This is a genomic window from Peribacillus sp. 05N428 (genome assembly GCF_056397085.1).
The window spans coordinates 1-57,671 of sequence record NZ_JBFTMS010000029.1; the positions used below are offsets into that span (position 1 = coordinate 1).

Sequence of the window (57,671 nt, forward strand, 5' to 3'; positions counted from 1 at the left end):
CTTCAAATATTTTCTGAAGATCCATATAGCTGTGCTTTCCTTCAAGGTAAAGTCGTACAATGAATATTTTCTGTTCGGCAGAAAAATTAGCCATAAAAAACACCCCGTAAATGTTAGTTTGGTGTCTAACATTTACGGGGCAGTTCAAGGGAGCTACAGTTTGTAGACTACTATCTAAAAGTTCAACCAAAGTTGATTGGATAGAAAGGTGCGAGACTCCTGCGGGAAAAACGCGACCAGGGGAGACCCGCAGGCGCAAAGGCCGCCGAGGAGGCTTCCCGGACCGCCCGCGGAAAGCGAGTGCCTGGAGCGGAAATCAACATCTAAATCGTACAACCATAAAAAAACTATAGGCAAACTCAATTTTCATCAAGTTTGCCTATAGTCTCAGGTAAGGCACGATTATACTATTACCTTTTTTTGAATAGTTTTGGCAGTTTATCTGGTCTTTTATACTACTTAACAAATATGTTCGTCATACTCGGTTTTCAAGTAATTCATCATCCTTTGTTTTTGGTGGGAATAATGAAAGCAATTAAAGTAATAGGAAAAGTCGTCAAAAAAGAGAGGGTTTTTATCATCGAAGCCATAAGAATTTAAAAAATCCGAGATTACTTTTTCTTGTTCCACTACATCGAACAATCCGGATATATAAAAATGATAACTGAATTTATCATATAAAAAAAGGTATCCTGTATCATCAAAAATATTTTTCACTGTATGACCATCCAATTCTAACTCACTCCTTCCTTACCAATATACCTTTTTATCCATGAAATTATTCAGTGCTCATCTTTCAGGGAATATTATTATATTTATGGCAGCGTGTTTTTTATGCCTTCAATACATTAAAGGTATGAAATAAATGCAGGCAGAAAGAATAGGGAACGAAAAAAGCACATCCAATAAGGATATGCTTTCATAAAAGTATTATTTGTACATTTCAGCGACTTGTTTTTGCAATTCGCCATTTTCAAGGTACTCATCATAACTCATTTGCTTATCGACTGTACCTTTTGGAGTAAGTTCAATGATCCGGTTCGCAATAGTTTGGATGAACTGATGATCATGAGAAGAGAAGATCATAGATCCTTTAAAGCTGATTAAACCGTTGTTTAATGCCGTAATCGACTCTAAGTCCAGATGGTTGGTAGGTTCATCAAGCATCAGGACGTTCGAACCGCTTAACATCATTTTGGAAAGCATACAGCGAACTTTTTCGCCCCCTGAAAGTACACTTGCCTTTTTCGTGACTTCATCGCCTGAGAATAACATCCTGCCCAAGAAACCGCGCAGGAAGCTTTCGCTCTGGTCATTAGGAGAATATTGACGGAGCCAATCGACAAGATTTAAATCGACACCTTCAAAGAATTCAGCATTATCCTTAGGGAAGTATGCCTGAGAGGTCGTAACGCCCCATTTGAATGAGCCGCCATCCGGTTCGATTTCACCTGCCAAGATTTTGAACATTGTTGTTTTAGCAATCTCATCTTTACCGACAAATGCAATTTTGTCGCCTTTATTCATCGTGAAGCTGACATTATCCAATATCTTTACGTCATCGATCGTTTTCGAGATTCCATCTACACGAAGCAGGTCGTTCCCGATTTCACGTTCAGGAGTAAAGCCGACATATGGATAGCGGCGTGAAGAAGGCTCGATGTCATCCAAGCTGATTTTATCCAATAATTTCTTACGGGATGTCGCCTGGCTCGATTTGGATGCATTGGCACTGAAACGCGCGATGAAATTTTGAAGCTCTTTGATTTTTTCTTCTTTTTTCTTATTGGCATCTTGAGTCAGTTTAAGGGCAAGCTGGCTTGATTCATACCAGAAGTCATAGTTACCGATATAAACTTTGATTTTACCGAAATCAAGATCCGCGATATGTGTACAAACTTTGTTAAGGAAGTAACGGTCATGGGAAACTACGATAACAGTGTTTTCAAAGTTGATTAGGAATTCTTCCAGCCATTTGATCGCTTTTAAGTCCAAGTGGTTGGTAGGCTCATCCAGTAAAAGAACATCCGGTTTACCGAATAGTGCCTGGGCAAGCAATACTTTAACTTTGTCGCCACCGTTCAATTCAGCCATTTTCTTCGTATGCAGGTCTTCTGTAATCCCAAGGCCTTTTAAGAGGATTGAAGCTTCGGGTTCAGCTTCCCATCCGTTTAATTCGGCAAATTCCCCTTCAAGCTCGGCCGCTTTCATTCCGTCTTCGTCGGTGAAGTTTTCCTTCATATAGATGGCATCTTTTTCCTGCATGACTTCATATAATCTTTCGTGTCCCATAATGACAACTTTAAGGACTTCTTCCTCTTCATAAGCGAAGTGATCCTGCTTTAGAACGGCAAGGCGTTCGCCTGGCCCCATATGGACATCACCGGATTGTGCTTCAATTTCACCGGAAAGGATTTTTAAGAAAGTGGATTTACCGGCACCATTCGCACCAATCAGGCCATAGCAGTTACCGGGAGTGAATTTTATATTAACATCTTCAAACAGTTTACGATCGCCATAACGTAAACCAACATTATTTACTGTAATCATTTATTTACATTCCTCCAAAATACATTTGTTTCAACGTGTCCAACACTTTGTTTCATTAGTTTTACGCTGATTCATTCAAACGGCAGTTTACAATCTTATATGTTTTAAACTGTGCATCATTTAAATTGTATCTTATTTCTTAGGAAAATTAAAGGCAGATTAGCAAAAACAAACGTTTATAAGCAAAAATTACACAAGGATTTAATTTTGTTTATAAAATTGTCACCTATAAATGTAAGTACTATTTTTTTATTGAATACTATTATAGGTGTAAAGACCCATTACGCAACAACTTTATAATTGGTAATATAGGTAACTGTAACTAATACAACGGGAGGAACATATATGAGTGATTCAGTAGGTTTTTGGAAACGTCTTTTCGCAGGAGTTTTGGACGGCATAATAGTATCAACACCATTAGCGATAATTTTCGGGGTGATTACCGGTGATTGGGAAAATGAAAATTTTTCAACTCTTTTTAACTTTCTCTACATGGTGATTGTCCCGATACTATGGTATGGCTATACAGTTGGCAAAAGGATTATGGGAATACGCATAGTAAGGATGGACGGCAAAAAATTAGGGATAGGCACTATGCTATTGAGGTATTTAGTTGCTGCTTTGGTATATGCCATTACATTAGGGATAGGGTTTATTGTCAGTGCATTCATGGTTGGCATTAGGAAAGACCATAGATCGATACATGATTTCATAGCGGGTACATACGTGACATCAAATAAACCATGAATAATGGATAAGCAGCTTAATAGCTGCTTTTTTTATGCGAAATTACAGATTTAAACCGATGAGATCTATAATATGGAGGAAATTTTGCTGAATACTTTATTGTTTGGTATTTAGGTATAAATATTACATTGGAAACCACGACAGAATATCTTTAGCAGTAATACAGTGGCAGTTAGGAAGCTAAAAAGCACTTAACCTTAATGGTCAAGTGCTTACGATCTTGATTTATTTCATTTTGAAGAAGACGCCCTTGATATGCTCGTGTTTCTTTGCTTACAATTTTCTTTTCAAATTCTCGCTTATTCGCATTGACTTTCACATGTGTGGAATCGACGAATATGTGTTCAGCACTTATTAACTTTCTATCAGCGGCTGTTATTAAGATGCGATAGAAAATCTGTTCAAACAGGTCTGTATCTTTAAAGCGTCACTCATAATTTTACCCTAACGTGGAGGAGGTACTTTATCATGAAAAGCGTAGCCTAAGAACCAACGGTAAGTCATATCTGTTTCCGCTTCTTGAATTGTTTTACGCATGGAACGAATACCGAAAGTATATTGAATGAATGTCAGTTTAACTAAAATAACAGGATCAATACTTGGGAGTCCTACCTCTGAATACATATCTTCACCAAGTCATAAATGAAAGTGAAGTCAATGGCAGCCTCCATTTTACGAACCAAATGGTTCGGTGGCACCAGTTGATCTAAAGTAATCAGTTCAAGTTGATCTCGCTGAATAGAATCATGAAAGCATCCTGATCACCTCAGGTTCTAATACTTCTATTTTAAAACAAAAATGACTTTAGGCAAAAGTTGTTCTATCTAAAAGGTAAGACAAAGTTGATTGGAACGGAAGGTACGAGACTCCTGCGGGAAAAGCGCGTCTAGGGGAGACCCCGCAGGCGAAAGCAGAGGAGGCTCCCCGACCGCCCGCGGAAAGCGAGTGCCCTACGTTCCAATCAACGTCCAAATTGTACAAGCAAAAAAAATGTAGACAAACTCGAATTTCATCGAGTTTGTCTACAGTCTGGGCACTTAACCTTAATGGTCAAGTGCTTTTGTTATTCAAAACTTCTTTATTTTGATTGATGATGATTTTATTTCTTAAAATCATTTCTTTATTATTAAGTCCAACATTGAGTTCTTTGGTATTATTCACTTTTTCCAGCAGTGAAATTACGGATATTTCCAGTAATTCAGAAATAGGCATTTGTGTTTTGGATGATAAAATTTCAAGTTCATGGATTAATTTAGGGGATAGCATTGGTTGTTTTTGATTTATTTCCATGACAGGACCCGCTTTCTTAAAAAAGTTATGTAATTGTCATTTAAGTATATAATGTCGGTTTCCGATAAAACATTAAATTAGCGTTATTTATGTTAAGAGTTGATGACAATTACGGAAGAAAGGCATAACCATGAATGTCTCAGCATAAGTCAAGATAACACCTAACCAATCTGGAATATATCGCATATTCTTCGAATTATATGAAATATCAGGGAAGGTATATTACAAGTATATAATTCTATGTCTCCAAATTTGTCAACCATTGGCTTTTCTGATAGTATAAATGTCCATTTCGTCTTAGCATCGGCATTTTAATAAGTTTGATCAATATACAAGGAAGGGGAGTGATTTCATTGGGTAATCACCCTGATTTTGAAAAGGAACGACAGCGGCTGGATTTTACAAAACGTTATATCGATGTAGTCATCAAAACATCAGAAACAAGCAAAGATCAATTTCAGCGGAATATGCAAGAAGCTTTTGGCGATGCCGATTGGTCTGAATCAGCCTTATATTCACAGCTGCTGACGACGGCCAACTTTTTTGAGATGTCCAAAACCGAACTTGAAAGTTTACGTAAAGCAAGTAAAAAACCTTACTTTGCAAGAGTGGATTTTGAAAGGAATGATGGGGAGAGAGGCGAAGTCCTTTATTTCGGAAAAGCATCTCTTTATCAGAGGGAAAGCCAGGAACAGATCATCGTTGATTGGCGTTCACCGATTGCAAATCTGTATTATGAGGGACGGATTGGTGAAATAGAATATGAAGCGGAAGGGGAGACATTTAGCGGGAATATCACTTTAAAAAGACAGCTAATGATAGAAGAAGGTGTCTTGGAGGAGATAAGGGACATTGATTTGACAACAACGGATGAATTGTTGCAGGAATCCCTTTCCAAGAGTTCCAGCAATCGATTGACGGATATCATCACCACGATCCAGGAAGAACAGAATAAAATCATTCGGGCAGATTTGAATAAACCTATCATTGTCCAGGGCGCAGCGGGCAGCGGTAAAACCACAATCGCTTTACATAGGATCTCTTATTTCATTTACCACTATAAAGACTTGTTCGATCCGCGACAATTAATGATTCTTGCTCCGAGCCGGGTATTCATTGATTACATATCTGAAGCTTTACCTGAATTGGGTGTCGAAAAGGTAAAACAATTCACGTTTTCCGAATATGTTCAGGCAGCGATAGGAAAGCAAGTGAAGCTTATAGCGGATGATAAATTAACGCGATTGCTGGAAAAGGATGATGAAGAAATTAATTCAGCCGTCTGGATATCAGGTCTGAAGGGATCCCCTGCCTTTAAATATATATTGGACGAATATATAAAGGACATTTTCAGTGGGTTTCATCCGGACGCTGATTTTTATTGTGATAAATATCGCCTCTATTCCGCTAAGAAGTTCATTAGATTATTGGAAGAGGATTATTGGTATTTACCGTTATATAGCCGGCTGGACAAACTGAAGGCCATTTTACAAAATGAAGTGAAATTAAAAAAGAAAACAATGCTTGAACGCGTTGTTGATCTTTATGATGCCAAAATCGAGAAGGCGCTCTATAAGAATATCGATCCAGTCATACGCAAGGAATTTGTTACAAAATGCCTCGATAAAAAAGAGGAAAGGATAGGACAGATCCAAAAGGCAATCCGTACTTCTGTAAAAGCGTATTTTAAGCAATTCAAAAGTAAAGATCTCCTGGAGTACTATAAGGAATTATACCAAGATCCGGAGCGTCTCGCCTCATACAGCAACGGTAAGCTTACTGTTGAAGATGCCAGGGTTTTATGTGTGTACAATCATAAATTATTTTCTGCTAATAGTTATGAGCTGGAGGACTTGGGAGCATTATTATATCTTCAGGAGCGGCTTTTCGGTGTCGATAAAGAAAACAAAGCAAAAAATGTCGTCATTGATGAGGCACAGGATTATAGCTTCATGCAGTTACAGGCCCTAAAGACGGCAGTGGATACCGATATGTTCACACTAGTAGGCGATCTTGCACAAGGCATACATTCATACCGCGGACTTCAAACATGGGATGAGGTTCACAGTCGTATTTTCCCTCGGGCGACGTATACTGAATTACAAAAAAGCTACAGAACAACTGTTGAAATTATGAAACAAGCTAATGAAATACTTCAGTTGTTAACATACGATTTCCCGGAAGTTGAACCCGTGGTCCGGCATGGCAAGGATCCAGAATTCATTTACATTGAAAAGGAAGGTTGGGAAGAAGAACTGATTGAACTGATCGCAACCCTTAAAGGTGAAGGTTTTAAAACGTTTGCCGTTATTGCCAAAACGATGAAAGATTGCAAGCTGGCAAACGAGAAACTAAGTGAATTCCATCAAGGCTTTCATTTAATAGATGAAGCGGGAAACATCCCTAAAGATAAAACATTGATTGTTCCTTCCTATCAAGCCAAAGGTCTCGAATTCGATGTTGTATTTGCAATATCCCTCGAAGAAGCGTATTGCCACGAAAATGAACTTGATATCAAATTGCTGTACGTAACAATGACAAGGCCATTGCACAGGCTATATTTTTTAGGTAAAGAGAAAAATGCTTTCCTTATTGAGACATGAAAGGGGTAGGGTGGAATGCCTCCACCCTCCTCGTGAAATGCTCACAGATGCAAAAGGATATCCTGAATATCTTCCCATCCAAAACCGACTTCGATAAGCTCGATGCCTGCCATTTTAACGGTTTTTTCAGCTATCACTTGACCTTCAAGTGCTTTGTAAAAACCGCATGATGGATTATCCTTTAATGCCCAGATTATTAAATTCTTATGTTCCATTTTTATAAGCTCATGTATGACCGCTTTTATCATTTTTCGGCCAAGTCCCTGTTTTTGATATTCTTTTAAAAAATAAATGGCATATACTTCACCTTGAAAATGCGGATCATTCGTTTGTTCTGGTCCTCCGGCAGCGAAACCGATGATTTCCCCATTGGCGTTTTCCGCAACAAAGGTAGCATTATGCAGCATCTTTAAATTCCTTAGCCAGTTTTTCTTTTTGGCCTCCAGATTCATGGAAGACAAATATTGATCCGGAAGGATTCCTTTATAAGTTGTTTTCCAGCTGTTTATATGTACAATTGCTATTCCATCTACATCTTCTTCTATGGCTTTCCTTATCTTCATAAAAAACACCTTCAGATTTTCATATTTCCCCCTAGAATATCATGGAAAAAGTGAATAAGCATTTTATTTATGTTTATAACTGCTTGAGAAAGGATAAGAAATAAAAGAGTGATCAACCAGATGAAGGGAAGGATGAGAAAGATGAAATTGAAAGTTGGTTTTTATTTTCCGGGCGGCAAAGAACTAGAGCATGAGGTTGAAGGCGATGATTCAACTCAAATGATTTCAAATATTCAAAAGCACCGTTATTATAATTTAGTTAAAGGCGATTGCCATTATGTCGTAGATACGGAAAAAGCAGCATATTTTTCTGTAACAGAAATATTGGATTGAGAATGAACCGCATTGGACTTTTATTCCATTGCGGTTTATTCTTTTTGTTGTAAGGAAACCGGAAAAGGAGTATCGTCAATGAAAATCAATTTTACCAAGAAACAGTATGAAACATTATTCAAAATGGTTCAGTACGGATATTGGGTTGCTTCCGATACTGAAGATAATAAAGAATTCAGTGAAATGGAACAGTATATCAATTCCTTTGCGAAAGATTTCGGCATGGGAGGAGTACAGTTTATAAAGGATTACGAAATGTATGATCTGAGCAGGGAATTGGAGGATCAACTTCATACAGTCATAAATGAGTATGAAGATGGAGTGTTCAGGGATAAGCTTGCCTACCATTTGGCTAGGAAAGAGTTCGCCGAGGAGTCGGAAAACCATGAATGCAATCAGGAGGAAGCGTTTAAACGTATCATGGAGCTCGAGGAAAAATATCATCTTCATATTGAAGAACACGGGTTAGGGAAATTGAAAATAGAAGAATAAAAATAGAGAGGACGTAATCTGTCCTCTCTTTTCTAATTTTGAGAAGTAATGATTCCTATGATCATCACGTATGCCATCCATTACGGATCGGTTTTATGCACGAGGATTTTGACCTAATTTTTCAACTGAGTATTGATAAAATGCAATTAAGTCATTTTGTGACGCAAAGCCTGCTTGTGCAGTTCGTTCGTTCCCTCCGCCTTTTCCATTATAGGAGCCCAGTTCCGCTTTAAAATATTGTCCGCAATGAAAAGGGCTGTCCCCGCTGTCCGAGAGGATGACCTTTTGCTCCTTACGTGATGCTAATAATACGGTAACCTTTTCTTTTTTTACAATCGTACCTGCAAGGTAAAGCAGTTCTTTCATTGAGCTATCTTCGAAAATATGAGAGATGAATCCCCCTCCATTTTCTGCAAGCAGGGAGTCAGCAAGAAAATTTGCATTTTCAAGTTTTAAGTTTTCATTTGCCGATAGCAGCTGCTTATAGTCATTTTCAAGTTTCTCCACCCTATTCAGGATTTCTGTACGTCCGGTATTGAATTTAGTCGATAATGCAGAAAGAATTCCTAGACTTTCGGAATAATCATTCAATGCCCTGAAGCCGCACTTAAAGTAGAGCCGGGTAAGCTCCTTCTGCTTCTCCGCTTTGAAAATTTTTATTAACCCAATCTCACCGGTACGCCCTACATGAGTTCCACCGCAAGGGTTATATTCAATTCCTTCTATCTCAACAATACGGATATTTTCAGACACTTTAGGCATTTTGACGACAGGAAGTGTCTGTAGTTGCTCGTTTGTCACGTAATAGATAAGTATTTCGCGATTCTCGATGATATATTGATTAACTAGCTTTTCAGCAGCAGCCGTATGTACCTCAGTCCATTGAAATCCTGCCATTATATCGATCGTTAAATATTCCTTTCCAAGGTGAAAGCTGACCGTATTAGAGTCAAACAGTTCCCTGCAGACAGCAGAGAGTAGATGCTGGCCGCTATGCTGTTGCATATGATCGAAGCGGCGGGACCAATCAAGTTCACAGTGAACGATCTCTGAATCTGGCCGTCTCTCCAACTTATGAAGAATCTTTCCATCATTGTCTTTTATAACGTCAAGAACGGTGATTCCTTCTATTTTACCCGTATCTGCAGGCTGACCGCCGCCTTCGGGATAAAAAGCGGTTTCTTCAAGAGTGATATAGTAAAAGCCATTTTCTACAATGGTTTCCCGAATTTCGGTATCCCATTGGGAAGTCTTGGTGGACGTGTAATACAATTTTTTTGTCATGAATGATTTCTTTTTCCTTTCAGTTGATCATTAAATTATATCACCGAAATACTAGAGTTTAAAATCGCGGGTTTTAGAAGATTAGTCAGGGAAAAAAAGCAAAACTTTATGACAAATCACGGCGGAGATGTTACGGTGGTTTCCAATTATGGACATGGAAGTACCTTTACCATATCCTTACCTAGAGTTACTCTAAAAGAAGTGGGGCTTAACAATGAAGGACAGTCAAGAAAACTGACCCATGAAATTATGGTCATTGAAGATGATATTAACTTAGCGGAACTGCTAAAATATGAATTGATGGACAGTGGTTTCCACGTCAGCTATTTCAAAAGTGGTAGAAAGGCTTTTCAAAAGCTAAAATCCTCACCTCCGGATGCCATTGTGCTGGATATCCTTCTTGAAGAGGGGGAGATGGACGGCTGGGCGATCCTGAGGGAATTAAAAGGATCCGTTGATTTGAATGAGTCCCGTTTTTGTTTCGACTGCACTTGACGAAAGGGAGAAGGGGATTTCCTTGGGAGCTAAGGATTATTTAGTTAAACCTTATAAACCGAGCCAATTATCCAAAGTGATCATGCATACCTTGTTAAGTAACGGTAAACAAGGGCAGATACTAATCCGGCAGGCATTTCATGGAGAAAACAAGGGTTAAAAAATAAAAAACCGTAATAGGTATACAGAACATCAAAAAAATGATAAATTCAAATATGTTGGAAAAATAAATAATTGGGTACAATTGTAGGTAAAGGTAAGTTACAGGAGGATTTTTATTCATGCAAAAAATTCAGGCCGGCATGGCTGTAGAGTTAGAAGTGGAACGTAAGGCTGATTTCGGATGGTTTTTAACGGATGGTTCAGAAGATGTCTTACTTCATCATAATGAAATGAATGAAGGAACGGAACTTGAGATTGGCGATGAAGTAACTGTGTTCATCTACCATGACAAACAAGCAAGGCTAACAGCGACAATGAAGATACCCGAAATTCAGATTGATCAGTATGGCTGGGCGGAAGTTGTCAATGTGAAAAGGAAACTTGGTGTTTTTGTTGACATCGGTCTTTCGAAAGATATTCTTGTTTCCCTGGACGACCTTCCGAATATAGATCGATTATGGCCTGAGGTTGGTGATCGTCTATATGTATCCCTGAAGACAGATCGTCATGATCGCCTGTTTGGTAAACTTGCAACCGAAGATGTCATTCAGGAGATTGCAGTAACAGCTCCATTAAAAGGGATTCGCAACACCAGTATTAAGGGAAATGTCTATCGTTTGCTTATGGTTGGATCATTCTTTATTTCAGAAGAAGGGTACCGCTGTTTCATTCACGAAAGCGAACGCAAGGAGGAGCCCCGTCTTGGTGAATTAGTTGAAGGGCGCGTCATTGATAGTAAAGAAGATGGAACGCTTAACGTTTCTTTAATCCCCTTTAAACAAGATTTAATGGGGGAAGATGCTGATGTCATTTTCACTTATTTAATGAATCGCGGCGGTGCAATGCCTTATGGTGACAAAACACCACCTGATGATATCAAGTTTCACTTCGGTTTGAGCAAGGGAGCGTTCAAGCGTGCTCTCGGCAAACTGATGAAAGAAGAAAAGATTTACCAGGAAGATGGATGGACATATTCTTCAGACCGTAAATGAAAAAGGCAGCGGATTTTATCCGCTGCTTTTTTATTGTGAATTTCATTAAAAGAACTTCTTTTTACCTTTTTCTTCTTTTAAAATCTCCACAGCTTCCCTGAACCTCATCGAATGGACAATTTCCCTCTCGCGTAAAAACCTGAGTGAATCATTGATATCAGGATCATCCGAGATGTCAATTAACCACTGGTAGGTTGCTCTGGCCTTCTCTTCAGCAGCGATATCTTCATATAAATCTGCAATTGGATCTCCTTTTGCTTGGATATAAGTGGCGGTCCATGGATTCCCTGCTGCGTCATGATAATAAAGGGCACTATCATGATTGACATAATGATCCCCTAGCCCGGCTGCTGCCATCTGCTGAGGTGTGGCATCTTTTGTAAGCTTATAGATCATCGTGGCGATCATTTCGAGATGGGCAAATTCTTCCGTTCCGATATCCGTAAGCAGGCCAATGACTTTATCCGGAATTGTATATCGTTGATTTAAGTAACGGAGTGCTGCAGCCAACTCACCATCAGCACCACCGTATTGTTCTATTAAATATTTAGCCAATCGAGGATTGCAGTCTCTTACTTTAACTGGATATTGCAGCTTCTTTTCATAAACCCACATAGCTCATCTCTCCTTATACCTGCCATGGCCAAGGGCCTTGGCCCCATTCCCATTTATTTTCACCGCCTGGACTGTTTCCAAATCCCAATAATGGACCATATTTAGGCTCAAAAACCGATTTCAGTTGTTGGGAGTATTCATGAAATTGATTGAATTGCTGTAAAGCCTGCTGGTCGTTAGGATGTGTATCCAAATAAAGAGTCAACTCGACAAGTACGAAATCGGCAGCCTGGATTTGTTCAAGCAACTGATAATATTCATCATCCAGTTTCTTATTCATTTACGTCTCCCTTTCCCGATATGGATTATCATAAAAATCATAAAAGAATTTCCAAAGTGTACCGTATTTCAAAGCTTCTTCCGGTGTGAACTGCTCCATATTGGGCGGTTGAAAATTAATATACAAATTAGGAGGTGTCCTGTAATACTTTCTCCCAATAGGCGGACACGGATCGAATTTACTATGGAAAGGTTTATATGACTTAACTAGGGTAAAAGTCTTTTCGCGAGTCACAAAAAATACCTCCTTTGTAAAGATATAGCCTTTAATTTTTATGCCTCGGTAATGCATAATATGACTGCTCTGGCCTGGAATGGGAGTTATATGGAAAATGATGTTTTTTCAGAATATTATAAAATCTTGTTATAGTCCCGTTATCTTACTGTGATGTTTGTCATCTATTCTTTATCTGTTTGTTCTTTGTATAGAAAAAAACTATGTTAAGATTTAACTCATAGCTTATAAAGCAGCTCACAAGGAGGTAACAACATATGAAAAAATCAATCTTATCGTTAGCGGCAGCGGCTGCTATATCCGGTGCATTCACAATTCCGGTACAAGCAGAAGATGTCAAAGTGAAAGATGGAGACACATTATGGGGGATATCTCAAACATATAAAGTATCAGTAGAAGATATTAAGTCTTGGAACGATTTGTCTTCAGACGCGATTTATGCCGGAGAAACCATACATATTTCTCAAGAAGAGCATTATAAAGTAAAGTCAGGGGACACATTATCGGGAATTGCACACAAATATGATGTAGGGGTAAATGATATTAAATCTTGGAACGGTTTAAGTTCAGATACAATCCATCCTGGTCAAGAAATTGTCATTAAACCGGCAGCTAACAAAGTCGAAGCTGCAAGTGTAGGGCCTGCACAGAAATCAGAGCAAGCTGCACAAGCAGAGCAATCCGAACCAGCAGAACAATCTAAGCCAGCAGAACAAACAAAGCCGGTTGAACAATCGGAACCAGTTGAACAATCGGAACCAGCAGATTCAAACAATGAATCCCAAGATCAAGCAGAATCTGGAAAAGAGATTACTGTTAGTGCAACCGCCTATACGGCTGATTGTCAAGGCTGCAGCGGAACAACAGCAACAGGAGTGGACTTGAAAGCTAATCCTGATGCAAAGGTGATTGCTGTGGACCCATCAGTCATTCCGCTAGGATCAAAGGTTTATGTTGAAGGTTATGGCTACGCAACGGCAGCCGATACAGGCAGTGCCATCAAAGGGAATAGAGTGGACATATTTGTTCCAAACGAACAGGATGCCGTGAATTGGGGCGTTAAAGACGTTAAAGTGCAAATCCTGAATTAATTTAACCATGCAAAACATGTTTATATATTGAAAAAGCAGACACAGTTATATTGTGTCTGCTTTCAGTTTGTAGACAAAAGGATTCTATCTAAAAGTTAAAACAAAGTTGATTGGAGCGGGTGTGCGAGATTCCTACGGGAAAAGCGTGTCCAGGGGAGACCCCGCAGGCGCAAAGCCGCCGAGGGCGGTCCGCCCAAGGAAAACGGAGTGCCTGGAGAGGAAAATCAACATCCAAATTGTACAAATCCTAAAAAAATGAAGACACAAACATAATGTGTCTGTTTTTTTAGTCCTTTTGGTTCACGGGAAAAGCAGGTACAATGAAAGAAATAGATCCTTATAAATCCTTGCAAGGGAAAAAGGAGGAGTAATAAATTGATGGAAAAAGCACGTGATTATTTACAAGAATACTTTGGTTATGAGTCATTCCGAAAAGGTCAGGAACAGATTATCGAACAGGTTTTAGGAGGAATAAACACAGCGGGAATCATGCCTACTGGCGGAGGTAAATCAATATGTTACCAAATTCCAGCCCTTCTGTTACCAGGTGTAACACTCGTAATATCCCCACTTATTTCCTTGATGAAAGACCAAGTAGATGCCCTCGAACAAAATGGAATTGATGCCACGTTTCTTAATAGCTCCATTTCTGGGTTAGAATCATCCAATAGAATGAATGATATTAAGCACGGTAGATATAAGCTGGTTTATGTGGCACCTGAACGTTTGGAAAATCCTGCATTTCAGCAGGATCTATTTAATGTGGAAATTTCTTTGGTTGCCATTGATGAGGCTCACTGTATATCTCAATGGGGTCATGACTTCAGGCCAAGCTACTTAAAAATCAACACCTTATTGAAAAACATGCCATCTGCTCCGACTGTACTGGCATTAACGGCAACTGCCACACCGCATGTGACCGATGATATATGTCAGTCGCTCGGAATATCTGTACAGCATACAGTTTCCACGGGATTTTCTAGAGATAACCTGTTCTTTTCCGTTGTGAAAGAAGAAAATCGCGGACGGTTTTTAATGCGCTATTTGGAGAAAAACAAAAATGAATCGGGTATCATATATGCAGCCACCAGGAAAGAAGTCGATTCCTTGTATGCCAAGCTTATTAAAGCCGGATTCAAAACAGGTAGATATCATGCTGGCATGAATGAAAAAGAACGGTCGGAACAGCAGGATCAATTCATTCGTGATGACGTTCCTTTGATGGTAGCGACATCTGCCTTCGGGATGGGAATCGATAAGTCGAATGTTAGATACGTCATCCATTACCAAACTCCAAAGAACATGGAGAGTTATTATCAGGAAGCGGGCCGTGCAGGGAGGGATGGTTTGGATAGTGAATGTATCCTCTTATATTCCCCTCAGGATATGCAGATACAGCGTTTCTTGATTGATCAATCAAATCCCTCTCAGGAGTGGCAATCCCAGGAATTGAAGAAATTGAACAGAATGAAGGATTATTGTTTTACCGAAGGGTGTTTGCAAGCATTCATTCTGCGATACTTTGGAGAAGAAAACCCTGAAGATTGCGGTCATTGCGAAAATTGTACAGATAAACGTGACTCAGTTGATGTAACTACACAGGCACAAATGGTCCTTTCATGCATGTTGCGAATGGGTGAGCGATTCGGTAAAACGATGATTTCCCAAGTGCTTACGGGATCACGCAATAAGAAAATTGAAGAGTTCGGATTCCAGAAGCTTTCAACCTATGGTATCATCAATGATCAAACTGCGAAGGATGTTGGTGATTTCATTGATTTCCTGACAGCAAAACAGTACATAGAAATGACAGGCGGCCAGTTTCCAGTACTCAAGGTTACCAATGCAGGCAGGGAAGTGCTATTGGGACAGAAAAAAGTCCTGCGTAAGGAAATAAAAAAAGTAAGCAGCATCAGCGCAGATCATGGATTATTCGAAGAGCTAAGACAGTTAAGAAAAGAATTGGCAAGCAAGGAAAATGTACCTCCATTCATTATTTTTTCCGATGCATCTTTGAAAGATATGGCCCTCAAACTGCCGAGCACTGAAGAGGAATTCCTGGAAGTCAAAGGGGTAGGCATACAGAAATTCGAACGCTTCGGAAATCTATTCTTACAAGGTATTTCCAAGTATGTACAGGCACATCCTGAATTAGATACGAATACTATGATTACAAAGGAAACGGTAAAGCGATCGACTAAACCATCTCACTTAGAGAGCTTTCGCTTATATCAGGAAGGCAAATCAATCAAGGAAATAGGGGCATTGAGAGGGCTGTCTTCCATTTCAATTGAAAATCATTTATTAAAGTGTGCAGAAGAAAACTTGGATATTAAATGGGATGAGATTTTCTTGGATAAAGAGTTCGATCTTGTTTTGGAAACTGCGAAACAATTGGATTCAGAAAAATTGAAACCACTTAAAGAAGCTCTGCCCGAACATATTTCCTACTTTATGATCAAAGCGATCTTGGTTAAAGCAGGGCTGGAAAACAAAAGGTGTTAAGGTTTTTTGGATAATTTCTTCATTGAATAAATAAGAATTTGGTTTAATGCGTATACTAGGAATGATAAAAAGGTGAAATTTCGCTCCTTTAATCAGAGTCTTTATAAAAAAGAGGAGGTTGCTCATGTATTTTGGTAAAAAGAATTCAGAGGAACCAGAAATAGTTATGGAAGATACGATAGTATATGCATGCGGATCAGCGGATTGCAATGGTTGGATGAGAAAAGATTTTGCCTCGGAAAACTATGATTGCCCAATGTGTGGAAGTCAATTGGTTGAAGAAATCAGGGAGCTCCCAAAAATTGAAAATGAGTATAATGCGTTTAAATAAAAGAGGTGAATCATAGCCTCTTTATTTTTATTTTGAGAAGAAAGATGGCGGAGTGTTTTTATCTTGGATTAATGCTTTACATATAAAGATATGTATGATATTATTAAATTTCAGTGTTATGAAAAGAATGCACTGGAGGGTAATTTAAAGTAACATTTTTATTAATAAAATAATTTTTCATCATTTTCATGATGAAGTAGAAACAAGTTAAACATATTTAGAAAAAAGAAATACATGTTATCACCAAGTATTTTCCTCGATCCATTTCTGTTCTTCATTAACTTACTTCTATGTACCATTTGTCTTTTGGAATTTAATCTACCCAATTGGAATTACGGACGGTTTTAATTAATAAACATGTACTTACAAGCTTTTATCTGATTCTCGCAGGCACGGTCTAGGAACCGTATGGATGGGAGAGAGGCAGGGCTTTCATTGTTTTAGGTTTTGGCATTAAAAATTACTCTCGTGCTCGCTTCGATTTGAAATGTTCAACGAACGAGCAGGAAGAACCATATGGAATGGATTCTTAAACAGGCACAGTCTCGATTATCTGAAGGGTAAGTCCGGGACTGTGTTTCATTTTGGGGAATACTTTCTTTTTTAGAATCTTTCCTCAAATATATAAAGGATATATATGATATAATGGTAACTGAGATATGAAAAATTCATGCCGTAATCTCAAGTTCTTACCATTCAAAAAGTTTGGTTGAAAGAACAATAATCATACTTAGATTTGCGAATGGTTATTTACTCACAATTTAGATTAAACGCCATCTATTCTTCTTTTATCTTTATGGCTTGTGATCTGTTATGCAGGACGGAGTCAATTCAATTCTAAGGAGTGAGATATATGTATAGAAGAAATAATACGGAAGAAATCATTCCTGAAGAAACAAAGGTGTGGGAATGTACATCAGAAGATTGCAAAGGTTGGATTCGCGATAACTTTACAAGTAATGATGAACACGTTTGTCCGTTATGTAGCAGCGAGATGAAACCCGGCACCAGAATGCTTCAAGCAATTAACAATCCAAGAAACTATTAAGGCTATAAAAAAAGCTGAAGGGGATTCCCTTCAGCTTTTTTTATCTTTCTGCCAATTGGATGAAGCAAAAAGCAGATGAATGATTAGTGGATATCTTTTTTCTTGAATCGACCGCCTCGGACTTCCGCGATATCCCCTACAGCAAGAAATGCAGATGGATCGAAACTTTTGACTATCTCTTTAAGTTTAGCTTCCTCAAGCCTGTTTATTACACAAAAGATGACTTTTTTATCATCACCGGAATATGCACCTTCACCAGCTAAAAAGGTTACGCCCCGTCCAAGGCGATTCATTATGGCATCACCAATATCATTAAATTCATCACTGATAATCCAGACAAATTTGGATTCGTCCAAACCTGCGATGACGATATCCATCGTTTTATATGCCACGAAGTAAGCTATGATCGAATACATGGCACGATCCCACGAGAATACGAAGCCCGCACTGCCAAGGATGAATAAATTAAAAAACATGACGATCTCCCCAACGGAAAAAGGGAGCTTCTTGCTAGCGAGTATAGCAAGTATTTCTGTACCATCCAAAGAGCCGCCATATCGAATGACCATTCCAACACCAATGCCAAGAATCATTCCGCCGAAAGCGGACGCTAGGAGGATATCTTGAGTGAAAGCTGGTACATGATGAAGCAATGTAGTGGTTATGGAAAGGATTAAAATTCCATAAAGGGTAGATAATGCGAAGGTTTTGCCGATTTGTTTATAACCGATAAAAAAGAAAGGAAGATTCAAAATGAAAAGAAAGATTCCGAGCTTCCATCCAGTGATGTAAGATAACATAATCGATATACCCGTTATGCCCCCGTCGATTACGTTATTCGGCACTAAAAAAATCTCGAGGCCGACAGCCATCAAAACCGCACCGATTGTAATTAATAGACCTCTCTGTAAAATTTGTCTCAGTGTTAATTTTTTATGCTGGGTCTTCTTTTGCATAATTTCTGTTGTACTTGCACCTGCCAGGTCTGACATAATCATGCCACCCACTCCTTCTCTCTATATAGGTTCTATTTAATTATAAACCTATAGGTATAATTAAATAAAGAAATTAACATTCTGGTTCATATATTCCTGAATAATTATTGGTATCATTGATAACGTCCTGTAATGAAGAAACAGGGTTGTTAATGCTTGTCATTACCATGTATTCTTATTCTACTCCATACAAAACAATAGTATTTCTAATTTTATTGAATTTATGAAAGAAACCTGCATTTTCTTGAGATATGGGGTGCACGGAAAGAATCGATGTGTAAATATATAGGAATAAGGAAATAAAAAACCTTTGAGGTACTATGAATTTCCTTTACAATATAGGAGAATAGAACGTTTGAGGTGATCAGTAAAAAAATGGAACAATCAATTGTAGCATCAAATCCTGTTCTCTTTATGATTGCAGTACTTTTGATAATAATGGCTTGTTATACGGCGTTGGATTTACTGACAACATTACTGACGATAAAGAGATATAAACGCCTTGTGTATATAGGGAGCAGCTGCTCTATGGGAGTGGCGATTTGGACGCTTAATTTTGTTGTTATTTTCACCCTCGATAATTCAGGAATGGCAGCATACAACTTTTCTACAATAATTTTTTCGTTAGCATTAGCGATCGCTCTCGCAGGGGTTGGGTTATTGGCCATTTCGTATAAAACACAAGTCCTGCAAATCGTTTTTTGCGGTTTCATGTTTACGATGGCCATATTATCCAATTATATAATGGGAACATCTTCATTAAACCACTCTTTGCACTTTAACCCATTATCGGTCTTCAGTACGCTTTTCAGCATCTTTATTTTATTTGTAGCAGCACTTGCCATATTATTTCATTTTAATAAATTAAGTCAATCTTCGCTAAAACCAGTCAGTACTCTTTTGATGAGTGGTGCAATCATTGAAGGCTATTATCTTTTTGTAAGGGTGTTGCCGATGAACGCGAAAAATGAAGCGGGTGAATTTGTTCCACTCACTCCATTTATGCTTTATCTTACATGCTTCGTTTCATTATTCATCCTTGCCAGCTTGATAGCTTCAAGTACGATCGTGGGCCGGCGGTTAGCAAAAAGTGATAATACTGTAAGCGATATCCGTTATGCTTTAGATCAATCGGCGATCGTCGCCATCACGGATGCAAATGGGATCATTACATATGTTAACGAAAAATTCCTGGAAATATCTCAATATGAAAAACATGAACTAATAGGAAAAAATCATTCCATAATCAATTCTGGTCATCATCCGAAAGAATTTTTCACTGACTTATGGCTAACGATCAGCCAAGGGAAAACATGGCATGGTGAAATATGCAATCGGGCAAAAGATGGTAATGTATATTGGGTGGATACAACTATCGTTCCTTTTATGAAAAAGGGTAAACCATATCAATATATTTCCATCCGTTCGGATATTTCCAGTCGTAAAAAAGCAGAAAGTGCTTTAAAGGAGTCAATTAAAGAACTGGAAGATATGCATTATGCAATCAACCAATCCTTGATTGTGGCGATTACCGATGATAAAGGAGTCATTATCGAAGTGAATGAAAAGTTCTCGGAGGTTTCTGGTTATGGGAGAGGTGAATTGATAGGCCAGACCCATAAGATCGTTAATTCTGGATACCACTCAAAGGAATTCTTTGAAAAAATGTGGATGACCGTCCGTGAACGCAAAGTTTGGAAAGGTGAAATTAGAAACAAGGCGAAAGATGGCAGTTTTTATTGGGTCGACACAACAATTGTTCCATTTTTCAGCGAAGAAGGTAAACCATTTCAGTATTTAACCATTAGATATGACATAACCGAGCGTAAACAATCGGAAGAGATGCTCCATCGGCAGGATAAATTAGCCGCTGTCGGTCAGCTTGCTGCTGGAGTGGCACATGAAATACGCAATCCGTTGACCTCCATGAAAGGGTATACGGAATTTTTGCAATTGGATGAAACGGACGAAAATAAACAAGAATATCTGGAAATAATCATGGACGAAATCAATCGTGTGAATGAGATAGTTGAAGAGTTCCTACAATTGGCCAAACCACAGGCCTTGATTTTGGAGATGAAGAATCTTGTGCCAATCATTCAAAATGTTGTATCTTTGACGGAGTTTGAAGCCAGGAAGAAGAACATCACGCTGATTTCGGATTGTAATGACGAAGAGATCTTCGTTCGTTGTGATGAGAATCGATTAAAACAAGTCTTATTGAACTTCATTAAAAATGGTATGGAAGCTATGCCTGACGGTGGGTTCATAAAAGTCATGACTGAAATTAAAGAGGATAAAGTGCAAATATCCATTACCGACACAGGAATTGGGATTCCGCCAGAGCAGCTTAAGAGACTGGGAGAACCATTTTTCACAACGAAAAAATCTGGTAATGGGTTAGGTTTAATGATCAGCTTTAAAATCATAGAAAGCCATTTCGGAAATGTCTTTGTCGAGAGCGAGGTCAATAAAGGTACAGTCTTTAATATTGTGCTCCCTATTTAGCCTAATAGGAAGCTATGAAAAAAATAACAACTTTGTATAAGATGTCTGCATGGGGGAACTGGATTTGGAAAAACAAAAGCAAGTCAATATCATTAGCTTGAAAGTTTTTTACCTTTTTTCATTTTTTGCAGTAGGAAGTTTAACACCGCTATTAAGCGTTTATTTAGCCAATGAGGCAGGTTTGTCAGGTATTGAAATCGGTACGATCATGTCTGTTGGACCGATAGTGATGATCGTTTTTCAACCTTTTTGGGGAATTGTCTGTGATTGGAGCGGGAGACCGGCAAAAATACTGGCAATGACATCGTTGCTTGCTGGTGTACTCGGTTTAGGTTACTTGCTGTTCGATCATTATTTACTTATAGTATCCGTTGCTGTCGCTTTGGCTATTTTTCAAAGTGCGATAATACCTGTTTCAGATAGCATCACCCTTCAATATACAACGAAGATCAAATCGAATTATGGGAAAATCCGTTTATTCGGATCACTTGGTTACGGTGTGGCCGTTTTTGTAATGGGAAAATTATCTGAATCCTTCATGGGTCCTTCCGTGATATTTTATGCTTTTTTCTTCGGTCTTTTGATCTCGGCTAGTCTGGCTCTTCGTTTGCCCGAAGAGCCGCCTGGGGAAAAGGTGAAGCTTTTCGGCGGAATGAAAGAATTGATCACCATGAAACGATTCCTTATCTTTCTAGCTATAACGTTCTTGCTTTTTGGTCCTAATCTTGCAAATAATGTATACTACGGTTTGTTTGTAGAGGCAAGGGGAGGGACATATACAGGAATTGGCATTGCCTTCCTTTTAGCTGTATTATCGGAAATCCCCTTTATGAGAATCGCAGGTACCTGGATTCATAAGATAGGCCTGCTGCCAATTACCTTATTGGCTGGAACGGCCTCATTGGTCCGCTGGGTTTTGTACTTCACCGAACCGAGTTTGGCTACCGTATATGTGTCTTCGATCATTCAAGGGTTTTCACTTGGCTTATTCATTCCCGCAGCTTTACAATATATCAGGGAAGTTGTCCCTGTACGTATTACAGTAACGGCAATAACGCTTTATTCCGCCATAGGCAATGGATTGGGTAACTGGTTCAGTACCTTCAGCGGCGGAATAATCTTGGATAAATCAGGAATATATGCGGTCTATTTATTTTATGGTTTACTCACGCTGATCGGAATGCTGCTTACAATATGGCTCATGAGTTATGAAAAAAAATTAAAAGTTATGGGGAAACCCATAGGTATAATAGAAAAATGATGGAAAATAAAGCGAGGGACCTCTTTGCCTATCATGGTGAAGAGGTCTTTCTCTATTCTATTTACAAATTTGAGAGAAAGCAGGCTAAATGATCAAGCAGAATAGGATTCATTAAAATCCCTCAGTAGACAAACTCGCTGATAATGGATTTGTCTACAATATTTTAAGGGTTTGTATAATTTACACGTTGATTGGAATGAAAGGCACTCGCTTTCCGTGGCACTTTCGCCTGCCAGGTCTCCCTTGGACACGCTTTTCCCTCAGAAGTCTCGAACCACCGCCCCAATCAACTTTGTTTAAAATTTAGAAAGAACCCTTTTTGTAATCCCTTTCCGCGGTAAGTTAATAAAAGATATGCTTTTATGTAATGGGAATTTTAACCAAAACAATCAGTTTTTTATTTTTGGAAATAATATGATTTAATGGAAGATAGAGAATGAATGGAAGGGTGAGTGTTTTTGAGCAAACCAAAAGTGTTGGTTATTACCATCGCATCAGCTTTTATCGGCCTGTTTTTTTTATTTTGTCTTGGATGGGCGATTACGGACCATTATGGAAAGGGAACTTCCGATAAGGAAGTGATTGAAGAAACCACCATTAAAAAAAATGATTTTCCCGATGATTTTACGGTAGTTGCGATAGGCGATTCATTGACCCGCGGCACAGGTGATGAAACAGGGAAAGGCTACGTTGGACTTGTTATTGAAGATTTAAAGAGTGAATACAATAGAAAACCAATCATTCATAACCTCGGAATTAATGGACAAGTGTCTAAAGAATTGGTACAGCAAGTGAGACAACCGGAAGTGAAGCGCCAAATCCAGGCTGCTGATGTTATTTTAGTTACAATCGGGGGTAACGATTTATTTCAAAAAGGCAAGACCCTGCTTGAATATGATCGCGAAGCTATTACTGTATCACAAAAGAGTTTCTTGGGAAATTTACATGAAATTTTTAAGGATATCAATAAAGTCAATGATACAGCTACCATTTTGTTGCTTGGGCTGTATAATCCGTTTATAGATTTGGATGAAGACTTTGATACGAACCGAATCGTACGGGATTGGAATAATGAAACGGCGGAAGTCGTGGCTCTTTATGAAAATGCAATTTTCGTTCCAACTTTTGATTTATTTCAATTGTCGGTAAATGAGTATTTGTATTCAGATAAATTTCACCCCAATAAGAAGGGATATCGTTTAATTGCTGATAGAGTTGCTCCTTTAATAAAATGGGAGGATGTGGAACGATGAAACAGGTGACATTGTCTGTCAGGGACTTGAAAAAAAGGATTGGCAAAAGGGAAATTATTAAAGGAATTGATTTTGAGCTGAATGAAGGGGAAGTTTTCGGCTTTTTAGGACCGAATGGAGCAGGCAAGACGACGACGATCCGCATGTTGGTCGGTTTGATTAAGCCAACCTCGGGTTCCATCCATATATGCGGGTATGATGTTCGTCAGCACTTTACGAAGGCTATGAAGCAAATGGGCTGCATCGTCGAAAATCCAGAGTTATATCCATTTTTGAGCGGGTGGGATAATTTGCTCCACTTTGCAAGAATGTTACCTGATGTTGATGAAACAAGAATGGACGAGGTTGTTGAACTCGTCGGTTTGCAAACGAGAATTCACGATAAAGTGAAGACCTATTCGTTAGGAATGAGGCAGCGTTTAGGAATCGCGCAGGCCATGCTGAACAGCCCTAAACTATTGATTTTGGATGAACCGACTAACGGGCTAGATCCTGCCGGAATCCGTGAAATGCGGCAATTCATCAGAAAGTTGGCTGAAGAAGAAGGTATGAGCGTTCTGGTTTCCTCACACTTATTAGGTGAAATCCAGCAACTTTGTGACCGGGTCGCAATCATAAAAGGTGGGGAAATTATTAAAACGGATACAGTGGAGAGCTTATTATCCACGCAGGAGCGGATATTTTGGCGGGTGGAACCTATTCAAAAGGGCGCGGAAATACTTAGCAGCTTCACCGAAATTACCTTAGATCAAAAATATATCATTACAGCCTATGATGAACTTAAGACACCTGAATGGAATGCTGCTCTTAACCAAGCTGGCGTGAGGGTGCATGAAATGAATCGAAAGCTCCCGGGATTGGAAGAATTGTTTTTGCAAGTTACGGGGGGAGGTGCGGGCATTGAATAACTTGGTCCAAAATGAAATGATGAAGTTGCTGGCAAAGAAACGGTTAATCATAATCGGTCTCATCGTTGGAATTTTAGTCCTGATGTTTACATATGCCCAATACAAACAAGTGGAAGAGCAGCGGGAGAAGTTGGGAACGGATGATTGGCGTGCAGCTCTTCAGCAGCAAATCATTGATACTCAAAATCGATTGGGCTCCAATAGGATGCTCGATGAGTGGCGTGAACAGCTGCAAGTTAGTCTGAAGCAGCAGCAATATTATCTCGATCATGATATCAATCCCTCAGAACCAGGCGCAGCCACTTTTACACGCATGTTTTTGGAAAATGCAATCGATTTGTTCATTCCGCTGTTAATCATGATTGTGGCTAGTGATATGGTTTCTTCCGAAAATAGTCAAGGGACAATCAAGCTTTTGCTGACACGGCCAGTGGAGCGCTGGAAAATCTTATTGAGCAAATATGTAACATTATTATTATCGGTTTCGATTATCGTGGCGGTGACAGCCTTATTGTCTTACCTATTATCGGGTATCGTTTTCGGATATCAAGGTTGGGGTGCCCCTGTAATAACCGGATTTGAATTGAAGGGTGCTGACGTGGATGTCAGTCAAGTAAGGCTAGTTGAACAATGGAAATTCCTATTGATGGATTTGGGACTTGTCTGGCTGGTGGCGGTTGTGGTAGGGACCCTTTCTTTCATGCTTTCGGTACTGGTGAGAAGCACCCCTGCAGGCATGGGCATCATGCTGGCTGCATTGATTTCCGGAGCTATATTGAACAATATGGTTTCATCATGGGAATCAGCGAAATATTTCTTTATGGTGAATTTGAAATTGACCGCTTATATTAGCGGAACGGCTCCGCCAATAGAAGGGATGACTTTATTATCCTCCGTCATTACTCTGCTCGTTTGGTGGGCGCTTGCTTTAATTGTATCTTTTACAGTATTTACCCGGAGGGATGTATACTGAGAAACAGCCTATAGAAATTATAAGTTGTTTCAGTTTGTTGACATAATTGGTTCGGAAGTGTCGCTTTTAAAACAAGACCTGATTATCCACATGAAATTCTACTTTATATGAACTGAAACCCTCAATGGATGGGGGGAATTTACGACACTCCAGCCGAATAACTGGCTAGCCGAGACCCCACAGACGCTAGCGTCGAGGACGCTTGGCAGACAGTCGGCGGAAAGGGAGGATTTTTGAAGTCAACTGCAATTTTATAAATAAAAACTGCAGGCAAACTCGCTTTCGAGTTGGTCAATCTATTGGTGTTCGGAATGGTCGTGATTTTATCAACGGAATGATTACATTGATTTTAAAACAAGACCTGATTATCCACATGAAATTTTACTTTATATGAACTGAAACCCTCAATGGATGGAAGAAATTTGCGACACTCCAGCCGAATAACTGGCTAGCCGAGACCCCACAGACGCTAGCGTCGAGGAGGCTTGGCAGACAGTCGGCGGAAAGGGAGCGGATTTCTGTAATCAACTCCATCTTTTCAAAAAAATTGTAGGCTCGCTTTCGAATTTGCCTGCAGTCTGAACAGCCTATATAAATTATAGGTTGTTTTTTATTTTCTCGTACAGGGTATCCTTTAAAAAACAGTATGTTCAAAATGGGAGGATTATAAATGGATGATAATCATTTGAATGAAAAATTCATGCCAATGACTTCAATTTCCAGTGGAGATGTACAGATAATAAATGAGGATATATATTGTCTGTCCGTCCAAATCGTTAATGTAATTTTTGTAGGGTCACCAAAAGATGATAAATGGGTATTGATTGATGCAGGGATGCCGCGTTCAGCAGAGGCAATAAAGAATACTGCTGAAGAAATATACGGACCGCAAAAACCACCTGCTGCAATTATTTTGACACATGGACATTTCGATCACGTTGGTGCACTGATTGAGTTAATGGAGTACTGGGAGGCTCCTGTTTATGCCCACATTAAAGAAATGCCTTATTTAACGGGACAGGAAAATTATCCCGAACCGGATCCAACTGTTGAAGGGGGGATGGTCGCCAAAATCTCATCGATATTTCCGAATGAGGGAATCAACCTTGATGAAAAAGTTCAGCCATTGCCTGATGATCATAGTGTTCCCGGGCTTCGTGATTGGAGATGGGTTCACACCCCAGGCCATTCGAAAGGACATATTTCACTTTTCCGTGAAAGTGACCGAAGTTTGATTGTTGGAGATGCTTTTGTGAATGTCAGGCAAGATTTCCTATACAAGGTTATCACTCAGGAGAAAGAAATAGCAGGACCGCCGCGGTATTTAACAACCGATTGGGGGGCAGCCAAAGAATCGGTACGTCTATTGGAAAGTCTGAAGCCCGCTGTTGCCATAACGGGGCACGGGTATCCTGTTGAAGGGAAGGAACTGGAAATGGGTTTAGCGAAGCTTGCAAAGGAATTCGATTCATTAGCTAAACCGGATCATGGGAAATATGTGGAATGAAGGGTGACCGTATTTAATGAATAATTTCTCTACAGAAGTCAAAAATAAACAAGCAACTTATGAAAAATGGAGGGATTTCCGTGACTAATTTAAGAGATATCATGACAACAGACGTTGACTGTTGCACTGCGGAAGATAATATATATGAAGCAGCAGTCAAAATGAAGAATGATGATGTTGGTGTCATTCCTGTATTGGAGAATAACCATCTAATCGGTGTCATTACAGACAGGGATATCGTCATTCGCTGTGTTGCCGAGAAAAAGCCGAACTCGACTAGAATTACCGATGTCATTTCCACTAATCTTGTAACAGGTACGCCTGATATGTCAGTGGAGGAAGCTGAGGAGTTAATGGCTACCGAACAAATCAGAAGGCTCCCTATCATTGAGAATGAAAAGCTGGTCGGTGTCGTTGCATTAGGTGATCTTGCTGTACACCAACAGACAAATTCAATGGCGGGAGATGCTTTAAGTTCAATTTCCGAAGACAGAGATCAAATTCAGCACTAAAAACCAAAACTCTGTTAGCTATTGCTAACAGAGTTTTGGTTTTTAAAGATACTTATTGAACCAGCCCTTGATTTCCTCAACATGTTGCAGGCGCATTTTTGGAGATCCGCTTCGCGATACCTCATGAGTTTCATTTGGGAATGAAACAAGTACGGCTTCTTTATTTTGCCGTTTTAAAGCGACAAAAAATTGCTCGCTCTGTTCAATGGGACAGCGGAAGTCCTTTTCTCCGTGAAGTAAAAGTAAAGGGGTATCCACATTGGAAACATATTTTAATGGAGAGTGCTGCCATAGTTTTTCAGCAGAGTTAATGATATCGCCGCCAACTTCCCACTCTGTAAAATAATAGCCAATGTCGCTGACCCCATAAAAACTTAGCCAGTTACTGATACAACGCTGAGACACAGCCGCCTTAAAGCGGTTGGTATGTCCGATGATCCAATTTACCATGAATCCTCCATAACTTCCTCCGGATACCCCTAAATCTTCATCGTCTATAAAATCATACGTAGCTAGAACGTGATCGACTCCAGCCATTAAGTCCTTATAATCCATGCCTCCATAGTCGCCACGGCAGGCGTTTACGAAGTCTTGGCCATATCCTACACTCCCGCGCGGGTTAGTGAACAATACAGTATACCCTTCATTAGCCAAGGTCTGGAATTCATGAACATAGGTATTAGCATACATCATATGCGGTCCGCCGTGGATTTCTAAAATGAGCGGATATTTTTGACTACCATTAAAACCGTTCGGTCTCATGATCCAGCCGTGAATGGTAAGCCCATCGACTGATGGAAAAGTAATGGGTTCAGCCATGGACAAATGTTTATCCTTCAAAAAAACCTCATTAACAAAACTGATTTGTTCCTTATCACCATTGGTAAGGTTATATGCAAAGAGATCGCCAGGATGAACAGGTGTACTGATGGCCACGACAGCACGGTGGCTTTCGGGGTCTATAGTCAGGCCGTATATATGCTGCGGGTCAAGGATTGATGGATACATAGCTCCTTCAATGGAACCATAATATACTCCGGTATTTCCATAATCACTTATTAAAAAGTAAAAACCTTGACTATCGTTTGTCCACAAAATACCTGGGTCGACGGCTCCGATTTGGAAATCCCCTATTGCGGAATCTCCAATTTGCACGTCCCATCCGTCGGTCAAACACTGAGTCGTTTGGTCCATGATGGAATATAACCAGATATTTGAAAAGGTGGCACCGGCAAATTCTTTATTATGGCCAATGAAAGATAGATATTCGCCATTTGGAGACCATTTAGGATCTCTAAAGAAACCTGTACTATCCGTAATTTTCTCTAAAGATTTCGTATCAAGATCCATGATGAAAATATCTGAAAAAAGTTCATCATCACTTCTTTCTGCATCCCCGCTTATGAATGCAATACGCTGTCCGTCTGGAGACCACGCATTCGGAAGATGATCAATATTGTTTTCCGTCAGCAATGTGAATTCTCCCTTAAAAATGTCCGCTATTACAAGCTGCTGATACAACTGATCAAAATAGCCTCTCCCATCCCATTTATACTTGATCCGGTCATACCTATTAACTTCTTTGGATAGATCATTTTCCTTGACCGTATTAAGGTTTTCGCCTTCCTTTAACCCGGTAGAAAGCAGTAACTTGGTGGAACAAGGGGACCAAATAGGCTTTGATGCGCCGTTAACGAAATGGGTGAGCTGGCGAGCTTCGCCGCCAATGCTCCCGATAATGTGGACTTGTTTTTTTCCTGATCTATCTGATATAAAGGCGATATGCTTGCCGTCGGGGGACCAGGCTGGTGATGTATCACGATTATCCCCAAACGTCCATTGCTTTGTTTCATTCGTAATCAGGCTGAACATAAACAGATTGGAAATGTATTTTTCCGTTTTTTCATCTATTCTGGTTTGGACATAAACCGCCATGCTGCCATCCGGTGATAGCTTTGGATCGGTTACTGATTTCAAGTGAAATAAGTCTCTTGCTGTTATACCTATTTTGTTCATCCTTTTCACCCTTTCATTTCTCATAGTTATGTATTTCGCTAAAGAGAAATAAAATCCTTTAGTAAATGGTAAACGCGTCATGTTTATTTATCAAGGACGAAAGAAATGAAAATAATCCGCCCTTTTTATCAGGACGGATTATCTGGCTATATAGGCAAAAAACTTATAATCACTTATGCATATGTCGTGTATGCGGACGGTGCGGCGGTATTTGGAAATTATGTTCTTCCATCATTTTATAATGTTTTTCAAAATGTGAAACCATTTTATCGGCTTCTTCTTTCGAAAGCGCACCATACTCAACATATTTTTCGATTAATATCTTTTTGTCAGCGAGTATTTGTTTTTGGATCTTAGCGATTTCCGATTTTTGAGCATCAGTGAATTGTACACTTTCATTCTTTGCTTTATTTTCCTGTGCAGCCGGATGATTAAGGTTGACTAAGAATAGGGAACAAGCTGTTAAACAGATGACAAAAAACTTTTTCATGGATGAACGACTCCTTCTTTTTAATGATATTTTCTGCCTAATTGAAGAACTGTAGAACCTTTAAAAACCTGAAAGTCTCTTCCTAATGGTGAATGATTATCAATATGGAAGATTCCTTATTTCTTTATTATCATTTACAGCATTTACAGTTTTATGTAAAAAATAAGGGGAAGGTTTGTTAGAGAAAGATCTGGGTATTTTAAATGTAAGTTGAAATTTTGTTGAAACTTCTTATTAATAAAAAGTCCTTTAAAAGGGAAGAAAGGGGGATTATCATGTTTTGGACGATTATTGGTGTAATAATATTATTATGGGTTCTTGGTTTAGTCTTTAAAGTGGCTGCAGGCTTTATACATATCTTGCTTATCATCGCGGTCATTCTCATTTTGGTTAAGGTTTTTAAGGGAAGGAATCGAATGTAGATGTGTATTGAATGACTGACCTGGAAAAGCTTTTAAATACCAATGTAAAAGGCGGCCTGGTGAACAGGCCGCCTTTTAATTCAGTAAACTGTCAATCATAAGGAAGTGGATGGCCTAACAGCCTCTTATGAATCCATATCGCTGACTGGGTGCCATCTCCCATGGAAATGGTGACTTGTTCGGAATGGGCAACGAGGTCGCCGCCTGCCCAGACTCCTTTAATATTCGTTTCTTTAGTCCGGGGATGAACCACGACATGATTGTTTTCATTGACTTGCACACCTAATTGTAAGGCTAGGTCATTATTAAGTTTGTTCCCTTTAAACGCCGTGAATGCCTTTTCAGCTCTGATAAGTTTACCAGATACTAATTCTATGCCCGTTAACTCCTGATTGGCATCGACATGAACCTCACAAACTTCCTCTTCAATAACGGGAATGTGATTTGCCGTTAACTTATCTCTATACTCATCATCAATTTTAGATTTCAAATGGTTTACGTAAATGATATCTTTTGACCAATATAATAGAGTAAGCGCCATGCCTGCACCCGTATTTCCGCCACCAAGAACAACGGTTTTCTTATCCATGATCTCATACCCATCACAGTCAGGGCATATATATGTGGATGTCCCAAGAGTTGAATAGATGTTTTTGATTGGAGGAATGTTATCGGTAATGCCAGTACCCAGAAAAATCATTTTTGCTTGATATTCCCTGTCATTTTTAGTTTTGATAAAAAACTTGTCCTGCTTTTTTTCTAGAGATGTCACTGTATCATCCGTGAATTCGACACCGAATTTTTCAGCGTGCTGCCTGCCAAGCGTCCTTAATTGTTTCCCGCTTACACCGTCTGGCCACCCAAGAATGTTATGGTATGCCTTGGCAATGGAAGAGCGGCCTTGAGCAGAATCAATGACGATAATATCATGTTTATATCTTCCTAGCTGGATGGCTGCCTGAATCCCGGCTATACCTCCACCAATAATAATGCAATCTGCTTGTTTCATGAATTCACCGCCCATAAATTTGGAATAAACCTAGTGTTATTCTATCTGTAAAAAATATACCACTAGTCGCTAGAGCTTAAACAAAAAAAAGGAGGAAGTCCGCTTCTGGCAGATCTTCCTCCCTTATCTTTAGCCTATATCATTGATTCTGTATTGGTTCGAGCCATTCTTGTGCCCAATTTTGAATTTCGTTCATAACCGGTGCAAGGGCCTTGCCTTTTTCAGTTAAAGAATATTCAATCCTGACCGGTGTCTCTGGATATACGTCCCTTTTAACAATACCTTCAATTTCCAAGTCCTTTAAACGTTCAGAAAGAATCCTGCCGCTTATCGGGAATGCAGATTCAATATTACAAAACCGTTGAGGGCCATTAAGTAATTGATTGACAATCAATCCAGTCCAGCGTTTACTCAAGATTTGCATTCCTTTTTCAAATCGTGGACAAAGTGTCGTATTATTCATCATATCACCTCATTATTAATATATTATAATGCATTTACCTCATATGTAACAACTTTACCGAAAATTATTTAGTTACTAGAGATGTTATGGTATAAGAAATTCACGAGCTTACTTTAAGTATTATGAAAAGGTTTCCGCCTCGGATTTGCCACATTTAAAAAAAAGTGCGCTTTTAAAAAATGTGTTGTTTAGAGATACCATGAAAAATATGTTATTTTAATATGGAAGTCAAAGTTTTGCAAATGGAAGGATCCGTGGGAAAGATGAGTGAGTTACTGCAAGAGGCCGTATCCTTTATCAGGACAAGTTATCCGGAATTATTGAAAACGGAAGAGGACATAAATGGCAGGATCGAACAAATTAAAAAGGAAATAAATGAAACAGGCAGATATGAACATACATATGAAGAATTGGTTTATGGTGCTAAATTAGCTTGGCGGAATAGCAATCGTTGCATTGGGCGCTTTTTTTGGGAATCACTAAGGGTGATTGATAAAAGGATGATTCAAAGCGAAGAACAAATGGTATCGGCCCTCTTCGAACATATCGAATATGCTACGAATAATGGGAATATCAGACCTGTGATTACAATTTTCAAACAGAAAGATCATGATCGAAAAGTGGATATTTGGAATCATCAGCTTATTCGTTATGCAGGATATGAGACGGAACATGGTGTAATCGGCGATTCAAGTTCAATCGAATTCACCAAGCGATGTATGGCATTAGGGTGGGAAGGGAAATTCGGACCTTTCGATATTTTACCCCTTGTAGTCCAAGTGGACGGAAAAACCCCTAGTTTTCATGATATACCTGAAAGCCTCGTTAAAGAGGTTCAAATCACCCACCCTGAACTGACATGGTTCGAAGATCTTCAACTAAAATGGTATGCAGTTCCAATCATATCTGGCATGAGGCTGGAAATTGGCGGTATTACTTATTCAGCTGCACCATTTAATGGGTGGTACATGGGAACGGAAATCGGTGCGAGGAATCTTGCTGATGAAGAACGCTACAATATGCTGCCGGCAATCGGTGAGAGGATGGGCCTGGATGTTAAACGTGATTCGAGTTTATGGAAAGATCGAGCCCTTATCGAACTGAATGAAGCAGTCCTTCATTCGTATAAAAAACACGGAGTCAGCATTGTTGATCACCATACAGCAGCTAAGCAATTCAAGAAATTCGAAGAAAAAGAAGCCTCTTATGACCGAAAAGTAACGGGGGATTGGACCTGGTTAATTCCACCGGTGTCACCAGCCACAACTCATGTTTTTCATCAGCCATATAACAATGAAATAATGAAACCTAATTTCTTTTATCAAATTCCTCCATATAAATAAAGGTTTACATGAACTGGCGGCGGGTATATATATAGCAAGCCAAAAAAATAAGGGGGAAGGTAATGATGGCATTAGGAAGAAACGTGGTATTACTAGGAGTCGGAGTTGCCGGAGTCTCATTTTTATCGAATAAAACGAACAGAGGAAAAGTGAAGGATATGTGGTCCAATGCAAAAGCAAAAACGGTAGGCTTTTGGAAAAGGACGGCTTCAGAGCTGGATCCTGTAATTGAAAAGGCAGGTCACCCTGATCCATATGATCATGATGACAATAAAATGGTGGATGAAGGCGCCATGTACGGTGTTCACTATTATAATAATGCAAAGCATGGATAAAGTAATCAGAATCGCTTGGGAGTACCCAAGCGTCAGACTGCAGACAAACTTGTTCAGTTTGTCTGCAGTTTTTTAATTAAAAGGTTGTTTTGATTTCAGAAATCCGCTCCTTTTCCGCCGACTGTCTGCCAAGCCGCATCAAAGCAAGCGCATGTGGTGTCTCGGCTACCCAGTAATTCGGCAGGAGTGTCGCAAATTTCTTCAATCTGAATGAGGGTTTCCTCCATATAAAAAGTAAAAAAACATGAAGGATAACCAGGTATTCTTTAAAATCATGGTTCAGGATGAGACCATTCCGACCCATGATTTTAAAACAAAGTTGATTGGAACGTAAGGAACGAGACTCCTGCGGGAAAAGCGCGTCAAAGGGAGACCCCGCAGGCTGCGCCAAGGAGGCTCCCGGATCGCCCGCGGAAAGCAAGTGCCTGGAGTGGAAATCAACTTCTGAAAATTGTAACCATCTACTAACTGTCGCTTGGGGCTACCCAAGCGTTTTTATAGTGGTATTTTATTTATCAATCGATAAAAGTCAGATAATTACGAATTCTAGACAAGGGTTCAAGGTATTAAATTCTTTATTGTGCTTTAAATGAATAAGGATTAAGATAAAAGAATCGAAAGGAAGTGGATACGAGTGAGCAGCAGTTCTTATGATCCTGAACCCAGAAAGCAAGAGGAAGCCAATATGATGCTAGAAGTCGAGACTGTTATTCTCCCTGAGTATCTGCTCGAAGAAGGTAAATAAGGCTTTCTCTATAGAAGAGGAGGTCAAAAAATGATTGAAATCTACAAGACGGATGATAACCGTCACTTGAACAATATCGAGGAAATGACAAAAGGTTCCTGGGTGAACATTGTCGCGCCCACAGAAGCTGAAATAGATTATATATGCTCGACTTTGAAGTTACCGATCAATTTCATGAAGGATCCACTGGATGATGAGGAAAGGCCTCGTATCGAAAAAGAGGATGATAATGTTTTAATTATTGTCGACTTCCCATATTTGACCAGGGATGAAGCCGACTTACCGATTTTTGAAACGATTCCCATAGGCATGATCTTTACCAAAGACTGTTTCATTACGGTATCTCTGAAAGAAACACCGATATTGGCGAATTTCAAAAACAATAAGATCAAAGGTTTTTTCACCAATAAGAAAACGAGGTTTGCTTTACAAATATTATTCGAGATTTCATCCTATTATTTACGTTACCTGAAGCAGATTAACAAGATGACTAATGAAGCCGAACGTGAATTACATCAGTCAATGAAAAATAAAGAATTATATACTTTCCTTGCTTTGGAAAAAAGCCTGGTTTATTTTACGACATCATTGAAATCCAATCGTGTAGTCCTTGATAAGATCCTCCGTTTTAATTATTTGAAAATGTATGAAGAAGATAAAGAATTGCTTGAGGATGTAATCATCGAAAATGCTCAGGCTATCGAAATGGCAGAAGTGTATCTATCCATTCTTAGCGGTATGATGGATGCATTCGCTTCGATCATTTCCAATAATGTCAATAATGCCATGAAGTTTCTAACATCAGTGACCATTATATTAACGCTCCCGACGATGGTGGCAAGTTTTTACGGAATGAATGTGGAACTGCCATTTGAACATAATCGGTTTGCTTTCATTTTTACATTATTAATTGCCATCACTTTGGCGGGGACGACTGCATTCATTTTTTGGAAGAAAAAATATTTTTAAGATTAACCGGCTTATTAAGCCGGTTTTTATTAGGGTTTTGTGCAATTTGAACAATTCAGCGTGCAACTTGAACTGATTATTATAGATCAACTGGTGCCTGCGAACCATTTGGTTGAGGCTGCCAAGCATGTTTTGTTTTATTCCTCGAAAAAATCAGAAAATCCTTCACTGTTAATGCGATCTGAATAAGGGTTCTCATCATTTACATTCTTTGCATCCAAATTGGTTTTAATCACTAAACGGGGACTCTCTGATGCTTCTCTGATGATACGATCGTTCAACTCTTTAAAATCCGGTACATTCTTATTGCCGGGTTTGTTTGGTTCCAATATAACCACCTCCATTTTTATCTTTGCAATAAATGATGGGGTGTATTCATGAATATTCTTAGGTTTGGGAAGGATAAAGGACTGAGGAGGAGATCATGATGACCAAATGGAACGAGCAAGCATCTCGCAATAATAATTTAAGGGCAAGTGATTTAAACCCAGATGGTGCCGGTAAAGGAAAAATGGATTCAAAAACAATTGATGGAGATCAATTGAATGATCTAAAGATTCAAGAGGAAATCAGAAAGCAAAATATGTAAGAGAAGTCCTTTAAGGTAAGCAAAAAAGAATCATGCAGCGGAAAACGCTTGGCGGATAAACCAAGCGTTTTTTTCGTGTCATGGTCGGAATTTCATGGTTGATTTAGGATTCACTTTTATCAGGTACGCTTTTGCTTTTTAAATGAAGAGGGTTGAGTGAAGGATCCGGTTTCTTTTGTAGTGGTACCTTGCCCCTCTACCTGAGAAGAACCTAAACGAGTTTGTGAAGCATCTTTCTTGTTTTTCCCATTCATGTTTATCACCTCGATATTACTTTTCCTATTTCCTTTGCATCCTATACATATATTGAGGGGGATAAGGACAGGTTAGAAGGTAGAGGAGGTGTGTGTTGATGTCAAGAATCGGTGTTGAAGAATCATTAACGAATATTCAGGAAGCACTTCGTGAAAAAGGTTTTGATGTTGTTGAAATTAAACAAGAAGCTGACGCAAAAAACGTGGATTGTTGTGTGGTAACAGGTTTGGAAAGTAATGTGATGGGTATAAGCGATACTTCATTAAAAGCGTCTATCATTGAGGCAAATGGTTTAACGGCTGATGAAGTGTGCCGCGAGGTTGAAAATAAAGTGAATACCATTCAATAATTCAAAAAGTGCCTAAACCGATATAGGATTAGGCACTTTTTCTGTTTATTCAAGGTTACTGTGCTATGGAAATTTCCGCAACCAACTCCACTGCTACATTCCCTTTGATCGCCCTGGAAATCATACATGAAGTCTCGGCTTTTTCAGCAAGTCTCCCCGCTTTTTCAAACACTTTTTCAGAAGTACCCGGCACCAATATAAGTGCGGGGCGATGAATGATTTTCTTATAGGTGAATACACCATTCGTAACATCCACTAACGCTTCCGATTGCATGGTCAAGCTCACCTTTTCTATATGGGCCCGCTCTAACATGGCAGCATAGGTAATGATATAGCAGGTCGATGCCGCTCCAAGCAGCATTTCATCGGGATTAGTTCCAATCCCTGGTCCTTCCATTTCCGTAGGAATGCTTATCTGTGTTTGAAGATTCCCTGAATGAATCGTGCCGCTATCATTTCTGCCGCCAGGCCACTCCGCAGTTAAATGAAAGTGATGTATCGTCATTTTTTTAACCTCCTTACTATTCTATAGTGTAAACGACAAAACAGGTTAAGTATCCGATTTTGCTCAATCAGTCAAATAATCCAGCAATCGGCTGAGTTTTTAATCCGACAGAAAGATGAAGAAATGCCGAACCGGTCGATAATCCACCGCTGTGCGAAGCTAATGTATGAATCGATCAAATAAATTACCGACCTGCCGAATTACGTTTCCAGTAGGCTCAATTTCTGCTAGCTGACAGAAGCATACTTATTAAATATAAGATACATGTTGATAAAACAAAAGGCAGAGGCATTAGGCTATTTTAAGCACAATATTGGATAGGCTTTTCTATAATGATATAGACGGTTTTATATAAATAATACTTCATTAAGGAAGGGCTGAAAAGTTGACTACATTGAGTAATATGTTCGATTTGACTAATAAAACGGCTATCATTACCGGCGGCGGCAGAGGACTGGGCAAACAGATCGCCATGGCGTTGGGAGAGGCTGGCGCAAATATAGTCATTGCTTCACGAAATTTACCTGTTTGTAAGGAGGTATGTGAAGACTTGCAATCGATGGGTGTTAATGCCGTTGCCTTTGAATGTGATATCACCGATGTGAGTGCCATTGACCATGTCGTTCAGGAAACGGTTGCTCAATTCGGCACGATTGATATTCTTGTCAATAATAGCGGTACATCTTGGTCAGGTCCGCTTTTGGATCTTCCCAAGGACAAGTGGGAAAAAGTATTGAATGTTAACGTTACAGGTACATTCCTGTTTTCACAGGCTGTAGCGAAGGTCATGAAGCAGCAAAATTCCGGAAAAATCATAAATATTGCATCGGTGACAGGACTTGGCGGGACGTTTCCAGAGCTTTTGGATACGATAGCTTATAACACCAGTAAGGGTGCCATCATTACAATGACCAAGGATTTAGGAGTTAAACTTGCTAGATACGGTATCCAAGTCAATGCAATTGCACCTGGATTTTTCCCGACTAAAATCACAAAGAAAATTCTGGAAAAGTCTAACTATGACATATTAGGTAAAACTCCGGCTGGCAGGTTTGGCGATGAAGATGATTTAAAGGGTGCCGCCGTATTTTTAGCCTCACAGGCTTCTGACTATATGGTGGGTCATATTTTGATCATTGACGGTGGAATATCGGCATTAGTGTAAACGGAGGAGAAAGGAAGGAAGAAATATATGGCGGAAAAATCCAATTTTTATAAAGGGCTTAAATTACTAGGCACACAAAAAGAGCAACAGCTGAATAGTAAAATTCAAAATCTGCTGAATAATCGCGAGTTAATCGAAAGAGTGAGCGATAATGCGCAAATGCAGGTGCCAAGAATAAATAGTCTGCAGGAAGCATCAGAAAGAATGTCCATCATCATGAATTATCCAACAAAAAAAGATGTGGCGAGTTTAGCGAAATTAGTCATCCAACTCGAAGAAAAAATTGATGGGTTGGAAGAATTGGTCTCTATACTTGTTGAGAATAGGGGCGGGAATGTCGGGGGTAATTCTTCAATTCGCAATAAAGGCAATGCCAATTCATCCCGCAGCATCAAAAAGAAATCAAGATTGGCATCCAATGAAATGGAAGGGAGTAAAAAAAGGATATCTGATTTTATAAATAACTCCTTATTGTTAAGCTCACAGTTGCCTGAGTTCAATTCAGTTGGACAGGAGAATTCAAATGGCTAAGCGGAAAGTGCCGAAAAATCAATCTGATTCCAAAACTAAATGGCAACATTTATTGGATATTCCCAATCAGCCAATGCCTGAAATGGGACTGACTCCGAAAATAGCGGTATGGAAAAAAAACAAATCAACGCTTTGGTTTTATCCCTCAGCACAAAAAAAATATGAGGTACCGGTTTTTCTTATATATTCACTAATCAATTCTCCTTTGATCCTTGATTTATCACCAGGGAATAGTTTAATAGAATCTTTTGTAAATGAAGGTTTTGATGTGTATTTGCTTGATTTTGGAAGCCCGGGATTTGAAGATGGTGACATATCGATCGAAGATTATATCGTCGATTATATTCAAAAAGGAGTACAGCGTGCATTACGCCACTCTGGAGCATCGGAAATTACAGTCATGGGGTTTTGCCTCGGCGGTACAATAGCCGCAATATATGCTGCCATTGCAGACGAGCCGATCAAGAATTTGATACTTTCCGTGACCCCGGTGGATTTCAGTGCCTCGGAATTTTTTGATCAATGGCAGGAGGCGCTTAAAGAAGGGACAGCGGATTTTGACGAGACAATAGATATTTATCAAACGATACCGGCCAGTGCAGTTAAATATGGAATCCGGTTAATTACATCGCCCGTCTATATATCACCTTATTTATCTTTATTGAATCAAGCGGATGATGAGAAATACGTTCAAAACTGGCGCCGCTTCAATGCTTGGGCTAATGGGCATGTACCATTATCCGGAGCAGCTGCAAAACAAATAACCAAGGATTTATTGATAAAAAATAGCTTGGTTAATGGTAGCTTTAAGGTAAGGGGAAAAAAAGCGAAGCTATCGAAAATTGATGCTAGTGTTTTGGTCATAGCAAGTAAGTATGATCGACTGGTCCCACAGGAAATGATTTATCCGGTAATGGAGCATTTAACATGTAAGGATAAGACATATAGCCTATTGAAAAGTGGACATGCTGCTAAACAATATTCCGGTGTACTCCCATATTATTTGAAGGAATGGCTGCCAGGGCGTTCTTCACCCATTCAATAAGAGGGGGATGTGAAATATACGTGTTGAACCTCAGTGAGGATATCAAAATCATGCCGGTTGTTGAGTATATAGGCTTTGCGTCATTGATATTTTCAAAATTTTTTGCAACATTTCCGGATTACTAAAGCGAAATAAAATAAAAGGGCTGGCTCGTTATGTAGAGCCAGCCCCTATTATATCATTGATAATATTTCACTCTTTCTTCAAGTGGTGAGAAGTCTTTATCGCCAGGTTCTGCAGTGGGTTTTCCAAAGGGCATCTGTGCGATGAGTTTCCAATCTTGTGATATATCCCATGTCTTTCTCACTTCGTCATCGATTAAAGGATTATAATGCTGAAGGCTTGCACCAAACCCCTCAATTTCCAAGGAAGTCCATACGACAAATTGTAAAATGGCAGAAGATTGGTTCGACCAAATCGGAAAATTTTCGGCATACGTTTTGTATTGTTCTTGGAGCCTATTTATTATGGCCTGGTCTTCAAAGAATAAAACCGTTCCATAACCATTTATAAATGACCTCATTTTTTCTTCCGTTTTTTTTAAACCTTTGCCATCGGCTGCTATTCTTAATGTTTCTTTCGTGATATCCCATAATTGGTCATGGCTTTGACCAGTTAAAACAATCACTCTGGCACTTTGGGAGTTGAAAGCGGAAGGGGAGTATTGAACGGCATGATCGATAACTTCTTTAATCCTTTTATCAGGAACAACATGTTCCTTGCTAAGGGAATAATAAGAGCGTCTATCTTCAATTGCGCTAAAAAAATCTTTAACCATATATCACACCTCCATTCTTATACCGATTTATTTTGGCCTGATTTTTTTATTTTATGATAAGTGAATCCGGTTGAAATTATTTGAATGAAAATGGTTGACAATTTTATCCCTGTCGTTTATCTTTAAATCAAGATATTTGCATTAAAAGTATTATGTTAGGTTAAATACCTTGAATTCGAGATATTATTAGTGGATTAATTCATCTCCGTAAGGGGAGATTTATAAAGATAGGAGTGGTACAGATGGAATTAAAAGGATTACATCATGTTTCGGCGATTACAGCAAAAGCGGGAAATAACTTTGAATTCTACACAAAAGTCTTAGGGATGCGATTAATCAAAAAAACGGTGAATCAAGATGATGTTCGTGTGTATCACTTATTTTATGGAGATCAAATTGGTTCACCGGGTACGGAATTGACGTTTTTTGAAATTCCAAATGCTGCCCGCACTCATGAGGGAAACAATAGCATTTCAGAAATTTCTTTAAGGGTGAAGGATGATGAAGCGCTAGAATATTGGAAAAAACGGTTTGTGGAATTCAATGTTGAACACGATGAAATATCGAGCCGTTTTGAAAGAAAGGTACTTTCTTTTAAAGATCCTGAAGGGCAGAGGCTTCTTCTGGTTTCCGATCAGGATAATAACGGCGTTCAAGGAGGATTTCCGTGGGATGGAAGCCCAGTACCGCAAGAGTTTTCCATCCTTGGATTAGGACCAGTAAAACTTACAGTACCCAATATTGAACAAACAGAAAGTGTTCTTATCGAGGTATTGGGGTTCAGGAAATCAGGCACATACCCATCCGCAATCAGGGGGCAAAATCCCATAGTCGTTTACGAGACAGGTGAAGGAGGAACAGGAGCGGAACTCCATATTGAAGAAAGGAATGACATACCTCGGGAAAGGCTGGGGAGGGGTGGAGTACACCATGTTGCCTTCCGGGTGGATGATGAAGAAGAATTGAGAAAATGGGTAGAAAAAATTAGTGAATCGAAATTCGTGAACTCGGGATATGTGGACCGCTTTTATTTCCGTTCACTCTATTTTAGGGAGCCGAATGGCATATTATTTGAACTAGCTACTGATGGACCTGGTTTTGAAGTGGATGAAGCTGAGCAGCATCTAGGTGAGAACCTTGCCCTGCCACCTTTTTTGGAATCGAAAAGAAAGGATATTGAATCGAATTTAAAACCACTTAATACAAAATCAACTAATTAAACAACGGGAAAGGAAGTAATCGGCATGCAAAAGCAAAATGCAGGGATACATCATATAACCGCAATTGTAGGCAATCCTCAAGAGAATGTGGATTTTTATGCTGGAGTAATGGGAATGCGTATGGTGAAGAAAACCGTTAATTTTGATGATCCAGGCACCTATCATTTATATTTCGGAGATGAATCCGGTTCACCGGGCACAATCATCACTTTCTTTCCTTGGCCTGAGGCATACCGAGGGACAATTGGCTCCGGACAAGTGGGGATTACAACATATGCCGTTCCGGAGGGTTCAATGGGCTTCTGGGAAAAGCGTTTGGGTAAATTTAATATAGACTTTGAAAAGGTTTCACGTTTCGGTGAGGAATATCTTGAATTCCAAGACCCACATGGTTTGCAACTTGAACTGGTTGAGCGTAAAGAAGGTAAAAATAGCGAGTGGTCATTCGGCGGTGTACCAGCTGATAAGGCGGTCAAGGGATTCGGCGGAGCTGTATTATTGACGTCAAAACCGATCAAAACGATGGAGCTATTAGAGGAAGTGATGGGCCTGCAGAAGATTGGGGAAGAGGGCGATTTCATCCGCTTCAAATCCACATCTGATATCGGGAATTTAATCGATGTTAAAAAAACGGTTTTACCAAACGGTAAAATCGGAGTGGGAACTGTCCATCACATTGCATGGCGTGCAAGCGATAATGAAGATCATAAAGAATGGAGGGAGCATATCGGTAACCATGGCTATGGTGTGACACCCTTTACAGACCGACAATACTTCGATGCGATTTATTTCAGGGAAGATGGAGGCATACTCTTTGAAGTTGCCACAGATCCACCTGGCTTTGCTCATGATGAAACGAAGGAAACGATGGGCAGTAAATTAATGCTGCCGCCATGGTTGGAAGAAAAACGGGAAGTTATGGAAAAAACGTTACTGCCGGCAGTGCCGAGAGTACTAGAGGAGGATAAATGATGAAACATATTTTTCAAAAAGGAAGTAATCCAGAAGCTCCGTTACTACTGCTGTTACATGGCACTGGAGGAACGGAAACAGATCTCTTGCCATTATCCGAAATGGTTTCACCGGGTTCATCCGTACTGAGCGTACGGGGAAATGTACTTGAAAATGGAATGCCCCGTTATTTCCGACGGTTAGCTGAAGGGGTTTTTGATGAAGAGGATTTGATCTTCCGGACGAAGGAGCTTTATGACTTCTTGGAATCAGCGTCCGGAAAATATGACTTCGACCGTGACAGAGTGGTGGCATTAGGTTATTCCAATGGTGCAAATATAGCGGCAAGTTTGCTGTTCCATTACGAGGGGGCATTACAAGGAGCGATTCTTCATCATCCAATGGTTCCAAGACGAGGGATCGCTTTGCCGTCCCTTTCAGATATACCTGTATTTATAGCTGCAGGTAAAAACGATCCGATTTGCCCGGCAGAAGAAACTGATGAACTTAATCAACTTTTACAGCAAGCTGGCGCTACAGTTGAAGTTCAGTGGGAAAATTACGGTCATCAGTTGACACGTTCAGAGGTTGATGCAGCAGGTTTATGGTTTCAAAAGAACTTTTTATAAGAATGAGAGGGAATGAAGATGATTTCTGTTAATCCTGAAAGTCTGACTGAACGGGATAATTATAAGTTTTTGACTGGAAGCATTATACCGAGACCTGTAGCGCTGGTTACGACACAATCCGAAACCGGTACAATCAATATAGCGCCGTTCAGCTTTTTTAACATAGTCAGTTCAAATCCTCCGATGATTTCCATTTCTGTTCAACGGAAAGAAGGAGTTTCAAAGGATACAGCCCGAAATGCAATTCAAACAGGTGAGTTCGTTGTTCATATCACTGACGAAAATAATGTTGCAGATGCAAATCGAACGGCAAAGGAACTCCCATCTGAAGAAAGTGAATTGGGTCTTACTAACTTCAATCTGGCAGTTAGTGATAGGGTATCCGTACCAGGATTGGAAGAAGCGAAGGTGCGTTTTGAATGTACATTAGAGCAATCGATTCCATTGGCAGGTTCCAAGAATGAACCTGGTTGTGATTTACTGATAGGGAAAATAGTCTGCTATCATATAGAGCAAGATATATATCATAATGGCCGTATTGACCCGAATGGGCTAAAACCTGTAGCGAGATTAGCCGGTCATACTTATACAAGACTAGGGGAATTATTTGAAATAGAACGTCCTTAAGGAAAAAGACCAACATGACCCCGGTTAGTTTTATTTGCCATTATAATACGCTTAGCGCTTGTTCCAAAAACAATTTAATATTAATGCCCCAGCCATGATCGTTAGCATTTAAAAGGAAGTCATTACATTCCGAAACAAAACTTGACAATTTTTTCATAGCTTGATAAAGTTATAAAAAAATAATTTCTTATCCAGAGAGGTGGAGGGACTGGCCCTATGAAACCTCAGCAACAGGTCTACAAAGACACTGTGCTAATTCCAGGGGGTGAAACCTTGATAGATAAGACCGTACGTGTTTATTTGTCAGTAACGCACTCTTTTTTAGAGTGCGTTTTCGTTTTTTCTGGATGCAAGATTAAGGAGAGTTAGAATGGAAAACAAAAGGAAGCATGATTTTCAAAGGCAAATGCAAGCACGGCATATCATAATGCTATCGCTTGGCGGGGTGATTGGAACTGGTTTATTCTTAAGTTCGGGTTATACGATTCAACAGGCTGGCCCGTTCGGAACCATCCTTTCGTATCTGATTGGTGCATTAGTGGTTTATCTAGTCATGCTATGTCTAGGTGAACTGTCAGTGCATATGCCCGAGACAGGTGCGTTTCATAGTTACGCAGCCAAATACATCGGACCAGGGACAGGGTATACAGTAGCCTGGTTGTATTGGCTAACCTGGACTGTTGCACTAGGTTCGGAATTCACGGCTGCAGGATTGTTGATGCAGCGATGGTTTCCATCAATCAGTGTCTGGATATGGAGTGCTCTATTTGCCATTTTGGTCTTGGCATTAAATGCGTGGACCGTTAAGTTTTTCGCTGAATCCGAATTCTGGTTTGCGTCTATTAAAGTATTTGCTATTGTGATATTCATTATTCTGGGAGCTGCGGCAATGGTAGGTTTCATTCCAATGATTAACGCACAATCAGCTCCGTTATTTTCCAATGTTACAAGTGCAGGTTTATTTCCAAATGGTGCTTTTGCCATTCTAATGACGATGCTCGCTGTGAATTTTGCATTTTCTGGAACTGAATTGATCGGAGTTGCAGCTGGAGAAACTGTGAATCCTGAAAAAACGATTCCAAAGGCAATCCGTATGACATTATGGAGATTGATTATCTTTTTTGTAGGTACCATCGTTGTTTTATCCGCATTATTGCCTGTTTCGGATGCAAGCGTATTAGAGAGCCCCTTTGTTGCCGTTCTAGAACGAATTGGAGTGCCATATGCAGCGGATATTATGAACTTTGTTATATTAACTGCCATTTTGTCTGCTGCAAACTCAGGACTATATGCCTCATCCAGGATGCTTTGGTCACTTGCAGATAAGAAAACTATTTCACCAATATTTGCAAAATTGACAAAACGGGGTGTTCCCTTGAATGCAGTCCTTTTCAGTATGCTGGGCGGTGTTTTAGCACTTTTCTCGAGTATTATTGCGCCGGATACTGTATATATAGTGCTTGTATCCATTTCTGGACTAGCCGTGGTTATAGTTTGGATGAGTATTAGCGCGTCACAGTTTCTATTTCGCAGACGATATATAAACGAAGGAAACTCAGTTAATGATTTGGCTTATCATACACCATTATATCCATTCGTACCAATCGTTTCATTTATGCTATGTCTTGCTTCTTGCATAGGAATTGCATTTGATCCTACACAAAGAATTGCACTATATTGTGGCATTCCGTTTATTTTGTTTTGCTATGGAAGTTATTATCTGACACAAACCATAAAGAAAAGAGGAATAGACAATGAAGAATAAAATTAACCCAATTGAAACAATTTTACGAGGTCATTCAGTCATGATTTTGGACGGAGCTTTAGCTACAGAGCTTGAAAGTCATGGGTGTGATTTGGACGATCCCCTGTGGTCTGCACGTGTATTGCTTGAAAATCCAGAAGTGATTTACCAGGTGCACTCTGACTACTTTCGAGCTGGTGCTGACTGTGCGATAACGGCAAGCTATCAAGCAACGGTTGAAGGTTTCGCCCTCCGCGGAATACAAGAAAAAGAGGCATTGGATCTAATCAGGAAAACGGTTTTACTTGCAAGACAAGCAAGAGATGAATTTTGGAAGGAAGAATATCAAACGATTAGACCTAAGCCATTGGTTGCTGGATCAGTTGGGCCTTATGGAGCTTATCTAGCAGATGGTTCAGAGTATGTTGGGAACTATGGTGTTTCAGATGAAGCTTTAGCGGCATTTCATCGCCCACGAATAAAAGCTTTGATTGAAGCAGGAGCTGACATTTTAGCATTTGAAACGATTCCTTCTTTGCAAGAAGCAAAAGTATTACATTCATTATTGAAAGAATATCCAGAAGTCCATGCTTGGCTATCCTTTTCTTTGAAAAATGAAAAAGCGATAAGTGACGGTACATTGCTGGAGGAGTGTACCAGATTGTTTGGGGACAGTGAGCAAATTGCCGCAATTGGCATCAACTGTGCGCCTGTATCAGTTGTCACGGGAGCCATACAGGTGTTGCGTGCAAACACGCATAAACCAATTATCGTTTATCCCAATTCCGGTGAATCATATAATCCAGAAACTAAAACATGGCATGGTTCGGAATCATGTAATAGGCTGGATGTGAAATCTGAAGATTGGCACCATGCGGGGGCAAGTATAATTGGAGGATGTTGCAGAACCGCTCCTCATCATATTGCAGACATTTCAAGAAAGTGGCGACCTTCCGTGGTAACGTTCTCCTAGCATTTTTTGTTATTAAAAATGTTTTTATAAATATTGTAAGTAGTCGGTAAACCTATAAACAAAAAGAACAGGAATCGTCATAATCTGACGGTTCCTGTTCTTTTTGAGCTCTTTATTCAGATTCGAGTAATTTTGAAAAGGTTTGAATTATTAATTTTTTGGCACTTCAGAAATAAGTCGCGCAAGATCGGCTGAAAATTACAGGTGAATCAACCCTGCTGCAAAAACTGTAAAAACAGAAATTAAATCATATTTTTTTCGTGCTTGGGAAAACTATACAAACAATGAATGGAAAGGAGAGAATGAGTTATGAGTCGTGGTAAAAATTTTAATCACAAAGAAAAAGGACATCCAGGAAATTTACCCAATAATAGAATTAGCGAAGAGAAGGAACACAGCCGTCAGTATGAACAGATTGAAGATATTGTCACACATGAAGCTTTCAAGAATCGGGAAAAAGAAGATGAGATGCCTTAATATATGGAAATGCAGCATATCCGTTGAGACATTATATTGAGCAATTTTCCATTTCTTTAAGGATTCCAATAATAGAAGCACATGAAATAAGACATAACTCTTACTTCATGTTGCTTCTTTTTTTTGATTAATTCACCGGGGGAAACCATGATCTTTGCCATGTTTTTTCTATCATTTCAAATAGATAAAGAGGGAAAATTAGAGATAAAACTCAAATCAATCTTCCCTTGATGGAAAATGAATAAGTTTAAAGAGGACAACAGAAACATGAAGATGGATGATTTTTTGAAAAACCGACTTTCTTCTATATAATAATTAATAAAATTTAAATTTCTAAACACAGATATAATTACGTGCAACTTCAAAATGGGAGAACCGACCTATCCTAATTGATGAAAGCCGCCGTATTTTACAGTTATAATGAACATGCCAGGCAGTATAACCAAATGCCAGTTTAAACTCAATGTCTGCTATGTTTCATTTTGTTTATCGCGATTTATTTCCACTTCCCGTTTAGCTCTAATAAAAGCGATAAATTGAATCGTTTCCTCTTCAGAAAGAGAAATTCCATCTACAGCAAGCTCCATATCTGGTAAATCCGTTAATTCCATGACTTGAGGTGACTCATTATCCAGATCCTTAGATGGATAATCTACTCGACCCAGAATGTAATCAGTTGATGTATCATATAAGCCTGCCAATAAATTAATCGTTTCTAATGAAGGGCGGCGGTGGCCCGATTCATAACCGGCATAGGTACTCTTGGCGATTCCGAGTCTGTCAGCGGTATATTGCAAAGACCATCTTTTGGCCTTCCTTAATGTAGTCAATCTATTTAAAATCATTAATATTACTCTCCTTTTATATAAATCCATTATAACATCATATTGTAAAAAGTGTACGCGTAATGAATAACTTTCGCTTGATTTCATTATGAAACATGACTATAATAACATGTGTTGTACGCGTAACATGAACATTTACAGGAAACATCCTTTTCTGAGATGATTAGAATGATAGTGTAACAGGGAGGCTTTTTAGGGGGTAGTATATTGGAAAAGTTAAAATCAAAAATGAAGAAGTTGATGTTGCTTACTACAGGTGGTACAATTGCATCGTTAGAAGGAAAAAATGGACTTGTTCCAGAAATGAAAGCTGACGAAATTTTAGGCCACCTACCGGGATTGGATTTACTATGTCAGATTGATAGTAAGCCTTTGATGAATATTGATAGTACAAATATGCAGCCGGAAGATTGGACAGAAATGGCACAATCCATCCATGAGCACTACCATGATTACGATGGCTTTGTGATTACCCATGGAACAGATACAATGGCTTACACTTCTGCTGCGCTCTCATATATGTTACAAGATTTAGGGAAACCAATCGTTATTACTGGTTCTCAGGTCCCGATTGCCTTTAAAAAGACAGATGCCAAAAGGAATATCTCTGATGCGATCCGGTTTGCTTGTGAAGATATTGGAGGAGTATATGTTGTTTTTGATGGCAGAGTCATTCAGGGTACGAGGGCCATTAAATTGAGAACGAAAAGCTATGATTCGTTTGAAAGTATTAACTATCCTTATATTGCTACCATATTCAAAGATAAAATTGAGTATCTAAAGCCAGTTCATTCACCAAAGAATAAGGAAGCTAAGTTGGATGCTTCCCTATGTACTGATGTTGCTTTGGTCAAGCTGCATCCCGGTATTAAGCCTGAATTCTTTGATTTTCTGAAAAATCAATGTCGGGGAATCGTAATTGAAAGTTATGGAAGCGGTGGTATTCCATTTCAAGGAAGAAACATTTTAGAGAAATTGAATGAGTTAGTACAATGTGGAATATCCGTAGTCATTACTACCCAGTGCTTAGAAGAAGGGGAAGATATGGATATTTACGAAGTGGGACGAAAAGTGAACAAGAATATCATCATTCGTTCCAGGAATATGAATACAGAGGCCATCGTTCCTAAGTTGATGTGGATATTAGCCAAGACGCAGGATCCTAAAAAAGTGAAGGAAATGATGGAAACACCGATTGCAGAGGACATTACATTCTAGAACAAACAAAGGGGCAAGAGGAAATGTTGATAGAAGAGAAAACATACCGAATCGAGAAAGACTTTCTTGGGGAAAAGGAAATTCCAGCAGATGTTTATTATGGAATACAAACCTTACGAGCAGTGGAAAATTTTCCGATTACCGGTTACAAAGTCAATGAAGAAATGATTCGTGCACTGGCCATGATTAAAAAAGCGGCCGCTTTAGCGAATATGGATACCAAACGGTTATATGATGGTATTGGAAGCGCTATCGTCAAAGCTTCTGAAGAAGTGATCGATGGAAAGTGGCATGAATATTTCATCGTTGACCCAATTCAAGGCGGTGCGGGGACATCGATGAATATGAATATTAATGAAATTGTTGCCAACCGTGCGTTAGAACTTATGGGCCACAATAAAGGTGATTATGTACATGTTAGCCCAAATAGCCATGTTAACATGTCGCAATCAACCAATGACGTATTTCCAACCGCCATTCATTTATCAACACTGCGTCTTATGGAGCAATTGTTACAAACAATGACCAAGATGAGTACGGTTTTAAAGAAAAAAGCAAAACAATTTGATCATGTTATCAAAATGGGACGCACACATCTTCAGGACGCAGTGCCGATTCGCCTTGGTCAGGAATTCGAGGCTTACAGTCGCGTTTTGGATCGGGATATAAAAAGAATAAGTCAATCACGTCAACATTTATATGAAGTGAATATGGGAGCAACAGCAGTGGGAACGGGATTGAACGCAGATCCGCGTTACATTGAAAACGTTGTTACATATTTAGCTGAAATCAGTAACTTGCCGCTTGTAGGAGCAGAACATTTAGTAGATGCAACCCAAAATACGGATGCATACACTGAGGTATCCGCTTCATTGAAAGTATGTATGATGAATATGTCTAAAATTGCAAATGATTTACGTTTGATGGCTTCAGGACCGAGAGCTGGATTAGGAGAAATCACACTTCCAGCCCGTCAACCAGGTTCATCCATCATGCCAGGTAAAGTAAATCCAGTCATGCCAGAATTAATTAATCAAGTCGCTTTCCAAGTGATCGGGAACGATAATACGATTTGCTTAGCATCAGAAGCGGGACAACTAGAGTTGAACGTAATGGAGCCAGTGCTTGTATTCAATTTGTTGCAATCAATCAGCATTATGAACAATGCTTTCAATGTCTTTACAGATTATTGTTTGGAAGGCATTGAGGCTAATGAGCAGCATTTAAAAGATTATGTCGAACAAAGTGTCGGAGTGATTACTGCAGTCAATCCGCACCTTGGGTACGAAGTGGTTTCACGTATTGCCCGAGAAGCGATATTGAAAGGGAAGTCAGTTCGCGAACTTTGTTTACAATATGATGTGTTGACAGAAGAAGAATTGGATCTGATTCTAAATCCTTATGAGATGACTAAACCCGGAATAGCGGGAGCTTCTCTTTTTGATCGGCAATAACCAGTATTTTGGTAGAAAACATGAATCTATATGATTTTTGATATAATGACCATGCCTTTAGGACCGTTGGTATAAAGGCATGGTCATTTTTTATATGCATATCAATAAGGTATGTCAAACAAACGTCCGTCAACTGCTTTTTGCCATATATAACTGAATATTCAGTCATTATAAGGCGGCAATCTAATCATGGATGGGTTTAACTAATAATAGAAAACCCATCCCCCTTAGAATATATCCAGGGGGATGGGGAAACTTGAGCTCAATAATATATGCCTGTATTAACCCTTTACTACTTCCTGTCCTCGAACATTCCATGTACATGCAAAGACCACTACTGCCAGTACACAAGAAATCGTAATTAATGTAAAACCTGCATTCCAGCCTGAAAAGTCAACTACATATCCCATAATGGCATTAGCCGCCACAGATCCACCTAGATATCCAAATAAGCCAGTCAGTCCTGCTGCAGTGCCTGCAGCTTTTTTGGGAACTAAATCAAGTGCTTGCAGGCCTATTAACATTACTGGTCCATAAATTAAGAATCCAATCGCAATTAGGGATATAATATCAATCATTGGGTTGCCTGCAGGGTTAAACCAATAAACAAGGACTGCGATTAATACTCCTAGCATGAAGACAACGCCAGCAGGTCCCCGACGGCCTTTAAAAACTTTATCAGAGATATAGCCGCATAATAAAGTACCCGGGATACCTGCCCATTCGTATAAGAAATAAGCCGTACTGGACTCGTCCATGTTGAAGCCCTTTTCTTCGCTTAAATAGGTTGGTGCCCAATCAAGTACCCCATAACGAACGAAATATACAAAGATGTTTGCAATCGCAATCGCCCAGACCCATTTGTTATTTAATACATATTTAAATAATATCTCTTTTGTTGTCAGTTCTGTTTCAAACGTTTTTTTCATTTTATTTGGAAAATCATTACGATACTCTTCAATCGGCGGCAATCCAACTGATTGTGGTGTATCACGTATTAAGATAAATGATATGATTGCTATTAATATGGCAACTAGAGCAGGTAGTATAAAAATTCCTTCATAACCTGCATATGAAGAACCCATTAATGTGGCAAAGATGGAGACACCTGCAATGGCCAATGGTGCCATTAGGCCACCACCCACATTGTGGGCAACATTCCATATTGCCGTTTTCCCTCCTCTTTCACTTACACTGAACCAGTGAACAAGGACTCTCCCTGATGGAGGCCAGCCCATTCCTTGAAACCAACCATTAATGAATAACATGATAAACATGATTGTAACCGATGATGTGAAAAATGGAACAAGTCCCATAAGTAAGCTGACGATTCCAGCAAGTATCAAACCTACTGGCAAGAAATACCTCGCGTTACTTCGGTCTGACACAGTTCCCATTACAAACTTACTTATCCCATATGAAATCGAGATAGCTGATAATGCAAGTCCTAGCTCTCCAGTTGTATAGCCTTCCTCCTTTAAATATGGCATTGCCATGGAAAAGTTTTTACGAATTAAATAATACGCTGCATATCCAATGAAGATCCCGATGAAAACTTGTAATCTGAGTTTCTTATATTCAGAATCCATTTTTCCTTCCGGTAATCTTTCAACTGGTAGAGCTGGCTTAAATAATTTGAGCATCCAATTCCTCCTTAATATGATATTTTTGAACCTAATTAAATAAAGTAATGATGATGACATAAAAAAACCCATACCAAAATAGTAACCTTTTTGTTAAAAGGTCCTATTAAAGCATGAGTCTCCAAATCTCCACCATCGTTAACTTGTAATAATTATACTATCTTCATAAGAAAACGCTGTCAACATTTTTTTGTGCCCATTCGGATAAAGAAGGAACCATTGACTTCAAGTTACTGACTCAGTCCTTTTTGGCATCAGTTTTAGATCAGGATATAATGCGGCTCACTTGAAATGGCTTAATCGGTTAATATTTCATTTGAAAATTTTTTCTTAACGAATGGTATGTGTCCAATGTTCCAATGAATATTAATGGTAATGGTAAAAACCAATGGAATGACATGCGCAATTTTTCATCTTTTTTTAGATTGTTAAAATAATGTAATCAGTCAGTTCCATATGGAAAGGGAGGATATCTTGAAACAAGTGAATCGTTTTATCCGAAGTGTTACATTTCTAATGCTTGCATTTCTCATGTTTAGTGTGCAGGCTGCTTATGCTTCAACAGATTCGATATCATCGCAATCCACGCCAGATCTTTTGATTCGAAAGATTATGGGTTTAGCTTACGAATCCCAACAATCCATTAGCAGTGGGCCATTTTCTGTAGGTGATTCGCTGAAGAAAGTGGAAAAAGCCTGGGGGGCACCGGAAGATCTAAGTACTGTTGCAGCCAATTATTGGAGCCGGAATGTCCGATTCCTCTATGACGGTTCAACAGGTAGAAAGACGATTACCGCCATTGATGATTTTGATCCGCAATTGCAAACCATTCATTTATCCATGTTGAAGGAATTAATTGGTGAACCGGTAAGTGAAGTGGAGCAAGAAGGGAATTACTATGTCACTTATATCGATTACGCAAATTATAAAGTGGTCTTCGTGTTTGAAAGCGCTTGGATTGACCCAAATCCAAGATTGAGTATGTATACGGTTGAATTCGCACCAGATTAATTAGTCAAAAAACGATCGTCCCTTTTTTACAGGGGCGATTCAGAATGTAGACAAACTCGATGAAAATCGAGTTTGTCTACATTTTTTTATGGCTTGTACAATCAGGACGTTGCTTTCCACTCCAGGCACTCGCTTTCCGCGGGCAGTCCGGGAGCCTCCTCGGCTTTCGCCTGTGGGGTCTCCCATAGACACGATGTTCCCGCAGGAGTCTCATACCTTCCGTTCCAATCAACTTGTTTTAACCTTTAGATAGAGCCCTTTTGCCTAGAGTCTTTTTGTTTTAAAATAGAAATATTAAAACTTGAGGTGATGAGGATGCTTTCGAAAGATGATTCTATCCAGCGAGACCAACTAGAAATGATTACTTTAGATCAACTGGTGCCAGCGAACCATTTGGTTCGTAAAATAGAGGCTGCCATTGACTTCGCTTTCCTATATGATTTGGTGAAAGATATGTATTCAGAGATAGGACGCCCAAGTATTGATCCAGTTATTTTAGTAAAACTGACATTCATTTAATATACCTTCGGTATTCGTTCCATGCGTAAGACAATTGAAAAAGTTGAAACAAATATGGCTTACCGTTGGTTTTAGGTTATGGTTTCCATGATAAAGTGCCTCATTTCTCAACATTCGGAAAAAATTATGAACGTCGCTTTAAAGATACCGACCTTTTTGAACAGATTTTCTATTGTATCTTAATGACAGCTGCTGATAGAAAGTTAAAAAGTGCTGAACACGTATGCGTCGATTCCACACATGTGAAAGCCAATGCGAATAAGCGCAAATTTGAAAAGAAAATCGTACACAAAGAAACACGAGCATATCAAGGACGTCTTCAAGATGAAATAAATCCAGATCGTGAAAACCATGGAAAGAAGCCTTTTCTACCAGATAAATTTGATAAGGAAGAAACCAAAGCAATTAAAGAAAGTACTACGGATCCTGAGAGTGGCTACTATGTGAAAGATGAACGAACAAAACAGTTTGCCTATTCATTCCACGCGGCTGCAGACCGCCATGTCTTTGTATTGGGAACGATTGTAACACCTGGAAATACACACGACAGTCAAATTTTAGAGCCACTAGTTGAACCAGTGATTGAGAAAGTTGGAAAACTGGAAGCCGTTGCCTCAGATGCAGCTTTTAAAACACCAGCGATTACAAGCTACCTATTTAACAAAGAAATTATACCGGCGTTACTTATACACGCCCTCGCACAAAAGAAGGATTCTTCCGCAAACAGGACTATGTATACGATGAACTTTTTGATTGTTACCTTTGCCCAACGGGTTAGCTATTAAAGTACTCAACAACAAATAAAGAGGGCTATCGAGAGTACAAATCGCCCAAACACATTTGTACAACTTGCTCATTTTATCTCGGTGTACAGAAAGTCAAGAATGTCAAAAGGTGGTAACTCTTCATATCTGGCAAACACATATGGAAGAAGCAGATCATCTGCGTCATCATCAAGATGTAAAAACTATATATGCAAAGCGTAAAGAAACGATTGAGCGTGTATTCGCAGATGCAAAAGAAAAGCATGGTATACGTTGGACTACTTTAAGGGGACTTAAAAAATTGTCGATGCAGGCGATGCTTACTTTCGCTGCCATGAATGTAAAGAAGATGGCCAATTGGACATGGTAAGGTCCGAAAATGGCCTAACATGGTGGGCTCGTAGAGCCCCCATCTCCTAACTTTAGGCGAAAAATCAAAGGGAATTTCAAAAGGGGTTCGGAATTTTATAATTCCGAGCCCCTTTTGTCTACAAACTGAATCAAACAAAAGTTTGATTAGTCTTTACTCTTTGGTCTAAGTCCGGTAAGTGAAGTCCAGCCTGCTTTCGTTGTAAAGATGGGCTCATACTCATCGCCCCATCGCTTTAATGAATCCCATACTATCCACTCCATAATATCCCGATAAACTTGTATATTATTGGTTTGATTTTTGTTATGCCGACGATGGTTTAGCAATGCTTTATCCACGCAATGAAAGCGATAATGCTCAATTAGCCGAGAAAGAACTCTTATGTCCTCTGCATAACGACCTTCATAGGGATCATCTACTGGCCAACCGCCAATATGTTGCAATGCAGTAGTACGATAAAAACGAGGCCATACGGAACTATTAGCGAGTAGAAATTCATATCGCTCCTGAAATGAGCGACCTTTTATTACTCTACTTTTCACTCTAGGTTTTAGCCACTCTAGTTTTTTTGTTGTGGGATTAAATTTAAATTTTTTACTATTTCGAGTGGCTTCACTATCCACACTTGTTTTATATACTAGGTTTATATTTCCACTAAACACAGCGATTTCATCAGGATTCGTAACCGTTTCCGTTTCCTTTAATAACACTTCCAGTGTATAAGGGTAAAACCAGTCATCTGCATCCAACTGAATTAGAAAAGGAGTTTCAACTAGGTTTAATCCGGAGTTCATACTTTTAGACTGTCCCATGTTTTGTGAGTGCCTAACCAATTTGATTCGTGGATCTTCCAGGTAATCCTTAATCTTAACCACGGTGTCATCAGTTGAGCCGTCATCTATTAGGATAATCCTCCAGTCTTTATACGTTTGTGCATAAACGCTATCCAGTGCTTCAAGTATATATGCACCAGGATTATAAAATGGAATTACAACTGTTACCTTACTTTCCATCATGAATTTCCTCCTTTAGAACAATCATTTTCGTAAAACAACTTTGTCTCTCGTAAACCTTCAAGCAACTCATAACTGGGCTTCCAGTCCAATTTCTGTAGTGCTTTTTCATTATTCAGCCTGCTGTATTGAATGTCCCCGTTGCGTCTAGGAAGATATATAGGCAAAGCAGAATCGAGAAACATGGATGAAATTAAAGCATGTAATTTATTAATGCTTGTTTTTTTATTAAGACCAATGTTTATTATTTCATTTGTTCCATTTGTTAAAGCCGAGAGATTTGCTGATGCGACATCTTTCACATAAACAAAATCTCTCGTCTGTTCCCCATCCCCAAAAATTATCGGTTGTTCACCTTTTAATGCCTTTTGCATGAAAATAGCAATCACACCGCCCTCACCTTTTGGAGTCTGACGGGGGCCATACACATTGGCATAGCGAAGAATCGTATAGGGAGTTCCGTAAAATTTGTGATTGAGCTGAATATATAACTCTGGAGTATACTTGGATACACCGTAAAAGGAGAGGGGCTGCACGATAAAATTTTCGTGAATGCTGCAATCGTTGGTTTCTCCATATACAGCACAGGATGAAGCGTAAATGATTTTTCGGACATTGAATTTTTGACAGCATTTCAACAAACGAATGGTAGCAAGGATATTGGTATCAGCATCGGCAGTTGGATCCTGAATTGATTTGGTGATATCAACTTGTGCTGCTTGATGAATGACATACTCGGGTGTTTCTTTGGCAAAAACCTCTTCTAATTGGGGTGAGTTAATATCCAACAAATATAAGGTCGCATTCTTATGAATGAACTCCTTTTTTCCAGTACTTAAGTTATCAATTACAATTACTTCATGTCCAGATTCAATGAGCAAATCAACAATATGGGAACCTATAAATCCAGCTCCGCCCGTCACTAGTACTCTCATACCCTACTCCTTTTCTAAATTCTCTTTATACCAGGCTATCGTTTTTCTTAGTCCTACCTCAATATCAATTGAAGGATAAAAATTCAGCAGTTTATTAGCCTTCGTCAAATCTGGGATTCTATTTTGTGTATCTTCATAGCCATTCCCATAAGCAATTTCATAAGGAATATGGATAATAGGGGAGGGTGAATTGCATAATATTTTTATTTTTCCAGCAAGTTCGTTGATGGATAGAACCTGATCCTTGCCAATATTAAATACCTCATTATTAACCTGATTGTCTATGCAAGACAACGTTCCTGTAACCATATCATCAATATACGTAAAGCATCTTGATTGGGTGCCGTCTCCATATACTGTGAGAGGTTCACCTTTCAATGCGGAGGTTATAAACTTAGGTATCACCCCCCCGTATTGGGTGGCCGTAGCTCGGGGACCGTAAGCATTAAAATAACGGACTACTGTTACAGGAAGTCCTTTCTGCGCATAAGCAAAGCATAAATGTTCGTCTAGTGCTTTTGCTGTAGCATAACACCAGCGATGGGTCGTGGTTGGCCCCAATACCCTGCTGGAATTTTCACTGAATGGAAGTTGATCATTCTTTCCATACACTTCGGAAGTGGATGAAAAAATGACTTTAATCTTTTTTGGATAAGCGAGTTCTAGAACGTTCCGTGTTCCGTCAATGTTACCCTCGATCACCTTTAGCGGATTTTCGACTGTATTCTTCACTCCTA

The 57,671-nt window shown here is 39.3% G+C and carries 60 protein-coding genes, 2 pseudogenes and 1 riboswitch (1 of these 63 running past the window's edge); of the genes and pseudogenes, 38 read left to right on the plus strand and 24 right to left on the minus strand.

Going from position 1 to position 57,671, the window contains the following annotated elements; genetic code table 11:
• Window positions 1-459: 459 nt before the first annotated feature.
• Entirely contained in the window at window positions 460-732 is a 273-nt protein-coding gene (locus AC1DIV_RS21455) for a hypothetical protein (protein ID WP_034307327.1), read from the minus strand.
• Window positions 733-930: 198 nt separating this feature from the next.
• Window positions 931-2,550 carry an ABC-F family ATP-binding cassette domain-containing protein gene (locus tag AC1DIV_RS21460; protein ID WP_340876622.1) on the minus strand — a complete coding sequence of 540 codons (1,620 nt, stop codon included), beginning with the start codon at window positions 2,548-2,550 and terminating at the stop codon, window positions 931-933.
• A 345-nt stretch (window positions 2,551-2,895) separates the two neighbouring features.
• Here AC1DIV_RS21460 and AC1DIV_RS21465 point away from each other — a divergent pair, with 345 nt between their 5' ends.
• Complete coding sequence (locus AC1DIV_RS21465) at window positions 2,896-3,297, plus strand: RDD family protein (protein ID WP_063593777.1); 402 nt, start codon at window positions 2,896-2,898, stop codon at window positions 3,295-3,297.
• A 211-nt stretch (window positions 3,298-3,508) separates the two neighbouring features.
• Here AC1DIV_RS21465 and AC1DIV_RS21470 read toward each other — a convergent pair.
• Window positions 3,509-4,037 (minus strand): annotated as a pseudogene (locus AC1DIV_RS21470) (transposase); the annotation flags it as partial.
• A gap of 310 nt (window positions 4,038-4,347) precedes the next feature.
• On the minus strand, window positions 4,348-4,587 hold the full coding sequence (locus AC1DIV_RS21475; protein ID WP_048683463.1) for a hypothetical protein: 240 nt from the start codon (window positions 4,585-4,587) through the stop codon (window positions 4,348-4,350).
• Window positions 4,588-4,931: 344 nt separating this feature from the next.
• Between AC1DIV_RS21475 and AC1DIV_RS21480 the strand changes: the two genes are divergently transcribed.
• Window positions 4,932-7,190 carry a HelD family protein gene (locus tag AC1DIV_RS21480; RefSeq protein ID WP_340876621.1) on the plus strand — a complete coding sequence of 753 codons (2,259 nt, stop codon included), beginning with the start codon at window positions 4,932-4,934 and terminating at the stop codon, window positions 7,188-7,190.
• A 41-nt stretch (window positions 7,191-7,231) separates the two neighbouring features.
• Here the strand turns inward: AC1DIV_RS21480 and AC1DIV_RS21485 are convergent, their stop codons facing one another.
• Complete coding sequence (locus tag AC1DIV_RS21485; protein WP_340876620.1) at window positions 7,232-7,753, minus strand: GNAT family N-acetyltransferase; 522 nt, start codon at window positions 7,751-7,753, stop codon at window positions 7,232-7,234.
• A 141-nt stretch (window positions 7,754-7,894) separates the two neighbouring features.
• Between AC1DIV_RS21485 and AC1DIV_RS21490 the strand changes: the two genes are divergently transcribed.
• Together AC1DIV_RS21490 and AC1DIV_RS21495 are read left to right on the plus strand one after the other, a co-directional pair.
• The gene (locus tag AC1DIV_RS21490; RefSeq protein ID WP_034307314.1) at window positions 7,895-8,086 is read left to right on the plus strand and encodes a hypothetical protein; all 192 of its coding nucleotides are present in this window, start codon (window positions 7,895-7,897) and stop codon (window positions 8,084-8,086) included.
• A gap of 78 nt (window positions 8,087-8,164) precedes the next feature.
• Window positions 8,165-8,578 (plus strand): hypothetical protein, encoded by a 414-nt coding sequence (locus AC1DIV_RS21495; protein WP_340876619.1) that lies wholly within the window; start codon window positions 8,165-8,167, stop codon window positions 8,576-8,578.
• A gap of 93 nt (window positions 8,579-8,671) precedes the next feature.
• On the opposite strand, the gene AC1DIV_RS21500 is transcribed toward AC1DIV_RS21495, so the two are convergent.
• Window positions 8,672-9,862, minus strand: coding sequence for an alanyl-tRNA editing protein (locus tag AC1DIV_RS21500; protein WP_340876618.1), 1,191 nt, complete (start codon window positions 9,860-9,862; stop codon window positions 8,672-8,674).
• Between the two features lie 135 nt (window positions 9,863-9,997).
• Between AC1DIV_RS21500 and AC1DIV_RS21505 the strand changes: the two genes are divergently transcribed.
• The 3 genes from AC1DIV_RS21505 (at window position 9,998) to AC1DIV_RS21515 (ending at window position 11,511) form a co-directional block, all read left to right on the plus strand.
• Window positions 9,998-10,357, plus strand: coding sequence for a response regulator (locus AC1DIV_RS21505; RefSeq protein WP_340876617.1), 360 nt, complete (start codon window positions 9,998-10,000; stop codon window positions 10,355-10,357).
• Between the two features lie 22 nt (window positions 10,358-10,379).
• A complete protein-coding gene (locus AC1DIV_RS21510) occupies window positions 10,380-10,517 on the plus strand; it encodes a hypothetical protein (protein ID WP_340876616.1) in 138 nt (45 codons plus the stop codon).
• Window positions 10,518-10,638: 121 nt separating this feature from the next.
• Window positions 10,639-11,511, plus strand: a complete 873-nt coding sequence (locus AC1DIV_RS21515; RefSeq protein WP_048683447.1) for a CvfB family protein — start codon at window positions 10,639-10,641, stop codon at window positions 11,509-11,511.
• A gap of 45 nt (window positions 11,512-11,556) precedes the next feature.
• Here the strand turns inward: AC1DIV_RS21515 and cotJC are convergent, their stop codons facing one another.
• Genes cotJC through AC1DIV_RS21530 form a run of 3 tightly spaced genes read right to left on the minus strand, consistent with a single transcriptional unit; the run spans window position 11,557 to window position 12,640 of the window.
• Window positions 11,557-12,126: a spore coat protein CotJC gene (cotJC, locus tag AC1DIV_RS21520; RefSeq protein ID WP_048679126.1), complete on the minus strand. Its 570-nt coding sequence runs from the start codon at window positions 12,124-12,126 to the stop codon at window positions 11,557-11,559.
• A gap of 13 nt (window positions 12,127-12,139) precedes the next feature.
• Window positions 12,140-12,406, minus strand: coding sequence for a spore coat protein CotJB (locus AC1DIV_RS21525; protein WP_034307303.1), 267 nt, complete (start codon window positions 12,404-12,406; stop codon window positions 12,140-12,142).
• Window positions 12,407-12,640, minus strand: coding sequence for a spore coat associated protein CotJA (locus AC1DIV_RS21530; protein ID WP_048679115.1), 234 nt, complete (start codon window positions 12,638-12,640; stop codon window positions 12,407-12,409). It lies immediately after the preceding gene.
• A gap of 257 nt (window positions 12,641-12,897) precedes the next feature.
• Between AC1DIV_RS21530 and AC1DIV_RS21535 the strand changes: the two genes are divergently transcribed.
• The 4 genes from AC1DIV_RS21535 (at window position 12,898) to AC1DIV_RS21550 (ending at window position 17,615) form a co-directional block, all read left to right on the plus strand.
• On the plus strand, window positions 12,898-13,731 hold the full coding sequence (locus tag AC1DIV_RS21535; RefSeq protein ID WP_072273075.1) for a 3D domain-containing protein: 834 nt from the start codon (window positions 12,898-12,900) through the stop codon (window positions 13,729-13,731).
• Window positions 13,732-14,109: 378 nt separating this feature from the next.
• Complete coding sequence (recQ, locus tag AC1DIV_RS21540) at window positions 14,110-16,236, plus strand: DNA helicase RecQ (RefSeq protein WP_340878534.1); 2,127 nt, start codon at window positions 14,110-14,112, stop codon at window positions 16,234-16,236.
• 124 nt (window positions 16,237-16,360) lie between these two features.
• A complete protein-coding gene (locus AC1DIV_RS21545; RefSeq protein WP_034307297.1) occupies window positions 16,361-16,567 on the plus strand; it encodes a cold-inducible protein YdjO-related protein in 207 nt (68 codons plus the stop codon).
• 853 nt (window positions 16,568-17,420) lie between these two features.
• The gene (locus AC1DIV_RS21550) at window positions 17,421-17,615 is read left to right on the plus strand and encodes a cold-shock protein (RefSeq protein WP_034307294.1); all 195 of its coding nucleotides are present in this window, start codon (window positions 17,421-17,423) and stop codon (window positions 17,613-17,615) included.
• An 83-nt stretch (window positions 17,616-17,698) separates the two neighbouring features.
• Here the strand turns inward: AC1DIV_RS21550 and AC1DIV_RS21555 are convergent, their stop codons facing one another.
• On the minus strand, window positions 17,699-18,613 hold the full coding sequence (locus AC1DIV_RS21555) for a YitT family protein (protein ID WP_226990376.1): 915 nt from the start codon (window positions 18,611-18,613) through the stop codon (window positions 17,699-17,701).
• A 372-nt stretch (window positions 18,614-18,985) separates the two neighbouring features.
• Between AC1DIV_RS21555 and AC1DIV_RS21560 the strand changes: the two genes are divergently transcribed.
• The 7 genes from AC1DIV_RS21560 (at window position 18,986) to AC1DIV_RS21590 (ending at window position 27,532) form a co-directional block, all read left to right on the plus strand.
• Window positions 18,986-21,118, plus strand: coding sequence for a PAS domain S-box protein (locus AC1DIV_RS21560; protein WP_340876615.1), 2,133 nt, complete (start codon window positions 18,986-18,988; stop codon window positions 21,116-21,118).
• 64 nt (window positions 21,119-21,182) lie between these two features.
• On the plus strand, window positions 21,183-22,379 hold the full coding sequence (locus AC1DIV_RS21565) for an MFS transporter (protein WP_323597299.1): 1,197 nt from the start codon (window positions 21,183-21,185) through the stop codon (window positions 22,377-22,379).
• Window positions 22,380-22,837: 458 nt separating this feature from the next.
• Window positions 22,838-23,632: an SGNH/GDSL hydrolase family protein gene (locus AC1DIV_RS21570; protein WP_340876614.1), complete on the plus strand. Its 795-nt coding sequence runs from the start codon at window positions 22,838-22,840 to the stop codon at window positions 23,630-23,632.
• Window positions 23,629-24,540 (plus strand): ABC transporter ATP-binding protein, encoded by a 912-nt coding sequence (locus tag AC1DIV_RS21575; protein WP_340876613.1) that lies wholly within the window; start codon window positions 23,629-23,631, stop codon window positions 24,538-24,540. The genes AC1DIV_RS21570 and AC1DIV_RS21575 overlap by 4 nt, the downstream gene beginning before the upstream one ends.
• Window positions 24,533-25,513, plus strand: coding sequence for an ABC transporter permease (locus tag AC1DIV_RS21580; protein ID WP_034307282.1), 981 nt, complete (start codon window positions 24,533-24,535; stop codon window positions 25,511-25,513). The genes AC1DIV_RS21575 and AC1DIV_RS21580 overlap by 8 nt, the downstream gene beginning before the upstream one ends.
• Window positions 25,514-26,183: 670 nt before the next feature.
• Window positions 26,184-27,020, plus strand: coding sequence for an MBL fold metallo-hydrolase (locus AC1DIV_RS21585; protein WP_340876612.1), 837 nt, complete (start codon window positions 26,184-26,186; stop codon window positions 27,018-27,020).
• 80 nt (window positions 27,021-27,100) lie between these two features.
• Window positions 27,101-27,532, plus strand: a complete 432-nt coding sequence (locus AC1DIV_RS21590) for a CBS domain-containing protein (protein WP_105718815.1) — start codon at window positions 27,101-27,103, stop codon at window positions 27,530-27,532.
• Window positions 27,533-27,574: 42 nt separating this feature from the next.
• Here the strand turns inward: AC1DIV_RS21590 and AC1DIV_RS21595 are convergent, their stop codons facing one another.
• Both AC1DIV_RS21595 and AC1DIV_RS21600 read right to left on the minus strand, forming a co-directional pair.
• Window positions 27,575-29,548, minus strand: a complete 1,974-nt coding sequence (locus tag AC1DIV_RS21595; protein WP_340876611.1) for a S9 family peptidase — start codon at window positions 29,546-29,548, stop codon at window positions 27,575-27,577.
• A 169-nt stretch (window positions 29,549-29,717) separates the two neighbouring features.
• Entirely contained in the window at window positions 29,718-30,038 is a 321-nt protein-coding gene (locus AC1DIV_RS21600) for a YckD family protein (RefSeq protein ID WP_340876610.1), read from the minus strand.
• Window positions 30,039-30,313: 275 nt separating this feature from the next.
• Here AC1DIV_RS21600 and AC1DIV_RS21605 point away from each other — a divergent pair, with 275 nt between their 5' ends.
• Window positions 30,314-30,460, plus strand: a complete 147-nt coding sequence (locus AC1DIV_RS21605) for a lmo0937 family membrane protein (protein ID WP_105718814.1) — start codon at window positions 30,314-30,316, stop codon at window positions 30,458-30,460.
• 91 nt (window positions 30,461-30,551) lie between these two features.
• Here AC1DIV_RS21605 and AC1DIV_RS21610 read toward each other — a convergent pair whose 3' ends face one another.
• A complete protein-coding gene (locus tag AC1DIV_RS21610) occupies window positions 30,552-31,469 on the minus strand; it encodes an NAD(P)/FAD-dependent oxidoreductase (protein ID WP_340876609.1) in 918 nt (305 codons plus the stop codon).
• A gap of 139 nt (window positions 31,470-31,608) precedes the next feature.
• Complete coding sequence (locus AC1DIV_RS21615; RefSeq protein ID WP_048678030.1) at window positions 31,609-31,932, minus strand: winged helix-turn-helix transcriptional regulator; 324 nt, start codon at window positions 31,930-31,932, stop codon at window positions 31,609-31,611.
• 263 nt (window positions 31,933-32,195) lie between these two features.
• Here AC1DIV_RS21615 and AC1DIV_RS21620 point away from each other — a divergent pair, with 263 nt between their 5' ends.
• Both AC1DIV_RS21620 and AC1DIV_RS21625 read left to right on the plus strand, forming a co-directional pair.
• On the plus strand, window positions 32,196-33,275 hold the full coding sequence (locus AC1DIV_RS21620; protein WP_048678034.1) for a nitric oxide synthase oxygenase: 1,080 nt from the start codon (window positions 32,196-32,198) through the stop codon (window positions 33,273-33,275).
• Between the two features lie 62 nt (window positions 33,276-33,337).
• A complete protein-coding gene (locus AC1DIV_RS21625) occupies window positions 33,338-33,610 on the plus strand; it encodes a hypothetical protein (protein ID WP_340876608.1) in 273 nt (90 codons plus the stop codon).
• A 76-nt stretch (window positions 33,611-33,686) separates the two neighbouring features.
• On the opposite strand, the gene AC1DIV_RS21630 is transcribed toward AC1DIV_RS21625, so the two are convergent.
• Window positions 33,687-34,001 (minus strand): hypothetical protein, encoded by a 315-nt coding sequence (locus tag AC1DIV_RS21630; protein ID WP_477577410.1) that lies wholly within the window; start codon window positions 33,999-34,001, stop codon window positions 33,687-33,689.
• A 384-nt stretch (window positions 34,002-34,385) separates the two neighbouring features.
• Between AC1DIV_RS21630 and AC1DIV_RS21635 the strand changes: the two genes are divergently transcribed.
• A complete protein-coding gene (locus AC1DIV_RS21635; RefSeq protein WP_034307265.1) occupies window positions 34,386-35,324 on the plus strand; it encodes a magnesium transporter CorA family protein in 939 nt (312 codons plus the stop codon).
• Between the two features lie 137 nt (window positions 35,325-35,461).
• Here AC1DIV_RS21635 and AC1DIV_RS21640 read toward each other — a convergent pair whose 3' ends face one another.
• A complete protein-coding gene (locus AC1DIV_RS21640) occupies window positions 35,462-35,653 on the minus strand; it encodes a hypothetical protein (protein ID WP_063590933.1) in 192 nt (63 codons plus the stop codon).
• A 95-nt stretch (window positions 35,654-35,748) separates the two neighbouring features.
• Between AC1DIV_RS21640 and AC1DIV_RS21645 the strand changes: the two genes are divergently transcribed.
• Window positions 35,749-35,913 (plus strand): hypothetical protein, encoded by a 165-nt coding sequence (locus AC1DIV_RS21645; protein ID WP_161784844.1) that lies wholly within the window; start codon window positions 35,749-35,751, stop codon window positions 35,911-35,913.
• 119 nt (window positions 35,914-36,032) lie between these two features.
• On the opposite strand, the gene AC1DIV_RS21650 is transcribed toward AC1DIV_RS21645, so the two are convergent.
• Window positions 36,033-36,167 carry a YuzL family protein gene (locus tag AC1DIV_RS21650; protein WP_323597273.1) on the minus strand — a complete coding sequence of 45 codons (135 nt, stop codon included), beginning with the start codon at window positions 36,165-36,167 and terminating at the stop codon, window positions 36,033-36,035.
• Between the two features lie 98 nt (window positions 36,168-36,265).
• Between AC1DIV_RS21650 and AC1DIV_RS21655 the strand changes: the two genes are divergently transcribed.
• Window positions 36,266-36,517 carry a YkuS family protein gene (locus AC1DIV_RS21655; protein ID WP_034307261.1) on the plus strand — a complete coding sequence of 84 codons (252 nt, stop codon included), beginning with the start codon at window positions 36,266-36,268 and terminating at the stop codon, window positions 36,515-36,517.
• 55 nt (window positions 36,518-36,572) lie between these two features.
• Here AC1DIV_RS21655 and AC1DIV_RS21660 read toward each other — a convergent pair whose 3' ends face one another.
• Window positions 36,573-37,022, minus strand: coding sequence for an OsmC family protein (locus tag AC1DIV_RS21660; protein WP_340876607.1), 450 nt, complete (start codon window positions 37,020-37,022; stop codon window positions 36,573-36,575).
• Between the two features lie 403 nt (window positions 37,023-37,425).
• On the opposite strand from AC1DIV_RS21660, the gene AC1DIV_RS21665 reads away from it, so the two are divergent.
• The 3 genes from AC1DIV_RS21665 to AC1DIV_RS21675 are packed head-to-tail and all read left to right on the plus strand — an operon-like array spanning window position 37,426 to window position 39,763.
• The gene (locus tag AC1DIV_RS21665; protein ID WP_048679861.1) at window positions 37,426-38,187 is read left to right on the plus strand and encodes an SDR family oxidoreductase; all 762 of its coding nucleotides are present in this window, start codon (window positions 37,426-37,428) and stop codon (window positions 38,185-38,187) included.
• A 27-nt stretch (window positions 38,188-38,214) separates the two neighbouring features.
• Window positions 38,215-38,718: a hypothetical protein gene (locus AC1DIV_RS21670; RefSeq protein WP_063593760.1), complete on the plus strand. Its 504-nt coding sequence runs from the start codon at window positions 38,215-38,217 to the stop codon at window positions 38,716-38,718.
• Complete coding sequence (locus AC1DIV_RS21675; RefSeq protein WP_340876606.1) at window positions 38,711-39,763, plus strand: alpha/beta fold hydrolase; 1,053 nt, start codon at window positions 38,711-38,713, stop codon at window positions 39,761-39,763. The genes AC1DIV_RS21670 and AC1DIV_RS21675 overlap by 8 nt, the downstream gene beginning before the upstream one ends.
• Window positions 39,764-39,941: 178 nt before the next feature.
• Here AC1DIV_RS21675 and AC1DIV_RS21680 read toward each other — a convergent pair whose 3' ends face one another.
• Complete coding sequence (locus tag AC1DIV_RS21680; protein ID WP_340876605.1) at window positions 39,942-40,541, minus strand: nitroreductase family protein; 600 nt, start codon at window positions 40,539-40,541, stop codon at window positions 39,942-39,944.
• A 242-nt stretch (window positions 40,542-40,783) separates the two neighbouring features.
• Here AC1DIV_RS21680 and AC1DIV_RS21685 point away from each other — a divergent pair, with 242 nt between their 5' ends.
• The 7 genes from AC1DIV_RS21685 to AC1DIV_RS21715 all read left to right on the plus strand — a co-directional run bounded on the left by AC1DIV_RS21685 (window position 40,784) and on the right by AC1DIV_RS21715 (window position 47,162).
• Entirely contained in the window at window positions 40,784-41,761 is a 978-nt protein-coding gene (locus AC1DIV_RS21685; protein WP_063593758.1) for a ring-cleaving dioxygenase, read from the plus strand.
• Between the two features lie 24 nt (window positions 41,762-41,785).
• A complete protein-coding gene (locus AC1DIV_RS21690) occupies window positions 41,786-42,733 on the plus strand; it encodes a ring-cleaving dioxygenase (RefSeq protein WP_340876604.1) in 948 nt (315 codons plus the stop codon).
• Complete coding sequence (locus AC1DIV_RS21695; RefSeq protein ID WP_048679844.1) at window positions 42,733-43,341, plus strand: alpha/beta hydrolase; 609 nt, start codon at window positions 42,733-42,735, stop codon at window positions 43,339-43,341. The genes AC1DIV_RS21690 and AC1DIV_RS21695 overlap by 1 nt, the downstream gene beginning before the upstream one ends.
• 18 nt (window positions 43,342-43,359) lie before the next feature.
• Complete coding sequence (locus tag AC1DIV_RS21700) at window positions 43,360-43,968, plus strand: flavin reductase family protein (protein ID WP_340876603.1); 609 nt, start codon at window positions 43,360-43,362, stop codon at window positions 43,966-43,968.
• 184 nt (window positions 43,969-44,152) lie between these two features.
• A riboswitch (SAM riboswitch) is annotated at window positions 44,153-44,255 on the plus strand.
• A gap of 83 nt (window positions 44,256-44,338) precedes the next feature.
• Window positions 44,339-45,733 (plus strand): S-methylmethionine permease, encoded by a 1,395-nt coding sequence (gene mmuP, locus AC1DIV_RS21705; protein WP_340876602.1) that lies wholly within the window; start codon window positions 44,339-44,341, stop codon window positions 45,731-45,733.
• Window positions 45,723-46,685 (plus strand): homocysteine S-methyltransferase, encoded by a 963-nt coding sequence (gene mmuM, locus AC1DIV_RS21710; protein ID WP_340876601.1) that lies wholly within the window; start codon window positions 45,723-45,725, stop codon window positions 46,683-46,685. The genes mmuP and mmuM overlap by 11 nt, the downstream gene beginning before the upstream one ends.
• Before the next feature lie 309 nt (window positions 46,686-46,994).
• Entirely contained in the window at window positions 46,995-47,162 is a 168-nt protein-coding gene (locus AC1DIV_RS21715; RefSeq protein WP_162878727.1) for a hypothetical protein, read from the plus strand.
• A gap of 470 nt (window positions 47,163-47,632) precedes the next feature.
• Here AC1DIV_RS21715 and AC1DIV_RS21720 read toward each other — a convergent pair whose 3' ends face one another.
• Complete coding sequence (locus tag AC1DIV_RS21720; protein WP_072273068.1) at window positions 47,633-48,007, minus strand: helix-turn-helix domain-containing protein; 375 nt, start codon at window positions 48,005-48,007, stop codon at window positions 47,633-47,635.
• A gap of 228 nt (window positions 48,008-48,235) precedes the next feature.
• Between AC1DIV_RS21720 and AC1DIV_RS21725 the strand changes: the two genes are divergently transcribed.
• Window positions 48,236-49,225 (plus strand): asparaginase, encoded by a 990-nt coding sequence (locus AC1DIV_RS21725; RefSeq protein ID WP_063594993.1) that lies wholly within the window; start codon window positions 48,236-48,238, stop codon window positions 49,223-49,225.
• Between the two features lie 23 nt (window positions 49,226-49,248).
• The gene (aspA, locus tag AC1DIV_RS21730; RefSeq protein WP_323597252.1) at window positions 49,249-50,679 is read left to right on the plus strand and encodes an aspartate ammonia-lyase; all 1,431 of its coding nucleotides are present in this window, start codon (window positions 49,249-49,251) and stop codon (window positions 50,677-50,679) included.
• A 281-nt stretch (window positions 50,680-50,960) separates the two neighbouring features.
• Here aspA and glpT read toward each other — a convergent pair whose 3' ends face one another.
• Complete coding sequence (glpT, locus tag AC1DIV_RS21735) at window positions 50,961-52,322, minus strand: glycerol-3-phosphate transporter (RefSeq protein WP_340876600.1); 1,362 nt, start codon at window positions 52,320-52,322, stop codon at window positions 50,961-50,963.
• Between the two features lie 483 nt (window positions 52,323-52,805).
• Between glpT and AC1DIV_RS21740 the strand changes: the two genes are divergently transcribed.
• Both AC1DIV_RS21740 and AC1DIV_RS21745 read left to right on the plus strand, forming a co-directional pair.
• Window positions 52,806-53,333: a DUF4309 domain-containing protein gene (locus AC1DIV_RS21740; protein WP_340878533.1), complete on the plus strand. Its 528-nt coding sequence runs from the start codon at window positions 52,806-52,808 to the stop codon at window positions 53,331-53,333.
• Window positions 53,334-53,648: 315 nt separating this feature from the next.
• A pseudogene (locus tag AC1DIV_RS21745) lies at window positions 53,649-54,986 on the plus strand (IS1182 family transposase).
• Window positions 54,987-55,132: 146 nt separating this feature from the next.
• Here the strand turns inward: AC1DIV_RS21745 and AC1DIV_RS21750 are convergent.
• The 3 genes in view from AC1DIV_RS21750 to AC1DIV_RS21760 are tightly spaced (at most 3 nt apart) and all read right to left on the minus strand, a layout consistent with a single transcriptional unit that may run on beyond the window.
• Window positions 55,133-56,002: a glycosyltransferase family 2 protein gene (locus tag AC1DIV_RS21750; RefSeq protein ID WP_340876599.1), complete on the minus strand. Its 870-nt coding sequence runs from the start codon at window positions 56,000-56,002 to the stop codon at window positions 55,133-55,135.
• Window positions 55,999-56,934, minus strand: coding sequence for an NAD-dependent epimerase/dehydratase family protein (locus AC1DIV_RS21755; RefSeq protein WP_340876598.1), 936 nt, complete (start codon window positions 56,932-56,934; stop codon window positions 55,999-56,001). Before AC1DIV_RS21755 ends, AC1DIV_RS21750 begins: the two co-directional genes overlap by 4 nt.
• A gap of 3 nt (window positions 56,935-56,937) precedes the next feature.
• A protein-coding gene (locus AC1DIV_RS21760) for an NAD-dependent epimerase/dehydratase family protein (protein ID WP_241636378.1) crosses the window boundary here: on the minus strand, window positions 56,938-57,671 show its 3' portion. It continues 238 nt past the right edge of the window; the window shows 734 of its 972 coding nt (coding positions 239-972); its start codon lies beyond the right edge, outside the window; its stop codon occupies window positions 56,938-56,940.

Coding starts and splice junctions, on each gene's coding strand:
- AC1DIV_RS21460 (WP_340876622.1), bottom strand. CDS start 2,550: ATGATTACAGTAAATAATGTTGGTTTACGTTATGGCGATCGTAAACTG.
- AC1DIV_RS21465 (WP_063593777.1), top strand. CDS start 2,896: ATGAGTGATTCAGTAGGTTTTTGGAAACGTCTTTTCGCAGGAGTTTTG.
- AC1DIV_RS21475 (WP_048683463.1), bottom strand. CDS start 4,587: ATGGAAATAAATCAAAAACAACCAATGCTATCCCCTAAATTAATCCAT.
- AC1DIV_RS21485 (WP_340876620.1), bottom strand. CDS start 7,753: ATGAAGATAAGGAAAGCCATAGAAGAAGATGTAGATGGAATAGCAATT.
- AC1DIV_RS21490 (WP_034307314.1), top strand. CDS start 7,895: ATGAAATTGAAAGTTGGTTTTTATTTTCCGGGCGGCAAAGAACTAGAG.
- AC1DIV_RS21495 (WP_340876619.1), top strand. CDS start 8,165: ATGAAAATCAATTTTACCAAGAAACAGTATGAAACATTATTCAAAATG.
- AC1DIV_RS21500 (WP_340876618.1), bottom strand. CDS start 9,862: ATGACAAAAAAATTGTATTACACGTCCACCAAGACTTCCCAATGGGAT.
- AC1DIV_RS21515 (WP_048683447.1), top strand. CDS start 10,639: ATGCAAAAAATTCAGGCCGGCATGGCTGTAGAGTTAGAAGTGGAACGT.
- cotJC (WP_048679126.1), bottom strand. CDS start 12,126: ATGTGGGTTTATGAAAAGAAGCTGCAATATCCAGTTAAAGTAAGAGAC.
- AC1DIV_RS21525 (WP_034307303.1), bottom strand. CDS start 12,406: ATGAATAAGAAACTGGATGATGAATATTATCAGTTGCTTGAACAAATC.
- AC1DIV_RS21535 (WP_072273075.1), top strand. CDS start 12,898: ATGAAAAAATCAATCTTATCGTTAGCGGCAGCGGCTGCTATATCCGGT.
- recQ (WP_340878534.1), top strand. CDS start 14,110: ATGGAAAAAGCACGTGATTATTTACAAGAATACTTTGGTTATGAGTCA.
- AC1DIV_RS21545 (WP_034307297.1), top strand. CDS start 16,361: ATGTATTTTGGTAAAAAGAATTCAGAGGAACCAGAAATAGTTATGGAA.
- AC1DIV_RS21550 (WP_034307294.1), top strand. CDS start 17,421: ATGTATAGAAGAAATAATACGGAAGAAATCATTCCTGAAGAAACAAAG.
- AC1DIV_RS21555 (WP_226990376.1), bottom strand. CDS start 18,613: ATGATTATGTCAGACCTGGCAGGTGCAAGTACAACAGAAATTATGCAA.
- AC1DIV_RS21560 (WP_340876615.1), top strand. CDS start 18,986: ATGGAACAATCAATTGTAGCATCAAATCCTGTTCTCTTTATGATTGCA.
- AC1DIV_RS21575 (WP_340876613.1), top strand. CDS start 23,629: ATGAAACAGGTGACATTGTCTGTCAGGGACTTGAAAAAAAGGATTGGC.
- AC1DIV_RS21585 (WP_340876612.1), top strand. CDS start 26,184: ATGGATGATAATCATTTGAATGAAAAATTCATGCCAATGACTTCAATT.
- AC1DIV_RS21595 (WP_340876611.1), bottom strand. CDS start 29,548: ATGAACAAAATAGGTATAACAGCAAGAGACTTATTTCACTTGAAATCA.
- AC1DIV_RS21600 (WP_340876610.1), bottom strand. CDS start 30,038: ATGAAAAAGTTTTTTGTCATCTGTTTAACAGCTTGTTCCCTATTCTTA.
- AC1DIV_RS21605 (WP_105718814.1), top strand. CDS start 30,314: ATGTTTTGGACGATTATTGGTGTAATAATATTATTATGGGTTCTTGGT.
- AC1DIV_RS21610 (WP_340876609.1), bottom strand. CDS start 31,469: ATGAAACAAGCAGATTGCATTATTATTGGTGGAGGTATAGCCGGGATT.
- AC1DIV_RS21615 (WP_048678030.1), bottom strand. CDS start 31,932: ATGAATAATACGACACTTTGTCCACGATTTGAAAAAGGAATGCAAATC.
- AC1DIV_RS21620 (WP_048678034.1), top strand. CDS start 32,196: ATGAGTGAGTTACTGCAAGAGGCCGTATCCTTTATCAGGACAAGTTAT.
- AC1DIV_RS21625 (WP_340876608.1), top strand. CDS start 33,338: ATGATGGCATTAGGAAGAAACGTGGTATTACTAGGAGTCGGAGTTGCC.
- AC1DIV_RS21635 (WP_034307265.1), top strand. CDS start 34,386: ATGATTGAAATCTACAAGACGGATGATAACCGTCACTTGAACAATATC.
- AC1DIV_RS21645 (WP_161784844.1), top strand. CDS start 35,749: ATGATGACCAAATGGAACGAGCAAGCATCTCGCAATAATAATTTAAGG.
- AC1DIV_RS21650 (WP_323597273.1), bottom strand. CDS start 36,167: ATGAATGGGAAAAACAAGAAAGATGCTTCACAAACTCGTTTAGGTTCT.
- AC1DIV_RS21655 (WP_034307261.1), top strand. CDS start 36,266: ATGTCAAGAATCGGTGTTGAAGAATCATTAACGAATATTCAGGAAGCA.
- AC1DIV_RS21660 (WP_340876607.1), bottom strand. CDS start 37,022: ATGACGATACATCACTTTCATTTAACTGCGGAGTGGCCTGGCGGCAGA.
- AC1DIV_RS21665 (WP_048679861.1), top strand. CDS start 37,426: ATGTTCGATTTGACTAATAAAACGGCTATCATTACCGGCGGCGGCAGA.
- AC1DIV_RS21670 (WP_063593760.1), top strand. CDS start 38,215: ATGGCGGAAAAATCCAATTTTTATAAAGGGCTTAAATTACTAGGCACA.
- AC1DIV_RS21675 (WP_340876606.1), top strand. CDS start 38,711: ATGGCTAAGCGGAAAGTGCCGAAAAATCAATCTGATTCCAAAACTAAA.
- AC1DIV_RS21680 (WP_340876605.1), bottom strand. CDS start 40,541: ATGGTTAAAGATTTTTTTAGCGCAATTGAAGATAGACGCTCTTATTAT.
- AC1DIV_RS21685 (WP_063593758.1), top strand. CDS start 40,784: ATGGAATTAAAAGGATTACATCATGTTTCGGCGATTACAGCAAAAGCG.
- AC1DIV_RS21690 (WP_340876604.1), top strand. CDS start 41,786: ATGCAAAAGCAAAATGCAGGGATACATCATATAACCGCAATTGTAGGC.
- AC1DIV_RS21695 (WP_048679844.1), top strand. CDS start 42,733: ATGAAACATATTTTTCAAAAAGGAAGTAATCCAGAAGCTCCGTTACTA.
- AC1DIV_RS21700 (WP_340876603.1), top strand. CDS start 43,360: ATGATTTCTGTTAATCCTGAAAGTCTGACTGAACGGGATAATTATAAG.
- mmuP (WP_340876602.1), top strand. CDS start 44,339: ATGGAAAACAAAAGGAAGCATGATTTTCAAAGGCAAATGCAAGCACGG.
- mmuM (WP_340876601.1), top strand. CDS start 45,723: ATGAAGAATAAAATTAACCCAATTGAAACAATTTTACGAGGTCATTCA.
- AC1DIV_RS21715 (WP_162878727.1), top strand. CDS start 46,995: ATGAGTCGTGGTAAAAATTTTAATCACAAAGAAAAAGGACATCCAGGA.
- AC1DIV_RS21720 (WP_072273068.1), bottom strand. CDS start 48,007: ATGATTTTAAATAGATTGACTACATTAAGGAAGGCCAAAAGATGGTCT.
- AC1DIV_RS21725 (WP_063594993.1), top strand. CDS start 48,236: ATGAAGAAGTTGATGTTGCTTACTACAGGTGGTACAATTGCATCGTTA.
- aspA (WP_323597252.1), top strand. CDS start 49,249: ATGTTGATAGAAGAGAAAACATACCGAATCGAGAAAGACTTTCTTGGG.
- glpT (WP_340876600.1), bottom strand. CDS start 52,322: ATGCTCAAATTATTTAAGCCAGCTCTACCAGTTGAAAGATTACCGGAA.
- AC1DIV_RS21750 (WP_340876599.1), bottom strand. CDS start 56,002: ATGATGGAAAGTAAGGTAACAGTTGTAATTCCATTTTATAATCCTGGT.
- AC1DIV_RS21755 (WP_340876598.1), bottom strand. CDS start 56,934: ATGAGAGTACTAGTGACGGGCGGAGCTGGATTTATAGGTTCCCATATT.